Genomic DNA, 57,671 nt, shown 5'->3' with positions numbered 1-57,671 from the left:
TTATAGAAATTCCAGCTTCGATGTAGGCTGAGAGTTTGTCGCAGTATTTTAGTGCTTTGCCATCAATTGGGTTAAATTTATCCTCATTTACGTTCTCCATAGTCCCTTCGTGGCAGATGATCTTGCGCTCATAAGTTCTATTTTCAAACTCATCTTTTATAAATTTCTCGCCATCTTTTCTGATGCCAAGGATGTAGCTAAACTCATCTTTGATCTTTTCAGGCACAAATGGCAAAATCCTCTCATCAATAAGCCTCATCTCATACTCGCTGATGATCTCATTTAGCCCTTTTACGCCGTATTTTACAGGGCTTATGATATCTCTTGTGAGGCTCTCCGGTAGATCGTGAAATAGTGCACAAAAGAAGTTATTTTCTAAACGTTTTTTGCAAGCTTTTGCTTTGAGTGAGTAAAAGTAGCTTAGTATCGCAACTACTAGCATATGCCCTAAGACCGCAGTTTCAGGGATACGAGGCGTTTGTGCCCAGCGCTTTTGAAACCTTAGCCTGCCACTTAGATCAACAAGGCGGGCTAATTTTTGATTCATAGCGATCTTTCTAACGCCAATTAGCTCATAATAATCCTCCATCTCCTCCTCAACCTTAGCTTTAAGCTCTTCTATATCACTTAAAAACTGGCTCGTTTGATAGACGATAGAAAATTCCCACCTAGTGGCAAGATAGCTAGCTGCTTTTAGAATGAGACGCTCTTTTTCATGCTTTTTATCACTTTTAAAATAACTTTTAAATCTCTCTAAAAACTCCCCATCTTCAATATCTGAAATAAGGCTATCAAGATTACTTAAAACCCAGCTATTTATCTGCTCTTTTTTTGTCTTTTGGATGTGGTGAAAGACGTCTGGACGTATGTCAGTGACTACGACCCTGCTTAAAAACTCAAAAATTCCAGCCTCAATGATATAGTTCATATCGGCGTCTTGCTCTTGTTTTGCTATGAAATAAGCGATGATAAATTTATGAGCCTGCTTATCAAGCTCGACTAAATTTGCCATCTTTGGATAGTCGTTCCAACGTGATATAGATGCTGCTTTAAAGATATGTTCTATAAGCTTAGCACTTATCATCATTTATCCTTTTTGACTACTTTTGGCTTCTTATCATCGGCATAGCTTATCTTTCTAAAGCCCTCTTTGTTTGAGCTTCTTCTTGATTTGTCATCTTTTTTAAATTTATCATCTCTGTTGCCTCTACTGCTACCACGATCGCTTGTACTTCGTCTCTCACGTGGCTTGTCGCTAAAGCTTCTCTCCCTACTTCTTGGAGTAAATTCTTTCTCTTCAACTGGCTTTTTTACCACTAGATCAGAGCTGATCTCAATAACCGTATGGACATTTCCACGTGGGTTAAAGTCACCAACTATCTTCATAAATTTAGGCTCAAGCTTTTTCTCTAAAACAGAGTAAATTTCATTTATACTATCTTCGTGGCTGATGTTGCGGTTCATAAAGCTATTTATGTAAAGCTTTATCGCTTTTAGCTCAACAACTAGCTTATTTGGGATGTACTCAAGATAGATTGTGGCAAAGTCAGGATAACCAGAGCGAGGGCAAAGGCAGCAAAACTCAGGCAGAGTGATCTTTATGACATAGTCCCTTGTTTGCTTATTTTCCCAGACCTCAAGGTCACTCTCTACGTCAAATTCTTTTAAAATTTTCTCGCCATACTTCATCTCTTCGCTCATTTTTTATCCTTTTTTCTTTTAAATATCCAAGTGTTTAACGTCTTTTGCGTGGTCTTGGATGTAGTTTCTTCTTGGCTCGACCTCATCGCCCATAAAGAGATTAAACGTATCAGAAGCGCTTATAGCGTCGTTTATATCGATCTTTAAAAGTCTTCTATTTTCAGGGTTCATCGTAGTCTCCCAAAGCTGCTCAGGGTTCATCTCACCAAGACCTTTATAGCGCTGGATATATGCACCTTTTTTAGCATTTTTCTCTACCTCATCAAGCACATCTATAACGTCACTATGCAAGTCTAGACCGCGCTCTTTTATCTTTTGGCTGATGTAAAGTGCCTCTTCATAAAGTGGATTTGTGAATAAATTTTCATTTACCACAAGCTCTTCTAAGCCGCTTTCAGTTTGCACATAAATTCTAATCTCATCATCACTAACGTAGTGGTTTAGAATGTTGTGACCCTCAGCTTTTAAGAAATCCTTTAAAATTTCAAAAATTTCATTGTAGCTTTTTGAGACGATGTCTGGATTTTCTATCATATAGCGGATCGCTGAAAGGACGTTAAAGCGTTTTTCAAGCTCTTTTAAGACGCTTCTATAAGCTGCAACAATCTTTAAGAAGTCAATCAAATCAGCACTTCCTATACCCTCTATATCAACACCTTCGATACCAGTTTCGATAAGAAATTCGTTTAACGCCTTTTCATCTTTTAGATAAATTTCTTTCTTGCCTTTTTTATAGCGATAAAGTGGCGGCTGAGCTAGGTAGATGTGACCATTTTCTACAACTTTATTTAAAAATCTAAAGAAGAAAGTTAAAAGCAGCGTCTGAATGTGGCTACCATCGACGTCAGCATCGGTCATGATGATGATTTTATGATATCTAAGCTTTTCAGCGTCAAATTCATCTCCGATACCACATCCTAGCGCTGTTATCATATTTTTTATCTCATCAGATTTTAAAATTTTATCCAGTCTTGCCTTTTCAACGTTTAGAATTTTACCTTTAAGTGGCAATATCGCTTGAAAAACCCTATCACGCCCCTGCTTTGCTGAACCGCCCGCAGAGTCGCCCTCCACTAGATATAACTCGCTAATTACTGGATCTTTGCTCTGACAATCAGCTAGTTTGCCAGGGAGCGTGCCTACGCTCATGCTCTCTTTTTTACGAGTTAGATCCCTAGCTTTTTTAGCGGCTTCTCTACCACGAGCTGCCATTAGAGCTTTATCCATTATCGCTCTTGCTTCGATAGGATTTTCTTCAAAATACTTTGTAAGCACATCAAAAACCATCTTTTGAACGATAGGTTTTACATAGCTTGAGCCTAGTTTACCCTTTGTTTGTCCCTCAAACTGCGGCTCTGGCACTTTTACACTAACAACTGCGATAAGTCCCTCGCGGATATCTTCGCCAGTTATCTTTGTATCTTTTTCACGTGCAGCAGCATTTGCTTGAACGTAGTTTGTGATAACTCTTGTAAGACCTGCTCTAAAGCCAGCCTCGTGCGTACCGCCATCTGGAGTTTTGATGTTATTTACAAAGCTTAGTAAATTTTCACTATAAGTGTCGTTGTAAAGCAGGGCAAAATCAACCATAACATCATCTTCGCCGCCGCTAAATGAGACCGCTTTGCTGACAGCATTTGCCTTGTTCATATCAGTTACAAAGCTCTCAAGTCCGCCCTCAAAATGAAAGCTCTCGCTTCTGCCATTTCTTTGATCTTTGAAATTTATAGTTATCTTTGGATTTAGATAGGCTAGCTCGCGAAATCTTTTTACTAAAATTTCATCATCAAATTCAGTCACTTCAAATATACTATCATCTGGCCAAAACTCGACTTGCGTGCCTGTGCGATTTGTAGTTTTTATCACTTGAAGATCGCTTTGTGGGATACCTTTTGCAAATTCTTGTCTGTGAAGTTTGCCATCACGTTTGATATTTACGACTAGCTTTTTAGAAAGGGCATTTACTACAGATACACCAACGCCGTGAAGACCGCCTGAGACCTTATAAGTGTCCTTGTCAAATTTACCACCAGCGTGAAGAACAGTTAGAACAACAGTCGCAGCTGAAATTTTCTCAGTTGGGTGCATATCTACTGGGATACCACGGCCATTATCGCTAATGATCGCTGAGCCCTCACGTGTAAGCTCAACGTCTATCGTATCGCAGTATCCTGCCATCGCTTCGTCGATAGAGTTATCAACGACTTCGTAGATCATATGGTGAAGACCACTTATGTTAGTATCACCTATATACATGCCCGGGCGCTTCCTGACCGCCTCAAGCCCTTTTAGTACTTTAATATTTTCTGCGCCGTAATTATTTTCCATAATCTTGCCTTATCTTATAAATTTATCGGCATTATTACTGTTGTTAATTCTTTTGAATTTACAACAAATGCTAGTGAGCTTTCATTAAATCCAAGCTCAAAATTTTCATCCTCGATGCTACTTAAAAAGTCAAGTAGATATCTATTTTTTATACCTATGAAAAATTCATCTCCAAGCTCTAAACCAGTTTGATAATCTATCGTAGTTTTTGCTTCAGAATTATCTTCTATAATACTTTCAAATGTTATATTATCTTTCGCAAAAGATATTTTCATTGTATCACTTAGCATTGAGATAGTTTTTATACCCTCTATCATCTTATCTCTACTTAATTGAAGTCTTTTTCTAACCTCTTTTGGTATGACACGCTCGTAATCTGGAAATTTGCCATTTATAAGTTTTGTGAAAAATTCAAAATTTTGACTTTGAGCGATTAAGATATTTTCATCATAGTAAATTTCTATCTTGTCAAAAAATAGTTTTTGTATTTCATTGATAGCTTTTTTAGGGATTATAAGTGAAAATTCTTTTTCAGTTGGTGTTTGAAATCTAAATACGCTAAGTCTTCTTGTATCAGTACCAACGATATTTATAAAGTCTTTTTTAATATCAAGAAAAGCACCATTTAGTTCAAATTTTGGGTTATTACTATCAATACTTGGTAAAATTTTCTTTAAACTTCTTCCTAACATAACAGCGTCAACGTCAAATTTTGATTTACTCTCAATCGTTGGAAATTCTGGAAAATCTTCAAATTTATACATTGGAAGTTTGTATTTTGAGTTTTTTTGTTTTATATAAAGATAGTTATTTACAGTTTCTAACATAACTTCTTCGTCTTTTAGACTTTTTATAATGTCAAGTAGTTTTTTACCATTTGCAGTTGCATAACCTTCATCTACGATTTTTACGTTACTTAGCTTATATGCTAGACCTATTTCATGATCAGTTGCTTTTATATTTAAAACACCATCTTTTGCTGAGATATAAATGTGAGAAGTTATAGCACTAAGATCTCTTTTTTCAAGATATGGATTTGTATTTGTTACTATGCTTTCAAGCATATTTTTGTTTATTAAAACCTTCATTAAAAACTTCCTTCTATTTTTAAATTTAATTTTTTTGTTTTAGTAGGTGATGTTAAAAAGTGAAAAGTGCTTTTAAACATCGTAATAAAGCTATTTGAAATGTGAAAAATTATATTTTCTTTTTCACATTTATTCACAAATTTCATATTGTATTTTATCCTTTTGTCAAAATTTTGTTTTTTAATTCAGTAACTTTTAGACTAAAAATTTCATTAGTTTGTATTAGCTCATTTATCTTTTTAATATTATGACTAACGGCACTGTGATCTTTCATACCAAAATAGTTTGCAATTTGTGGCATTGAGTTTGTTGTAAGCATCTTTGCAAGATATATGATGATGCGTCTTGCTTCTACGATATTTGTAACTCTTGATTTGCTTTTTATATCACTTTGTTTGATATTTAGCTCTTTACTAACTATTTCAACGATAGTATCGAAATTTATATTTTCACGTTTTTCTTTAATCAAATCTTTTAATATACTTTTTGCAAGATCAAGTGTGATCTCTTCTTTCATAAGAGTTTTAAATACGTTTAAATTTATGATAGCTCCCTCGATCTCACGGATATTATCTCCCATATTTGTAGCTATGTAGTTTATGACCTCTTTATTTAGATCGATTTTATCAAACTCGCATTTTTTGATGATGATAGCTATCTTTGTATCAAGTTCAGGTGGCGTAATATCAGCCATAAAAGCCTTATCAAATCTTGAAATCATCCTATCCTCAAAGCCTTTTAGTGTCTTTGGAGGTCGATCTGAAGTCATAACTATTTGACCATTTTTTGCTAAAAGTTCATTATATGTGTTGAAAAATTCCTCTTGGATTTTATCAGTTTTACCAAGAAACTGTACATCGTCTATTAGTAAAACATCGCAGTTTCTATATTTTTCACGAAATTTTGGCATTGAGTGGTTATTTATGTGACTGGTAAAATCTATCATAAATTGTTCGCTAGTTACACAAATAACGGTTTTTCCTTTATTTAGGCAGTGATTTCCGACTGACTGGAGTAAGTGAGTCTTACCAAGTCCCGTAGTCCCGTAGATAAAAAGTGGATTGTAAAGTACACCAGGTTTTTCAGCGGCTGCTTTTGCGCTTAAAAATGCGTATTGATTTGAAGCTCCACAAACAAAATTTTCAAATGTGTAGCTTGGATTTAAAATGCTACTTTGTGTTTTTATCTGCTTAACATTTATTTGATTTTGTTTTGATACCTTGCTACTTTTAGTAGATGAAATTTCTATATTTGGTTTTATGCCTGTTCTAACTTCATATAGATGAGCGATTTTATCAGCATATCTTGTATTTATAAATTTAGCCATCAACTCATTTGGTGCAGTAAATACGATAATGTGATCGTCTGAAGCCTTTTCGTTAAATTTTAATTGCTTGATATAACTTTGGTATTCTTCAGGTGAAATTTGTGTTGAAAGATTTTCTAAAATTTCGTCCGCTATCAAATTTTTATGCCTTAAATTTCGAGAATTTTTATAGTGATACTATCTTAATTTTAATAAAACCTTTGTTAAACTCCGACAAACTTTTTCACATCGTGAAAAAGTCGTGAAAAAGTATTGAAAAGATAGTGATGAAAATTTTAGGAATCGACCCAGGTACGAAGAATTGCGGTTATGCAATACTTGAAAAAAATAAATTGAAAACTACTCTTCTTGAAGCAGGACTCATAAAAATAAAACCAAACACACTTCAATATCAGATTACCGAACTTTGCGAGGGGCTTGACTTGATTTTTAAAAATCATAAATTCGACGAGGTCGCGATTGAAGATATATTTTTTGCTTACAATCCAAAAACGGTTTTAAAGCTCGCTCAGTTTCGAGGAGCACTTAGCCTTAAAATTTTACAGCTTCATGGTGATTTTGCCGAGTATACGCCGCTTCAGGTGAAAAAAACTGTCACTGGCAAGGCCAAAGCTGATAAAGAGCAAGTGGCATTTATGGTGAAGAAAATTTTAGGAATAAATAAAGATATAAAACCGCTTGATATCACTGATGCAATCGCAATCGCACTAACTCATGCAAATAATTTAAGAATAAGCTAAATTTGATAGGAAAAAGATGGCAATAGTAAAAGCATTATTAATTGGCGAGGTGAAAAATTATGGCTCGCAAAGTGCGACTGATAAGCTAAATTTACCTTGGAGCTCAGCTATTTTTAAAGTAGCTCAAAATGATGAAATTTTCGCAAATGAACTTGGCTTTGAGGGTGATAGCGTCGCTGATACAAAGCACCATGGCGGCCCTGAAAAGGCAGTTTTTGCAAATTCATTTGCAAATTACGCCGATTGGGAGAGTTTTTTAGGATTGAAAAATATGGCTTATGGAGCTATGGGTGAGAATTTATGCATTGACGGTCTTGATGAGAGTAGCGTCTGTATAGGTGATATCCATAAAATAGGCTCACTAGTCCTTCAAGTCTCGCAGCCTAGAAAGCCTTGCTTTAAGCTCTCGAAAAGATGGGGTAATGAAAATATGGCTACTCATATCTTTGAAACTGGCCTTACTGGCTGGTATTACCGCGTCATAACACCAGGATCGTGCAAAGTGGGCGACGTGATAGAAGTTATAGAAAAAGATCCAGTTCATATGAGCATTTTAGAAGTAAATAGACTTTTTTGCGCTCCAAATAAAAATTTAAATTTACTAGAGAAATTTAACTCTCTTACTACTCTTCCAAAAAGTTGGTATAGTGACATGGAAAGACGTATTCAAGGTATTTATAGCACAGAATATATGAGAAATTTATAATAGTAAGTAAAATTTTTATTATTTTAATACCCACAAATACTCAAATATTACAAGGCTTATGTAAAATTTTGCATGAGCCTTTAAATTTTAAACATTTTTTACGCTAGAATTACCAAAAATTTAAAGGAGAAGATATGCCATTACTTGATAGTTTTTGTGTAGATCACGTAAAAATGCAAGCCCCAGGAGTAAGACTAGCAAAAAGTATGAAAACGCCAAAGGGTGATGATATAAGTGTTTTTGACTTGAGATTTTGCAAGCCAAATGAAGAAATTTTGCCTGAGAAAGGCACTCACACTTTAGAGCACCTATTTGCTGGCTTTATGAGAAACCATCTAAACGGCAACGGCGTGGAGATCATAGATATCTCGCCGATGGGTTGCAGGACTGGCTTTTATATGAGCGTGATTGGTACGCCTAGCGAAGAAACAGTAAAAAAAGCATGGCTTGCCTCTATGAAAGATATCTTAGAGGTTAAAGATCAAGATAAAATTCCAGAGCTAAATAAATTTCAATGCGGTACTTACAAGATGCACTCACTTGATGAAGCACACGCCATAGCAAACAAAATTTTAGCACAAGGTCTAGTCATCATAAACAACGAAGAGATCAAGCTCGATCTTGACGCTATGGGACTAAAAAAGCACTGATTTGAAGCCAGCTAAACAAGAAAATCAAGCCTATCTAAAAGAGCAAATTTTAACCTATCTTGGCAATAAACGCTCTCTTTTAGGCTTTATAGATCTAGGCGTAAAATACGCAAAAGACGAGCTTAAAAAAGAGAAACTTAGCTGCTGCGACCTCTTTAGTGGAAGTGGCGTGGTGGCTAGGTTTTTAAAGCAAAATAGCGAATTTTTAGTTGCAAACGACTTGGAGCTTTATAGCTTCATCACAAACTCATGCTATCTGCAAAACGCCACAAACGAGCTAATAAATGAGATAAATTTTTGGCAAAAAAAGCTTGAAAAAGAGATAGAAGATAACCTTTCTGAAGGCTTTATAACAAAACTTTACGCTCCAAAAGATGATGAAAATATCGCTTTTGGCGAGCGGGTCTTTTACACTAGAAAAAATGCTATGTTCATTGACACCGCAAGAAGGCTCATAGATGAGCTAATGCCAGCTGAAATGAGAAAATTTTTCATAGCTCCACTTCTTTATAATGCAAGTGTGCATGCAAATACAAGTGGAATTTTTAAAGGTTTTCATAAAAATAAAGAGGGCATCGGTCAGTTTGGCGGCAGGGGGCAAAACGCCATCTCAAGGATCACTTCTGATATAAATTTGACTAAGCCAATTTTCTCAAATTTTAACGTGCCTTTTGAGGTCTATCAAAAGGACGCAAATTTACTAGCAAAAGAGCTTGATAGGCTTGATCTGGTCTATCTTGATCCACCTTATAACCAGCACCCATATGGCTCAAACTACTTCATGCTAAATCTCATTGCAAGCTACGAGGAACCAAGTAAAATTTCAAAAGTTTCAGGCATAGCAAAGGACTGGAACAGATCAGTTTTTAATAAAAAATCATCAGCGAGCGAGGCATTTTTTGAGTTGATAGCAAATTTAAAGGTAAAATTTGTACTTATTTCGTTTAACTCAGAGGGCTTTATCAACCAAGATGAATTTGATCAAAACCTAAATAAAATGGGCAAAGTTCATCTACTTCGCCAAAAGTATAACGCCTACCGCGGTAGCAGAAATTTAAAAGCTAGAAACATCCACGTAGACGAACTTCTTTACGTTTTAAAAAAGTAAATTTAGCGCTCGTTTCATCACTTCTAAATCACAAACCAAACTAATATAAATGCTAGTTTTGCTCATCTTCTGGCAAGCACTTTTCAAAGATAAATTTATGCTCTTCAGGTAAGGCATCGTAGATAGCATTTGCTAAATTTCTTATCTCCCAAAGGGCTGATTTTGAGCTTCTTAAAGAGATGAAATTTTGCAAGCTTCTAGCGTTTATACTCCATGTAAGCTCAGTTTTATAGCACTCTGGCAAGCAGTATTTGACGATGTCAAGGCTTTTTGTAGTTGAGGCTAAAATTTCACGTAAGTTTTCAAGTGCTTTTATGCTTGCGTTATCGACTAGCTCGTCATTTGTTAGCACGATAAATTTAGCTGCACGCTCAAACTGCTCTACTTCAAATTTTTCCTCTTTTTTTAGCTCTTTTAGCGTGTAGCGGGTTGATTTGACGCTTAGACTTGCCAAGCGGTGACGAGCTAGCTCTTGAAGTAGCGCACGAGAGATACCTTGGATGTAGAAGTTGTAGTATAGGTGCTCTAAGGTCGAGGCGTGTTTAAATTTATTGCCTACTCTATCTATTAGCTCAACATCTTTTTCACCACCGTTGTCGCCTTTTTCAAAGCTTTGCCAGCATGTGCGGATCGCGTGAGAGCAGATATTTAGTGGAGTGTGATTTAGTAGTGTTACTTGCATTTTTTCTCTTTTGTAAAATTTTTTAACATTTTACAAAAAGAAGGCTGATTTTATTTGTAAATTTAAAGCATAAATTTCAAAGGGAGACAAACGCTCCCTTTTGTAAAAGTCTTAGTTATTATTGTTTTAATTGAAGAAGTGTATTTAGCATCTCATCACTTGTTGTGATCGTTTTTGAGTTTGCTTGGAAACCTCTTTGGATAACAATAAGATCTGTTAGCGCACGGCTTAGATCGACGTTACTAGCTTCAAGTTTTGAAGCTGCGATCGTTCCCTTATCGCCTGTGCCAGCTGCACCGATGACTGCTTCGCCTGAGTTTGCAGTTTGTGAAAAGACATTTCCGCCCTCGCTTTGAAGACCTTCGTTGTTTGTAAAGGTAGCAAGTGCTACTTTAGCTAAGCCAAAGCTTTGACCATTTGAAAATGAGCCTATTATCGTTCCGGTCTCATCTATTTTTATGCCGTTTAATGTGCCGCCTGTGTAGCCATCTTGTGAGATTGACTCAGTTGATGAGTCTTTATCAAAGCTTGTTAAGCCGTTAAAATCAGTTCCAAGACCAAAATTTAGACTAATGTTTTGGCCACTTTGTGAGCCGTTGTTAGCTGAAAATGTTATCGTTGCTGGGTGGAAACTTGCAAGTGAGCCATTTGCGTTAAATCTAGCTGTTCCAGTTATAACATTATCCGGGCCTTCACCTGTGTAGTTTATCTTAGCTGGCTCTGGTACTTGTATAACCATGCTCCACTCAGTTCCACCATCTGTTGTAGTGCCTGTCTTTGTCCATTTGATACTAACTGTGTGTTTTGAGCCAAGTGAGTCAAAAATTTCTGCCGTTGAGCCGTGGCTTGACATCATCATCTTTCCACTTGCTCTTAGTGCTTGACCCGGGCTTAGTGCGCCATCAAGTGCTTTCATAATAGTTGTAAGTCTAACATTTTCATTTACAGCTGAATTATTTGTACCTTGAGCTGGTTTTGTAAGAGCAGTTGTTGTCATATAAAGTGCATGATCTGCTACTTCATTTGATGGATTTTCTAGTTGAAATTGACCTAGTTTATTTACAGTGATCTTTACACCATCATTTGTATCATCACCTGCAAGTGCTTGAAGTGCTGCGATACCAGCTGCATGAGCATCATCTGGCGTATGACCTAAAGCTATTTCATTGTTGTAAGCAGTATTATAATCTGTTTGATATGGATTTCCAGCCAAAGCTGCTCCACCAGTTCCAGGTGCTATTCTATGTGCTGCGGTTGCTAGTTTCGCCGCATCAAGTGCATCTGAGTTTGCTCTTATTTGGCCGTCGCCGTTGTAGTCAACGTGGTTTCTAGCATCTTCTTGCATAGCAGCGCGAAGATCTTCTGTTGTTGTTACTTGTCTTGCGATTTTATCGTTATTTGGATGAACGGCTGTTGTTTGTGAGCTTGTATAGACATATTGATAAGCTGTGATGATATCTTTATCAGCTAAACCAGTAACAGTATTGCCACCATTTATTTTTAGATGGATATTTTTTGTCTCTTCAGTAGTGCCTGAGTTATTTCTATTTATAAGTGTTAGTTTATTACCTTCTGAAATTTCAGCTCTAACACCAGTTTTATTATACTGAGCATTGATCGCAGCTGCAACATCACTGATACTTGATATTGCATTATCTTGAGATTTTATAGTAGTACCATTTATTGTGATATTAAGTGTTGCTTTTGGATTTATCTGTCCGATACTTTGTGGCAATCCACTTCCTACTGTAAATTTTTCAGTTTTAGCATTTGCATAGCTAACCCAGATACCTTGTCCGTCTCTTAAAGCAAGGCCATTTCCAAGCTCGTCAAATGTAACACCAAGATCGACGCCACGCTCTGTTAAATTTTGCTCTTTTTTCGAGTTTGTATAAAACTGATCGTTATTTACATCATTTTCATTGTGGACTTCATTTGCATTTAAAATTCCGTCATTGTTATAGTCACGTCCGCCAGCAACAGAGTCTAGTGAATAAATAGGTGTGCTTCTTTGTCCTATGGTATTGCCTGAGTCAAGGTTGCCTTTTATCTTTACTTCTGTTGTCGCTCTTGCTGGAGTAGTAAGACCCTCTTTGATCACAATATTTTTTATCGGTCCAGTTGAGTCGATAGTGCCAGTCTCTTCATCTCTTGTCCAGCCTTGAACGATATAGCCACTATTGTTTACAAAATTTCCAGCTTTATCACGGACAAAGTCACCATTTCTTGTATAGTATCTTGTTGTTCCACCATCTGGAGATACGACGAAGAAACCATTTCCTTGAAGTGCAAGGTCTGTTTGCTTATCAGTAGATGTTAGTGTGCCTTGTGAGAAAATTCTCGTAGTTGAGTTTATAGTCGTTCCTAGACCTATTTGCATAGCATTTTGACCGCCTAGCTGACCTTGTGGAGCTGTAGCGACTCTTGGAGTTTGGCTTAGTATATCAGCAAAATTTGCACGGTTGTATTTATAACCATAAGTATTAACGTTTGCGATATTGTTGCCTTCTACGTCCATGGCTATCTGGTGGGCTTGTAGGCCTGAAACACCAGACCAAAGTGATCTCATCATTGACTTATCCTTTTTGCATTTTAAATTTTTATATTTTTTAAAAGCAAAAGACGTTCCAAAATTTATATTGATAAAAAGTAGAAAAAATAAAAAGAATTTTGGCGTAATTAACGCCAAAATTTATCCAAGTATCATAGCTCCAACTATGCCACCGATGATAAGTGGGATATTGAAAAATACAAATGTAGGTACACAAGTATCATATATGTGGTTGTGCTCACCATCAGCATTTAGACCGCTTGTTGGCCCAAGTGTGCTATCACTTGCAGGACTTCCAGCATCTCCTAGAGCCGCAGCTATACCAACTAACAAGATGATGGCTGGTACGCCAAAACCAAGACTAACGCATAGTGGCACATAGATAGAAGCTAAAATAGGGATCGTACCAAAGCTAGTGCCTATACCCATTGTTACAAGTAGACCAATAAGAAGCATCAAAAATGCTCCGCCTATCTTGCCGCCAGATACTAAGCTAGCGTATTTTACAAGCTCGTCTATGCCACCACTCTCTCTTAAGATAGTGCCATAACCTGCAGCAACTAGCATGATAAAAGCGATAAATCCCATCATAGCAAGGCCGTTATCCATGATCTTATCTACTTTTTTATACTCTATACCGCCAAAAACGACCATAACCAAAAGTCCAAGTAGTGCGCCAAGAGGTAGCAGCTCAGTATAAATTTGCACACCAAAAGCTACAACTGCACCAGCTAAAACCGCCCACTCCTTTTTAGTCATCTCAAGGCTTTTTGCGCGCTCGATCTCATCAAGCTCTTCTTTTTCAAATTTTGAAGTTTTATAAACTCTTTTTTTACCATAAAAAAGTATGGCAAGGATAAGTCCGATAAGCATAGAAGCGCCACCTATCCACATAACAGAAGAGATATCAGAGATAGATGTGGTTATGCCGTTATTTGCTAACTCTTTTTTTAAGATATTGTGAAAAAGCAGACCAAAGCCAACGCTAAGGCTTACATAAGGTGCTTGAAGACCAAATGTCAAAGCACAAGCCACGGCACGTCTATCTATTCCCATTTTGTTCATAATAGCAAGAAGTGGCGGGATCAAAATAGGTATAAAAGCTATGTGAACTGGGATTAAATTTTGAGATAAGCAGGCTATAAATGCAATAGTTAGTATAAAAATCACTTTATTTGAGCTAAGGAATTTACTCAAAGCATTTATCAAGATAGCAGTTAAATTTGTATTTGCGATGGCGGCTGCTAAAGCACCAAGCAAAATATAACTAAGCGATGTTTCAAGATTGCCTTGCATACCGCTTATGAGGCTTTGTGTAGTCTCTTTTAGGGCTGTAAAGAGGCTATCGATCCCACCTGCAATGCCACTTTCAAATCCACTAAATCCATGCTTATACATTACTCCCGCAACAAGAGCAGAGATAAGGATAGAAAGCAAGATGTTAAAACGCAATAGACAAAGTATCGTCATTACCAAAATGCTAAAAACAACAGGATTAAATACAAGCATGAGCGTCCTTTTTGTGAGTGTTGAGAGATTATACAAATGTGTGGCTTATTAAATTTTAAAAAGAGTGGCTTAAGTGGGCTTGTGTTAAGATTTTGAGTAAATTTTAAAAGGAAAAAACGATGGATTTAGAGAAAATTTATAAAGAGGCTGGGGCATATTTAGAGGGGCATTTTTTGCTAAGCAGTGGCAATCACTCGCAGTTTTATCTCCAAAGCGCAAAGGTGCTTGAAGACCCAGCTTTGGCTGGAAAGCTAGCTGACGAGCTTGCTCGTGTGATAGAGAAATTTGGCATTAGATTTGATAGCGTTTGCTCGCCTGCACTTGGAGGAATTTTAGCTGGCTATGAGCTAGCTCGCGCAGCAAAGAAGCGATTTATATTTACAGAGCGAGTTGAAAAGGTAATGAGTCTTAGGCGTGGTTTTGAGGTAAAAAAGGGTGAGAAATTTATCGTTTGTGAGGATATCATCACGACTGGCGGCTCGGCACTTGAAGCAGCACAAGTGATAGAGAGCCTTGGCGGCGAGGTAGTTGGCTTTGCAGCGCTTGCAAACCGTGGCTTTTGTAAGGTTACAAATTTAGATAATGAAGCTAAGCCAAATGCTAAACTGCCAAGCGATAAGCCGTTTTTTGCTTTAGGAAATTTTGAGTTTGAAATTTATGAGCCTGAGCATTGCCCACTTTGTAAAAATGGAAGCAAAGCGATCAAACCCGGAAGCAGAGGTAACTAAAATTTATACTATAAATATAGCTATCTTTCTTTTTTAAAATTGATCGATAGCTAAAATTTTTAGAAAAATCCAAAAATAGTACTCATAGAAAAATTTTAATCAATACTTCAAATCACTTCAACAAAAATTTATAGTTTAATTTTTAAAAGTAATATGTCTTTTATATTGGTATGAATTATTTTTTAGATAATCTTATTTTTTAAGCTACCAAGTGATAATATCTGCTCAAAAAGCGAGATGAAGCTATGCAAGAATATGATATTTTAGACGTTTTATCAAACAAAAAGGTCCTTTGCCTTGAAGATGAAGAGGCGATTTTAAAAAATATTTGTGCTTCTTTGGAACTATTTTTTGCCGAAGTAAATGGCGTAACAGATGGCTATGATGCACTTGAGCTAGCGATGAGCGATGCTTATGATGTTTTGGTGCTTGATATAAGCGTGCCAAATATCGATGGCCTAGAGATCGCTAAAAAAGTAAGAACCATAAATCAAAAAATTCCTATTGTGATCTTATCAAGCCACGTCGAGCAAGAGTATTTATGGAGAGCGGTTGAGCTAAAGATCACAAGATATCTTGCAAAGCCATATGATAAAAAGTCATTTATAAAAGCCCTAGAAGACGTTGCTTTAGAGCTTGTTGGACGCAAGCCGACTCTTAGGCTAAATGATGAAGTAGAATACGATTTTGGCAAAAAAGTACTTTATATAAATGGCGAAATTTCTCATCTAAGTAAGAGTGAAAGTAGGCTTTTAGAGTATTTTTTAAACAACAAAAATCAAACTATAACTTATGAACAAATTTTTGATTATATTTGGGAGTATGAGCAGCCAAGCAAAGAGGCGATAAAGACGATCGTAAAAGAGCTTAGAAGGAAGCTTGGCAAAGATGTGATTAAAAATTTATACGGTGTAGGTTACCTTTGTGAAATATAAATTTCAGCTAATCGTTAGTGTTTTTATCTTTGTTTATCTCTTAATATCCGCACTTGTTTTAAATTTTTATAATAATCTTGCAATGAAAGATGCCAAAAAAGAGGCTTATTATGTGCTTGAGAGTATAAATTCTGTAAGAGAGTACATTGCAGGCGTTCAGCGTCCGCTAATAGAGCAGCTAAAGCGTGACGGCATTATAAAAGAGGATTTTTTTGACGAGAGATTGCTCTCATCTTCATATATAAGCCGTGAAATTTATAATATCCAAAAGAAAAAATACAATCTTGACTTTGACTACAAACTAGTCGCCATGGCGCCTTTAAACAAAGCTCATGAGCCAAATGAATTTGAAGCGCAGGTGTTAAGAGGCTTTAAAGAGAATAAATTTAGTGAGTTTTCAAAGATTATAAAAGATGAAAATGGCTCACAATTTTTTGTAGGGCTTCCTATAAGAAGTCAAAATACATCTTGCCTAGCCTGTCACAATAGCGAAAGTGCTCCAAAACAGATGTTAGATCGTTATGAAATTTCAAATGGAAAAATTTCTGAAGCAAGTGAGATGATGGCAATGCTATCTTTTAAAATCCCACTACGTGCCATTTTTTCTTACCATTTAAAAGAGGTTGTCATCATAATGGGCGCGATAGCCTTTGTGTTTGGGATATTTTTGCTACTTGTTTATAAGATGCATAGGCGTGGCGAAGAGAGCAAAAGACAGACTGAACAGCTAATGATACATCAAAGCCGCCTAGCCTCAATGGGCGAGATGATAGGCAATATCTCACATCAGTGGAAGCAGCCTTTAGCTCAAATCAGCTCAGCTTTAATAAATTTAGAACTCTATCAGGAGCGAAAAAAGCTTGATGAAGCAAAAATTTATGAGTTTATAGAAGAGACTAGCAAACAGATAAATTTCATGTCTGAAACGGTTGATGATTTTAAAAACTTTTTTAAGCCAAATACTTTAAAAAGGGAGTTTAGCGTAGAGGAAGTGATAAATCAGACTATAAAAATTCTAAACGCCTCACTTAAGAAATATCAAATCGAAATAGAGATCGATATAAGAGAAAATTTTACGATTTTTGCAAATTTTAATGAAATAATTCAAATTTTAATAAATATTATAAATAATGCAAAAGATGCATTTAAACAAAGCTATGTAAAGCCAAGAGTAATAAAAATTTATACTTTTATAAAAGATAATCGTAAAAATTTATGCGTGCAAAATAATGCAGGAGCGATAAAGGCTTCGTTTTTAAAGGTTATCTTTGAGCCACACTTTAGCACAAAAGAGTCTGGTAGCGGGCTTGGTTTATATATGAGCCGGTTAATCGCTAGTAAAAATAACGCTCTAATCTTTGCTAGAAATGTAGATGAAAATAGTATTACATTTACAATTAGTTTCGAAAATTTATAATTTATTAAAATTCCCCCTTTTCTGCCCTTTTTTGGTGTTAGTATTATCAGTATGAAATCATTTTGATTTTAGGATAAAAAATTTAAAGGAGGGCACATGAGAAATCTACAAAAAGCCTTAGCTGGTTTGCTCATGGGTGTTAGCATCTTCGCTTCACAAGCCTGTTGCGAAGAGCATAATATGCAGATGTCCGATAAAGCACGTGATGTTATCGCAAATCCTAAAGGCACACTGCAAAGTAGAGGTGTTATCTCCTTGCAAGACTACGTTGTAGAAGAGCAAGAGATGTATAACTGGTTATTTAAAAACCACCCTATTTTTACAAAGTATGGTGGTAAAACCGTCGGTAAAATGGTCGTTCACGACCGTGGCTTAGAGTGGCTTGCCGAGGGACATGGCTTTGATATGTCAAAGCTTAGTAAAAGAGATGGCGGTAAGGGCTATAGCTCTATGATGTATAGAATTCCAGCCACTTCATCGCTTCAGTTTCCTAATAAATTTGTAGGACCAGAAAAGTGCGGTGAGTGTCACCCAGCTCAGTATGAAGTGTGGAGCAGATCTCGCCACGCAACTACTATGCGTTTCCCTGGTGAGCACCCAGAGGTTAATAACAACCTAACTGAGCCAGTATTTGACAAAGATACTGCTTCTATCCTTCCAAAAGGTATTACTCCAGATGTTATCTACGCAACCGTTGGTCACTTAAGAACCAAAATGGGCTACGTTGATGCGTGGCTACTTCGTGGTACTTACTACGTTGAGGGCGGTTTGCTAAGAGATGGTACAGGTCAGATCGTAGCTGGTGGTAACCAATGGCAAAGAACATGGGCGTTAAATTTAGACGACGCAACTGTTAAGAAAATCAAAGAGCTTGTCCCAGAATTTCCTGGCACTCTTGAAGAGTATGGCGACAATGGCGGATATGTCAGAGGTCTAGCTTCATACGCTGCAAAACACAAAAAGTCAATGTTCTTCCAAGCAAACTCATCATATTGTGAAGTTTGTCACCCAGTTAAATTTGATTTCAAATCAAAAGCAGAATTTTACGCAGCACTTGGTAATGCCAAAGAGCTTCAAAAACACACTATCTCAAAAGGCGTAAGCTGTGAGGAGTGCCACGGAGCTGGCGGTCACCTTGATGGGGCTACAAATTTTAGAACATCAAACTGCGAACGTTGCCACCAAAGGTTTAACTTTAGTCCAGATCTAGCTCGTGCTAATCCGCTTAATAACGGTAAGCTTGATCTTTCTTTAAGCTCTAAATTTAAATCAATGGGACCAGGATGTGGTTCTGAAGGTTCTCAATCATACTTTACAGCTCACTACGACAAAGGTATGAGATGTGTTACTTGCCACGATCCACACGATAACACAGGTCCAGTTGTAGGTGATAAGAGTGTAACAGGTATGAACTATAACTCAGAGCAAGGTTATCTAAGCTCATTCTATACTAAACCAAAGATTAGAAAAGAGTGTAAAGATTGCCACGAAACTCAAGCATATATCGCATCTAAAGCAGATACTCACAAAGATAACACTTGTGCATCTTGCCACATGCCATTTATGATGAGTTGTGAGAATTTCTATGCTGTTCAGTTCCAAGACAACGCTGGCTTTGATACTCAAAGAAGATCTCATATCTGGAAGATCATGGTTGATCCAAAAGAGAAATCTCTAGTACCAGGCGATGCTGCTAAAGGTCCAAGAGATGCTAAAGATTGGCACTTTGAGAGAGATAAAAACGGCCATAACTACGTTGACTTGATGTGGGCATGCGCTAGAACATCTTGGGCTGATAAAGATATGAAAGATACCAAAGGCTGCCACAGCCCAGTACTATCTGAGCTAAAACCAACACTTCACTTCAAAAACCAAAAACAAGTTTATGATGAAGTTATGGGATGGCAAACTCCAGTTAAGAATGAATTCTCTGAAGTTAAGATTGGTATTGAAGGGCTTTACTCACTACTTGAGACTAAAAAACTTGATGCAAGTGATAAAGTAAGAGTTTATGAGCTTATCCAAAATGCTCAAGAGATCATCGATATGGTTGAAAAAGATGGTTCGTGGGGTATGCACGGATTTAAATTTACTAAACAAAAACTCGATGCATCAAAAGAGTATATAAAAGAAGCTCAAAGAATTTTGAATAAAAATTTATAGCATTTAGGGGCTAGTTTTAGCCCCTTTAATCTTAAGGGTCCGATATGAAAAATAAGGTTTTAAAATTTACGCTACTTCTTAGCTTAAGTGCTTCTGGCTTGCTTGCAAATGTAGATTCAAATGAGTCTTATGCTATGGGAGCAACAAGTGGTGGATATGTTTTAAAAGGGTTACTTGAACAAAAACAAATAGGCATTAGCTACGATGCTGAGGCCGTTATCAAAGGTTTTAGTGATGCACTAAAAGGAGAGCTAAAACTAAGCGATGATGAGATAGCAAAGCTACTAAACAAAAGAGCCGAAAATTTAGACAAGATAGTAAAAGAAAAAGAAGCCGCCATACTTAAAGAGAATTTAAAGCAAGGCAAGGCTTTTATGGATAAAAATGCAAAAAATAAAAATGTAAAAACGACAAAATCAAAATTGCAATATGAAATTTTAAAATCAAGCAAAAAGGGAGCGACTCCAAAACAAGAGAGTATCATCATAGCAAACTACAAAGCTAGCTTTATCGATGGTAAGGTCTTTGATGAGACAAAAGAGGCTCCAGCTCATCTTTCTATGCTAAATTTGATCCCAGGTCTTGAAGAGGGCTTAATGCTCATGAAAGAGGGCGATAAGTTTAAATTTGTTATCCCGCCAGAACTTGCGTATGGCAATAGCGGCATGGAGGGCATACCTGGAGGCGAGACTATTGTTTTTGAGATAGAGCTTGTTAAGGTCTTAAAGCCAGGTGAATTAGCCGAGGCTGCAAAGAAAATTCATGAAAAAGAACTAAATGAGGGCATTAAAAAGCCTCATTAAGATATAAAATGGAGTTAAAAATGCAAAATCAAAAAAATAGAAGAGCCTTTTTAAAAAGCATGGTAGTTGTGGCTGCTGGTGCTGGTGCGGCAAGTAGTGGTTTTGCTTTTAAGAGTGAAGAAAGTGTAAAAAAACCACACTTTGGTATGATATTTGACCAAAATAAATGTGTTGGCTGTACAGACTGCGAGATAGCTTGCAGAAAGGTAAATTTAGTCCCAAAAGGACAGATGAGACTTTTTATAGAAGATAAGACTAATCCTAAAAATTTACTAGATAAAAGATTTGTAAGAGTATCTTGTCAGCAGTGCGTCGATGCGCCTTGCGTAGCTGTTTGTCCGACCAAGGCTTGCCATAAAGACGAAAAAACTGGCATACAAACTACAAACATAGATGATTGTATCGCCTGTAAATACTGCATCGTAGCCTGTCCATATGACGTGAGATATATCGATAAGGTTACGCATTCAGCTCAAAGCTGTAACTTTTGCGTAGATACAAATTTAAAGGACGAAAAAGAGCCAGCTTGTGTAGAAGCTTGTAGATACGAGGCGATCGTCTTTGGTGATCTTAACGATGAAAATTCGCACATCAACAAGCTACTAGCCGTAAAAGACAGCATAAGGCTAAGAGCAGAGCTTGGCACAAAACCAAGTCTTAGATATATTCCTAAAGTAAAAATGGGGGTGTAAGATGGATGGTGCATTAAATTTTACTGCAACATTTTCGCATGGAGTAGAGTGGGGCTGGCCGATCGCTGTTTATCTTTTGCTAGCTGGTATGAGTGGTGGAGCGCTAATCGCTGCCATACTTTTAAAACACTATAAAAAGCAAGAGAGCTTTAGTCCATTTTTCAAGGCTGCTTCGCTTTTAGCATTTGTTAGCATCATGCTTGGTATGGTTTGCTTGATAGCTGATCTTGAAAAGCCGCTTTTATTTTGGAAAATTTTGATTAATTATAATTTCACATCAGTTATGTCTATCGGTGTTGCTGGACTTTGTGTATTTATACCGCTTAGCTTTTTGATGTGCCTTTATGCATTTAATGATGAGATTTCAAATTTCTTAGCCAAAAGTTTAAAATCCTTTAGCGCTCTTTTTGCACTAATAATGAAAATTTTAATACCGCTTTATCCATTTTTAAGTCGTATTTGTCTTATTTTTGCTGTAATAATTTGCGCTTATACTGGGTTTTTGATCTCAGTTTTGATTAGATTTCCACTCTTAAACACAGCTGTGCTTCCAGCTTTATTTATAGCTTCAGGACTAAGTGCTGGTATAAGTGGCAGTAGCTTGGTCGCAGCAGCTTTATTTAAAGAAGATCCGCACTCAAGCGACCTTCATTCGCTTCATAGCGTAGAATTTAGTGTTTTGGGAGCTGAAATTTTACTCATTTTAATGCTTTTTGTATCGCTTTTACTTGGTTCAAGTTATCAGCAAAATGCAGCTGTTGCTTTTTATAGTGGCGTTTGGGCAAATTTCTTTTGGCTTGGTGTTGTGCTGGTTGGCTTTATTGTGCCTTTTGTTTTAAATTTTGCATTTGGTAAAAAAGTAGCTAGTCTAAAATTTAGCTTTTATATCAGTTCATTAGCGGCTGTTATTGGTGTTTTACTGCTTAGGGTGTTTATACTTTATGCGGGACAAACTTATAGCATTTAAGGTAGAGGCGAGCGATGAGAATTTTAAATATCTACCGCTTGTCTTTGATATTATTATTTATTCTTGCTTTTGGTGCAGGGCTTGCGACTTTTTTAGAAAATTTTTATGACACACAAACGGCCAGAGTGCTTGTTTATGAAGCGCTTTGGTACGAGTGTGTTATGCTTGCTTGCACTATTTGTTTGGCTATCAGTATCGTAAAAACCAAGATGTATAAAAAATTTGGCGCATTTTTGATACATCTTGCTTTTATCGTTATCTTCATTGGGGCTGCGCTTACAAGGTATTTTGGCGAAGAGGGCGTTATGCATCTTAGAACCTTGCAAAGCTCAAATGTAATGCAAAGCGTCAAGCCTTATCTTATAGTCGAAATGCTTGGAGAAAATTTTAGTTATCCATTAAAATTAAGCTTATTTGGTAAAAACGACTTTGAGTTTAAAAATTTTATAGACGGCAAAGAATTTATAATTAACTTGCTTGGATATAAAAAAGATGAGAAAAACGCTCCTGCTACGCTTAGTTTAGAGATAAGTTTTAACGGCGAAAAAAAGAGTGTTAAGCTAAAAGGCGGAGCCGGATATGAGCTAGAGCCAAGTGTGCTAAGTTTTGGTGGGCAAGAGGTGAAATTTTACTTTAGCTCAAAGGCTTTAAATTTACCATTTTCATTAAAACTTGATGAGTTCATTTTGGAGCGATATGCAGGGCTAAATACTCCATCATCTTATACAAGTAAAGTAAGTATCGCTGGCAGTAAGTACGACATCTCGCTAAATAATCCACTAACGATTGATGGCTATAAAATTTTTCAGTCTTCATACGATCCTGACGAGCTTGGAAGTGCTTTTGAGATCAGCCGTGATCCTGGCAAAATCCCAACTTATATCGGATATTTTTTGCTTTGCGTTGGCTTTGCGGCAAATTTATTTAGCAAAAATAGCCGATTTTTTAGGCTGCTAAATTTCATAAAAGGCTCTCAAATAGCATTTTTGGCTGTTCTTTTATTAAGCGCAACTCCAAATTTTGCCAATGAAAATAATAAAAATTTAGACGCTCATGCAAGCAAATTTGCCAAAATTTTGACTCAAGCTGACAGCAGAATCGCTCCAGCTGGCTCTTACTCAAGAGCTGTGATAAGCAAAATTTCAACCAAAACGACGCTATTTGGGCTTAGCAGCGAGGAGCTAATGCTCTCTTTTGCCATCTCGCCAAAAGAGTGGATGGGCAAAAGGATAGTAAAGATCACAAGTGAGCGCGTAGGCGAGCTTTTGGGTGTTAATGAAAAATTTGCTAGTTTTAACGATGTCTTTAACGAAAATGGCGAGTACAAGCTGGCTAAATTTGTAGAAGCTGCAAATGAAAAATCCGCCTCTAAAAGAGATAAATTTGACAACGACGTGATCAAATTTGACGAGAGATTAAATGTCTTGTATCTTGCACTAAAGGGGGAAATTTTAAAATTTATCCCAGCTAAAAATGGCGATAAATTAACGTGGCTAGGCGTAAATGAAGCCTTTGGCTCAGGTGAAATTTCAAGTGAGCTTAAAAGTATTTTAGGCGCTTATATAGAAAATTTAAGCCTTTGTGTAAAAAGTGGCGAGTGTAAAGAGGCTGATAGGAGCTTGGAGAAAATTTCAAGCTATCAAAGAAGCATTCTAGGCTCTCTTGCGCCAAGCGAGGCAAAGGTGGAGCTTGAAGTGCTTTATAATCAAATGGAAATTTTTAAATTTCTTATATATTTTTACATGATTCTTGGATTAGTTTCGCTTGCTCTTGGCTTTTATAGGCTCTTTGCTGGAAAGAAATTTAGATTTGAAAAAGCGCTTAGCCTTGCATTTTATTTTGGCTTTACGGTGCATTTGTTAAATTTAGCTCTTCGTGCTTATATCTCAGGGCATGCACCTTGGAGTGATGCCTATGAGAGCTTAGTGTATATCTCGCTTGCAAGTGTACTAGCTGGAGTTTTATTTTTTAAACATCAAAGCTTTGCTCTTGGAGCCGCTTCACTTTTTGCAAGTGTAAGCTTGCTTGTCGCTCATCTAAATTTTATAAATCCACAAATAACAAATCTAGTCCCAGTTTTAAAGTCATTTTGGCTTAGCGTGCATGTAAGTGTCATCACGGCAAGCTACGGCTTTTTGGGCTTTAGCTTTGTGCTTGGGCTTCTTGGGCTTCTTTTAATGGCTATAAAAAATCAAAAAAACGAGCAAAAGCTTAGTGAGCAGATAAGATACCTCGCTGCAACTGATGAGCTAAGCCTCATCATAGGACTTAGCTTGCTAACTATTGGAAATTTCCTTGGTGGCGTCTGGGCGAATGAGAGCTGGGGTAGATACTGGGGCTGGGACAGCAAAGAGAGCTGGTCGTACATTACGATAATTATTTATGCCATTGCGCTTCATTTAAGATTTATCCCAAGATTAAAAAATATTTTTGCCTTTTTGGTAGCTAGCGTGCTCTCTTTTGGTTCAGTTATTTTTACCTATTTTGGTGTAAATTTCTATCTAAGCGGACTTCACTCATACGCAAATGGCGATGGATTTAGCGTTTCAAATTTGCTTTATTTGCTTTTAATGCTCTTGGCTTTGCTAATCGCCTTTGCTTATAGAGGTAAGGATATAAAAGAGATTTAGGAGATATGATGAAAAAGAGTTTAGTTTTATTGTTTGCTTGTTTGGGGCTATTAAATGCTGGCTATATCAAAGAGGCTTTAAACGCAAAAGAAGATCACAACAAGCTAGCACAAATTTATGAAGATGCTTGCGATAAAGAGAAAAAGGCATCAGGCTGCTACAATCTAGCTGTGCTTTACAGCAGAGGTGATGGTAATGTCAAAAAGGACGAAGCAAAGGCGGCGATGCTTTATGAGAAAGCTTGCGATCAAAATTTTTCTATGGCTTGCAGTAATCTTGGCTACGCCTATGAAAAAGGCAAAGGTGTGGAGAAAGACCTAGAAAAAGCGGTTAAATTTTATGAAAGAGCTTGTAAGGATAATGAGGGTTGCACGGAGCTTGGCTTGCTTTATGCAAATGGCACCGGCGTGACAAAGGATCTTAAAAAGGCAAAAGAGCTTTACGAAAAGGCTTGCAAGGCAGGTGATGGCATAGGATGTAGCAATCTCGTCTATCTATATGCGCAAGGTGAAGGTGTAGAGAAAGACTATGCAAAAGCCAAAGCAAACTACGAAATGGCTTGTGCAAACGAAGCTGGCATAGGGTGTGATAATCTCGGCTTTTTATATGTATATGCACAAGGCGTTGATCAAAACCTCACAAAAGCCACAAAACTTTATGAGCAAGCGTGTATATATGGATATGAAAAGGGCTGCAATAATTACGCTATCATGCTAGCTGAAGGTAAAGGCGTAAAAGAAGACGTGGAGAAAGCACGTGAAATTTTTACTAGAAGCTGCAAAAATGGCTTAAAAGAAGCGTGCGAGAATTTAGAAATTTTAGGAAAGCATTGATGCTTGATAAAGTTAGCCCAGTGGCATTTAAAGCTTATAAATATAAAAATAAAAAATACTAAAGGAGATAATATGATTTTACGTTCTATCTTGGGTTCAGCACTGCTAGCAACCATACTTTTTGGTGCTTCGGCGAATGAACAATCTGTCAAAATGAAACCGATGTTTCAAAGCGTGGATCCTAGCAAGGCTACACTAGTAGGAAATGGCGAGGGTAAGGAGTACTGCGCCGTTTGTGGAATGAATTTGGTTAAATTTTATAAGACCAATCACGTATATAACGGCAAGCAAGTAGCATCACTTCACTGCTTATACGAGCTAACAGAAGGTAAGATCCCAAGCGATGCACAAGTTGTGGATACTAAAAATCTAAATTTAATCGATGTAAACAAGGCATTTTACGTAGTTGGTAGTAGCGTCAAAGGCACAATGACTAGAAATAGCAAATACGCCTTTTCAACCGAGGCTGACGCAAAAGAATTTCAAGCAGAAAATGGCGGCGAGATAATGAACTTTGCTAAAGCTTACGAGATTGCTGGACAGGATTTTGAAGGCGATAATAAAATGATAAAAGCTAAACGTGAGGACGGCGTTTATGCACATGGTAAAGAATTTTATGAAGCAAACTGCGCTAAAACGGACGCCAAAAGCTTCAAAGCCATCTCTGAGCTAAAAGCTCATCTCAAAAAAGTATGCGACGCAAAAGAGGCTAACAAAGCTCCAGAGTACGACAAGCACTTGCAAGCCGCTGCTCTTTATCTATGGGACGCTCCAGCAAATTTAGGTACTAGCAATCAAGCCTCAAAACCTAAACAAGAAATAAAAAAACCTGAGAGAATAGTCGTACCAAAGGGTGCAAGATGTGCGGTATGCGGCATGCTCGTCAAAAATTCTCCATGGGCGACACTCATCAAAGCAGATGGCAAAGATTATTATTTTGATGGTGTAAAGGATATGGCACAATTTTACTTTGCGGATGGCAAAATGAAAGATGCTTATGTGAGTGATTATTACACGCTAGAAAAGCTTGATGCAAAAGATGCGTTTTATGTTCATGGCTCAAACGTTTACGGACCAATGGGCGATGAATTTATCCCATTTAAAGACGAAGCAAAGGCAGAGAGCTTTTTAAAAGATCATGCTGGCAAAGGTGTCATAAGATTTGACGAGATAAAGAATTTTATCGGTAAATAGTGTGAAATTTCTAGTTTTTTTGGCGTTATTTTTTGGACTTTCTTATACGCTTTTAGCGGCACACTATCTTAGCTTTGATCATAAAGCAAAGCAAGATGAGCTAAGAGAAATTTCTAATATAACAAGAGCAAATGCTGCTTTTAGTTTCAACCAAAAGGGGCAAAAAGGCTTTGTCTATGATAGGTAAAAATTTTATAAACTATGCTGTGGTTCTGCTTTTTAAAGATAGGAAAGATCACCTTTTTAGCTTTTGCCTCTTTGCATTGATTATTTTTGTGCTAAGCTCGGTACTTTTCATCTCTGGATCGATCCAACATGATCTTATAAATTTAGTAAAAGATAGATCAAGTATCGTAGTGAGCGCGTTTCGTGCTGGCAAAAATGATCTCATGCACCCTGGCTATATCTACGATATCTCGAAGATCGATGGCGTAAGTGATGTAAGGGGCGTGGTTGATGGAGAGTACTACTTCGTTCAAAAGCGTGTTTGGTTTCATCTATATGAAGATGATAGCTTAAAAGAAGATGAGATGATCGTCGGAGAAGGTGTCAAGGCAGCGATGAATGAGCTTTACTACGACGAGAGCTTTAATTTTCTAACTGAAGAGCGCATGATACCAGTAAAGATATTAAAGACCATGCCGGCACAAAGTGGTTTAATCTCAAATAACGCTATATTTTTGCATCCAAATACGCTAAGGGCTATCTTAAATTTAAAAGATGAAGAGTATACAAAGCTCTATGTTGAGGTGCCAAACACCGATGAAATCAGTGAAGTAGCTTTAAAGATAGAGAATTTATACCCAAATTCTTTCGCCCTTAGTATAGAAGATGAGGTGGCTAAGGTTAGGCACCTTTACTATTATAAGGGTGGAATTTTTATGAGCATTTATGTTAGCGTCATGCTTATATTCTTTGTCTTGCTTAAAAACCAAATTTCACTCGCCTATGGTAGTAAAAAGCGTGAAATAGCTATTTTAAGAAGCATTGGTTTTTGTATAAAAGACATTATATTTTTAAAATTTATACAAAATTTCATTGTGAGTGTTAGTGCTTTTTTACTCGGTGTTATGCTGGCTTATCTCTTTGTTTTTGTATTAAACGCTCCACTTTTAAAAGGGATATTTTTAGGTGATGAGCTTTTAAATTTTACAAATTTCACGCCTATTTTAGAGTTTGATAAGCTCTTTTTGATCTTTGTTTTTGGTGTGATACCATTTTTGGCGTTTGTACTCATACCTTCATGGAGAGTAGCAAGTAGTGACATAAATGAGGGGCTAAAATGATAAATATAAGAGGTGTTAGCCTAGTTTATAACCAAAACAAACAAAATGAGTTTTGTGCTTTAAAAAATATAAATTTAGATATTAATGACAGCGAGCTAGTGATACTAAAAGGCATTAGTGGAAGCGGTAAAAGTACCTTGCTTTCGCTTATCGCCCTACTTCAAAAGCCAACTAGTGGAGAAATCTTGATAGATGGCACTAACATCGCGAAGCTACCTGATGCCTTTTGTTCTGAACTTAGACACAAAAGGCTTGGACTTGTCTTTCAAAATTTTAACCTCATTGAGGGGCTAAGTGTATATGAAAATTTACTAGCTCCATTTGCTCTAACAAATTTCAAGGCAAATGTGCGAGATGAGATGATAAAAAAGGCTCTAAGCCTCGCAAATATCGCTCATAAAAAAGATGAGAACGTATCAAATTTAAGTGGTGGCGAGCGTCAAAGATGCGCGGTAGCTAGAGCTTTATCTATGGATGCTGATATCATCTTGGCTGATGAGCCAACGGCAAACTTAGATAGACAAAATGCACGTGCATTTTTGGGCTTACTAGAGTCTTTTAAAGCTCTAAAAAAGAGTGTTATTGTCGCTACTCACGATAGCATTTTTGATGAGCTAAGTGCAACAGATATGGTTGTCAGCTTGCAAAACGGAGAGATAGTATGAGTGTCTTTTTATCAAACGCCGTTATTGCCTTTTTGTTAGCAGAGTTTGTACTGTTAGTTTTGATGAGTATTTCGCTCTTTTACGTTGTTAGGATCGTGAGATCGTGGGATTACAACGCACTAACATCGCTTCAATACTCGCTTGAAAAGCAAAACTATCTTGTAAATACGATCTTGCTTTTTTGCGTCTGTATCAAGATCGTATTGTTTATATTCTTTGCGCTTTGCCTAAACGAACTCTCTGATATTGTGCCTGGTGCTATGTGTTCAGCTGGCGTGATTGGCTCAAATAAATTTGGTGGTATATTGATGCTCACTAAAATTTTGCTGATCTTTGGGCTTGGTATCTGGCTGGTTATAAATAAGCTTGACTTGCAGGCTCTAAATTTCCCTTATCTAAAGAAAAAATACGCCATTTTTATCTGCCTTTTTGTCATGATACTACTTGAGCTTGGCATAGAAATTTCGTTTTTTTACAATATCCCACTAAAAGTGCCGGTCTTTTGCTGCTCTGTCACTTTTCAAGCTCCAAAGCTACCATTTGGCTATACAAATTTTGGCTTAGTAAGCGTATTTTACGTGCTATTTTTTGTTATTTTGGTGCTAAATTTCTTAAAGCAAAGTATGGCTAGCTTTGTGGCAAATTTGTTGTTTTTGGTGCTTAGTTACTATGCCATCACCTACTTTTTTGGCCTTTATGTTTATGAACAGCCAAACCATAAATGCCCATACTGCATGCTGAAAAGTGATTATTTTTATGTTGGCTACCTCATCTGGGGCAGTTTGTTTCTAGGCGTTTTTTACGGTCTTATGCCATATCTTGTTGAGATTATCACAAAGACAAACTACTCACACAAGCTTAAATTTTCATCGATCTGGTTAGGTGTTTGCGTGTTGATATGCTCGCTTTATGTACTCAAATACTATTTGCTAAGAGGATTTTTATTTTGATAAAGCAAATTTTTTCTTTGTGTTTGTTAGCTTTAGTTCTAGCTGTGCTTGCCTATAATGCCGATATAAGTGATGATAAAATTTTAGTTTTAAATAACGGCAAATCAGAGCCGATCGAGCAACTTACGCCAAATAAATTTATATGTTATGAGAGTAGGACGCTTATCGCTGATAACAACGACACAGCCCAAGCCATCATGCCAAATGGCGACATCTACTTTTTTAACGACATCACAAATTCTTTCATCTGGTATATGGCGCAAAAGAGCAAAGATAAGATCAAGTTATATGTCTATTCAAGAGATACAAATCGCTACATCCTAGCGCAAAATGCGTGGTACTCAAGGGTCGATATAACTCCCATGGGATACGGCATAGGAGCGTACGAGTTTCACACATATGGCATAAACGACAACTACTTTAAAGAGGTCTTGCTCTACGCAGCACGCGGTGAGACGTTACTAAATCCATATATAAACATCCTACTTTCAGAAAATAAGATATAAATTTATGAAGCTCTAAATTTTTAGTATTAAAGGCCTTTTTCGTTTAGCTTTTTATAAATGTCACACCCTGGTTGAAGCCCTAATTCGCAAGCCTTATAAAAATATTTTTTTGCTATGTGGTAGTTTTGTTTTGTGCCTTTGTCTTTTAGGTAAAAAGCTCCTAAATCAAAACAACAATCAATATTCCCACTATCATAAACATTTTGCTATTGCTTAGTTGCTTTATCATAAGTCACCTTTATTGTGCTTCAAGTCTAAGCTCAATAAAGATCCTTACAAAGACTGGTAGCTAGTAAAATAAAGGATAAAAGAATAGCCTTTTTCATTTTTCTCCATTTTTGTAAATTTTTAAATAAATTTGTAGTTATTTTTGTTTGACTTACCTGCTTTTTAGAGAAAGCAAGCCTAAGTTAGTATCTAACGTTATTAACCTTTAAAAAGTCCCTTAGGTCTTCGTATTCGCTATTTTCAAAGTAGCGCCATTTGCCAGGCTTTAGCATATCAAGGCTAACACGCCCAAAACTAACCCTTTTTAGATCCATCACTTCAAGGTCAAAGTATCCAAAGAAGCGGCGAAGCTCCCTGTTTTGCCCCTCGTTGATGATGACCTTTAGTTTTGTATAGCCGCCACTTGAGCCAAAGACTTTATAGGCTAGAAATGGCTTAAATTCCATTGATTTTATAGTGGTTTTTGCATGAGCGCCTTTGGTGGCGTCCTTGGCAAAAAAGCCATTTGTCATGGCCTCAATAACCTCTTTTGTTACCTCGCCTTTTACTTTTAGATAGTATTCGCGCTCTAAGTCGCTATTCATGAGCGCTGTGGCGATCGCTGGAGCGTCAGTTAGTAAAAGCAGTCCCTCACTTGCATAGTCTAAGCGCCCTACGCTAACAAATTTTGCAAATTTCTTATCTAATGTGTCGTAGATCGTCTTTCGTCCGCGGTCGTCTTTTTTGCTAACTAGTTCACCCTTTTGTTTATGATAGACGATAACAGTAAATTCCTTTTTTAGCTTTATCAAACGACCATTTATACGTACTTTGTCATCTTCATCTACGCTTGTGGCAAGGTCGCTAACCACACGTCCTGCTATACTAACCTTACCAGCTTTTATCAGCTCATCTGCCTCACGGCGTGAGTAGTTTGTGTTATGTGAGATAAATTTATTTAGTCTTGTTTTTTCCATTTTATAGTCCTAAATTTGCAAGGTCATGGATGTGTAAAACACCCACAGGCACGCCGTTTTCTACGACGGCTAGAAGCTGAATTTTATATTTTTCTATGAGGGCTAACGCATCTACAGCTAACATTTCCTTATCGTTTATCTCTTTTGGATGCAAGGTTGCAAATTTCATTGCTGGCTCGTCTAGATCAAAGTCTTCTCGCATAAGTGCACGTCTAAGATCGCCGTCGCTTAAAATAGCATCTAACACACCATCTTTATCGACGATTAGGACCGTGCCAAGTTTACCGTGTGTCATAGTATCGATTGCTTTTTTTAGGCTCGCATTCCAGCGAACTATCGGTAAATTTTCGCTTCTCATCACATCTTTGACCTTTAAAAATAGCCTCTTGCCAAGGCTACCACCTGGATGAAAATTTGCAAAGTCCTCTTTTTTAAAGCCTCGCTTTTGCATCAAACAAACAGCCAACGCATCGCCAAGAGCTAACGTTAGCGTGGTTGATGCTGTTGGAGCGGCATTTAGTGGGCACGCCTCTTTCTCTACGTCAATGCCAATAAATGCATCGCTAAATTTACCAAGTGAGCTTGTTTTGCTCCTTGCCATTGCGACGATCTTTACGCCAAAGCGCTTTACGTGAGGCAAAATTTTGATAAGCTCATCGCTCTCGCCACTAAAGCTAATGGCTAACAAAACATCATCCTTTTCTATCATGCCAAGGTCGCCGTGCATAGCCTCTGTTGGATGCAAGAAAAAGCTTGGCGTACCAGTACTTGCAAGCGTGGCAGCGATCTTTGCGCCTATGTGACCGCTCTTGCCTACGCCTGTTACTATGACCTTGCCTTTTGCGTTATATATCAAATTTACAGCATCTTCTATCTTTAAGTTTTTAGCATGTCTTAAAAGCTCGTTTGCTTCTATCTTTAAAACTTCGGCTGCGATTTGGTTGATTGTCTGCATAAATTTCCCTTACATTAGATAGATAATTGGCACGATAGTTGGGTACTTTTTGACCTTTCTAAAGATATGCTTTCTGATCACTTGACGTACTTGTGACTCGAGCAGTCTGCCATCTTTTAAAAGCTCCTCTTTGATGTTGCTTAAAAACTGTGTCAAAATTTCTTGCATCTCTTTGCTAAACTCAGCATCTTGCTTGTTACCTACAAGTCCGTAGCTAATGACGCGAGGTTTATTTATAAGCTTTGCACCATGACGTGAAATTTGAGCAATTATCATGACGACACCTGCTTCAGCAAGGTTTTGTCTATCGATGACGACATCGTCTGAGATTTGTTTATTTATTTGATTGTCTATGAAGACTTTGCCGGTTTTTACCGTTTTTACACGTTTTAAGTATTTTTGGCAGATCTCCATTTGATCGCCATCACTCATTAGATAGATATTTTTCTCATCCACACCACAGCTAATGGCCGTCTCTTTATGCTTTGCGATGTGATTGTATTCGCCATGCACTGGCAAGAAAAATTTTGGTTTTATAAGACGTAGCATCAGCTTTTGCTCTTCTTGTGCCGCGTGACCGCTGACGTGGATCTCGCTAAAGTCTTGATAAGCGACACTTGCGCCTGATTTTATTAGGAAATTTAATACAGTTGAGATGCTGCTTTCATTACCAGGGATCGCCTTTGAGCTGATTATTATCTGATCGGTTGGCTTTATTTTGATGTATTTGTGCTCATCGGTAGCCATTCGGTAGAGTGCGCTCATAGTCTCACCCTGAGAGCCAGTGGTAACGATCAGCACTTCGTTATCTTTAAATTTGCCAACCTCGTTAGCGTCGATAAAAATTTTCTTATCAAGTTTGATGTAGCCAAGCTCCATTGCAGTATATAAATTTCTCTCCATTGATCTACCAATGACACAGACTTTGCGGTTGTATTTTAGCCCCCACTCGATCGCCTGATAAACGCGGTGGATGTTTGAGCTAAATGTGCTCATAATGACGCGTCCTTTGGCCTTTGAGAATATCGCGTCAAAGGTCTTGCCCACGCTGCTTTCGCTTTTTGTAAATCCTTCACGGTAGCTGTTCGTGCTATCGCTCATTAGACATAATACGCCTCTTTCGCCGTAGTATGCAAGTCTGCCAAGGTCAGTTGGATAGCCGTCGATCGGCGTATGGTCGATCTTAAAGTCGCCTGTATGGATGATAGTGCCCGCCTTTGTCGTGATAGCAAGTGCTGAAGCATCGATTATAGAGTGAGTTATATGTATCCACTCAACCTCAAAGTCGCCTATTAGATATGGCTTGCGCTTTTCGACCGAGCGGAAAAGCGAACGCTCCTGCTTTAGCCCGTGCTCTTCAAATTTGTTATTTATCATGCCAAGTGGTAAAGGTGTGGCATAAATCGGAAATTTAAACTCTTTGTAAAAATATGGTACTGCGCCGATGTGATCCTCGTGCGCATGAGTGATGATGACGCCTTTTATCTTATCTTTTATTTTTCTAACATAGTCAAAGTCAGGGATGAGTATATCCACGCCGTGCATACTCTCGCTAGGAAAGCTCATGCCGATATCAACGATGATAGCACTAGTTTCAGTTTCAAAGACGGTCATATTGCCACCGATCTCACCAAGACCGCCAAGTGGAGTTATGCGAATTTTATGTTCGCTTGAGTTTAGATACTTCATTGGTTCCAGACGAAGCTCGTGAACGGCTTTGTTTGCCACCATTGCACTTGCGATATCTTGCTGCCATTGCTCATTACCATTTAGTTTTGCAGGTAAATTTTTCTTTGGCTTTTTAGCTTTTTTAGGCTTTTCTTTTTGTTCTTGTGTTTTGGTTTTTGTTTCTTGTGGTTCTTGTTTTTGCTCTTTTGGCTTATTGTTTTCGCCAGTTTTGTTTTGATTTTTGTTATTTCTTTGCTTTTTTGGGCGAGGATTTTGACTCTTTGGCTCGGCATGCGCTTCAGCTTGCTCTGCTGCAAAGAAGTTATCTATCACGCTTTTGCTTGCTAGTGATGTTTGCTCGGTAGTTTCGCCCTCTTGTTTTGGCTTGTTTTTTGGTCTAAATCTTCGTCTTTTGTTGTTTTTACTTTGGTTAGTTACAACTTTCTCTTCGTTTTTGTCGTTCATTATCTTCCTTTAATCTTTCAAATACTTTTAGATAAGAATCGACATCTAGCTCGTGTGGACGTAAATTTTGAGCTAAGTCTAGGTCTTCAAAAATTTCTTCTAACGCTTTTTTGTCAAAATTTGTGGATAAATTTTTCAAAAGCGTCTTTCTTGGCGAAGCAAACGCAGCTCTTAAAAATGCTTTAAAAGCCTCGTATTGTTTTGCATCTTTGAAAATCCCGTCTTTGCCAAAAATCTTTTTTGTTTTTTGTAGTTTGATGACTGAGGATGTGACCTTTGGAGGTGGATTAAAAAGCTTTGCATCCACGTCAAACAAAAGCTCACACCTGCCTTGAAGTGAAGCGAGGATCGATAAAGCGCTAAATTCTTTATACTTGCTCTTTGCACTAAATTTAAGAGCAACCTCTTTTTGTATCATCACAATAAGCCCAAGGCATTTTTCGTCATCTATCGCATTTAGTATCATCTTCGTAGCAACGTAATAGGGCAAATTTGCGACTAAAAAGTAGTTCTGGCTACTTAGTCCGCCCTCTTCTTGCCACTGCTCTAAAGCATCTTTACAAAAAAGTTTTAATTGTCCATTTTGGATCTCATTTGCAAATTTGACCTTTAAAATTTGAAACAGCTCACAATCTATCTCAAAAGAGGTCGTCTTATAAATTTGCAAAAGTCTAAATGTCAAATCACCTAAGCCAGGCCCAATCTCAACGACGTTTTCTACGTCCTTGGGTATCGCTTGGATGATCTTATCTAGTGTCGCTTTGTCTTGTAAAAAATTCTGTCCAAAGTGCTTTTTTGCCTTTATCATAGCCGCAATATTAGCCAAAAATTACTTATACAATGATTACAAGTTTAGTTTAATCATATATAAAATGGATTATAATCACTAAATAACAACAAAATAAGGCGCAAATTTGAGTAGGGCAAATACCTTAAAATACTTTTTATTATCACAATATTTAGAGCCAAAAACCTTAGACGAGCCAAAAAAGACAAATAGCAAATTTAAAAAATCAATGGACCTTGAGATCGCAAATTTCGATGAGAAATTTATGCAAATTTTAAGAGCATTTGACAGATCACTTTTAAAAAATGGTATAGAAATTTCAATTTATGGTGGTATTTTTGAGACTGACTTGCTTGCCATTTATATCTCAAAGCTGGCAAAGGTGAAATTTGAAAAAGAGCAAATTTTAGATGAGCTACGATCTGAGCAAACGAGCTTTGAAAAGGCATTTTGTTATAAGCTTAAACTCTCTGGCGACCTAGTATTTTGCAAAAATGAGCAAAGTTTTGCTTTAAAAGATGTAAATTTAGATGATGATTTAACTCCATTTTTTACACCAAACTCATCTGATGATCTTTTCATCTCAACAGCTCCTTGGGCAATGGCTCGTCTAAATCATCTAAAAGAGATAAGCCAAAGTGATTTTAGTAAAGAGTGTGAGCGCATAAAAGACAAGCTATCTATCTATAAAGAAAAAATGGAATTTGGCAAATATATAAAGCTTATAAACGATGAGCTAAAAAGTGCACTTAAAACACCATTTTGTAATGATTTCTTAAGGCTTGAAGTAAAGATCATAAATCCAAATTTTAAAGAAAATGATAGCCTTTTAAATAGCTTTTTTATAGATGATATAAATTTGCTTATAAAATTTTACGAGTCAGGTAGGACGCACGAGCTAACGGATCAGTTTTTGGACGAGGACAGTGAGAATAAATTCGAAAGACTTGATGTAAGAGATGAGCAAAATAAAAGGCTTGTTAGAGATTTTTTTAAAGCAGAAGAGTATCCAAGATCGGCCTTTGCTAGCGACTTTGCTTTAAATTTCTCGCAGCAAATTGCTGTTAATAACATCATTAAAAAATTTAAAGAAAAAAGTGGTGGGATTTATAGTGTAAATGGCGCTCCAGGCACTGGCAAAACAACGCTTTTAAAAGACGTAATGGCTGAAATTGTTACGCTTAGAGCGATGAAGCTCGCACAAATGAGCAGACATGATATCTTTACTCCAGTTCGAGATAGTAGCGATAAGGTGCTTTATTTTACTCTAAATAAAGAACTTCAGGGCTATGAGATGGTTGTTAGCTCTTGTAATAACGGTGCGGTTGAAATTTTAAGTAAAGAGCTTAGCCAACTAAAAAGCATCGGTAGTTATGCAGGTGAGATTGATTATTTTAAATTTATAGCTACAAGGCTTTTCTCGGCTGATGAAAAGACAAATTTTGACGAAAAATCTTTTATCTCAAAACCTGCATGGGGGCTTTTTTGCATACCTCTTGGCTCAAAGCAAAATAAGTCAAATTTTGTTTTTAACGCGATTAATGGTGTAAAGATCGAAAAAACGCATAGTCAATTTGAAGATATTTCAAAAGAATTTAAAGAATTTATAGAACAAGATGGCTTTTTAATGGGACTTGGCAAGTATTTGGCTACTGGCGAAGGAATTGATGATTATGACGAGGCAAAGGAGAAATTTAATCAAGCCCTACATGAAGTAAATCTACTTTTTAGTGAGATCAGGATCAAAGAAGAGGAGCTAAAAAGTATAAATAGTGAGCTTATAAATATCGATAAAAGACTTGATAACTATAATTCAGCAAAGCAAATAGAAGAGCTTTTAAAGCCACTAATAGATGAGCTAGATTTGAGCAAAAATGAGCTAGAACAAAAGGTGGCTGAAGCTAACGAGCTAACAAAGCTTATTGGTCAAAATGAAATTTTACAAGAGTATCTGAGTACGCCTATAAAGCCATCTTTTTTTATTTTCCAGCAAATTTTAAGGACGCAAGCTTTTGAAAAATATAACAATGAAGCGCAAAAAGTTAGTGAGATAAATCGCCAAATAGCTGAGCAAAATTTGAAAGCAAGTAAGCAAAATAGTGAAAATAAAGAGAAGAGTGAAGCAAAAATAAACGAACTAAAAGTTCAAATATCTCAGCTTGAAGAGAAAATTTTGGAACTTAACACCAAGATAGATCATCTCAATAAGCTTAATGATGACTTTATTAGACGTCAAAAATTAATTGGTAGAAGTGAAGAGCTTGATAGCTTTTTAAATGGTAGTTTTAATCAGAGTAATGAAGAAATGCAAAAGAGTATGCCATTTATGATGGAGTGTGATCTTGATGATAAATTTCATAAGACAAAGCTTTTTAACGCAAGAATCAAGCTTTTTAAAGAGGCACTTAATCTGCATAAGGCTACTATCTTTGCTTGCAAAGAAGCTGTTAGAACAAATTTACGAGCTCTTAGCGTTGTATTTAATGATGAAAAAATGGCTGAGAAAAATGGGCTTGAGGCCAAAGATAGGCGTGAGATAATAAAAGGATTGTTTCTACTAACGCCAGTTGTTAGTTCTACTTTTGCATCTTTTAATAATAGCTTTAAAGAGCTACTAAATGGCGATATAGGTTTGCTTTTAATAGATGAAGCAGGGCAGGCAAATTTAACTAACGCATTAGGTGCACTGCTTCGTTCAAACATGGCTGTTGTAGTTGGCGATCCACTTCAACTTGAGCCTGTTGTAACATTGCCACCAGCTTTAAATAACGCTATTTTACGCTACTGTGATGCAAAGGATGAGTTTAATCTACTAAAATCATCAGTTCAACTTCGAGCCGATAAAGTACAAAATATTGGTACATGTATAAAAGGAGAGGGTAAGTCCATTTGGGTTGGTTCGCCACTTATCGTTCATAGAAGGTGCGCTAACCCTATGTTTAAAATTTCAAACGAGACAACATATGATGATATGATGATACTTGGTAGAGGTAGTGAAAGTAAACTTAGTGATTCTAACATCAAAACAGAATGGATTGACGTTAGTAGTGATGAATGGATAGGTAATTATAATAAAGCCGAAGGTATGATCGTTAAAGAGCTTTTAGATGGTAAGTTAGCCAAGCTAAAAGATAGTGTTAAAATAATAACACCTTTTAAAGATGTTTGTAAAAATTTAAAAGGGGCTGGTACCATTCACACCATGCAAGGCAAAGAAGCTGATGTTGTTATCTTTGTTCTTGGCGGTGCCACAAAAGGCGCTAGAGCATGGGCTGCTAGTACGCCAAATTTACTAAATGTAGCACTAACAAGAGCAAAAGAGGTTGTTTATATAGTTGGCAACCGAGAAAATTGGTCTAATTTGCCATATTTTGAGGTAGCGGCTAGAAAAATAGATAAAGGACAGATTTGAATCATTTTGCAAAACGTATAATCCCATGCCTTGATGTAAAAGATGGCAGAGTCGTAAAAGGCGTAAATTTCGTAGGGCTTGTCGATGCTGGAGATCCTGTCGAGATAGCTAAAAGATACAATGACGAGGGCGCTGATGAGCTTTGCTTTTTGGATATCACTGCCTCTCATCTTGGGCGTGATACGATAGTTGATGTCGTAAAAAAGGTCGCAAGTAAGCTTTTTATTCCACTAACAGTTGGTGGCGGTATACGCACGTTAGATGATATATCACGCCTTTTAAATGCTGGCTGTGATAAAGTAAGCTTAAATTCATCAGCCATACAAGATCCAAATTTGATTGACGAAGCAGCTAAGAAATTTGGCTCGCAATGTGTTGTAGTAGCGATCGATGCCAAGAAGATCGAAAATGGTTATAGTGTTTTTATAAATGGTGGTAGGATCGATACCAAAAAAGATGCCTTTTCTTGGGCAAAAGAGGTCGAGTCGCGTGGAGCAGGTGAGATATTGCTAACCTCTATGGATAACGATGGTGTCAAACTAGGCTTTAATCTTGAGCTAACAAAGATATTTAGTACGCTTTCTATACCGACTATTGCAAGCGGCGGAGCTGGTAAGATGGAGCACTTTAAAGAGGCTTTTGAAGCCGGGGCTGATGCGTGTTTAGCTGCTTCGATATTTCACTTTGGCGAAATCGAGATAAAAAAACTAAAAGAGTATCTCAAGGCAAATGGCGTTGAGGTTAGGCTCTGATGTTGATTGTCTCTGCTGGAAAAAACGAAATTTTTGACTTTGCTTTGCCAATGGGTGTGGGGCTAGTTGATATGGCAATAAGTTTGACAAAATTTTTGCAGAAACGAGCATGTATTGGAGCGGATGAAAAGGGTATAAATTTAAAAAATATCGATCCGCACTATCTTGCAAAGATTGAAGCTAAATTTGCAAACTCATCAAATCCAGAGCTACAAAATCTAAGCCAAAATTTGTCAAAAAATCCTGAACGAAATTTGTATCAGATGCCAGAAAAAATAGTTTTCGTTGGCTCGGCAGGTCTTTATAAAGATGGTGAAATTTTACAAATTTATGAAAGCTCGGTTGGGGCAAATATTGAAATTTCTAGCGTAGAAAATAGATCTTATTCACCAATTGAGTGTGAAATTTCTTCTATCGTTTCACGTGGAACTATCAAAATAAATTCGTCAAATTTCATAACGACAGACAAAAATTTGGCTCATAAGATATTTGAAAAAGGCTATTTTTTAGAAAATATGGAGTTTTTTTCTGTTCTAAAAGTAGCTCAAATTTTTAAAATTCCAGCTTATGGAATTTTCGTAGCGACAAATTTTTGTAATAAAGATGCACATGCTGATTTTGTAAAAAATCACGCAGAGGCCAAGAAAATTCTAACAAAATATATAAAGGAAAATATGTGATAAATTTGCTTGATTTTAGTATTGATGAGCTAAAAGAGTTAGTTTCTCCACCATTTAGAGCAACACAAATCTACGAGTGGATATATAAGAAAAATGCAACCGATTTTAGCCAAATGCTAAATTTGCCTAAAGATATGCGTCAAGATCTGGCTGAAAAATTTTATATCGATCCTTTAAAATGTGTAAAATTTGAGCAAAGTAGCGACGGCTCTATCAAGTATCTTCTTGAGCTAAAAGATGGGCTAAAGATAGAGAGTGTTTTGCTGCCGATGAAAGAGGAGATTAGTGATGAGAATGGAAAGGTCAGTCGCCATGCTCGTTATACGGTTTGTGTTAGTTCACAGGTTGGCTGTAAAATGGGATGTGCTTTTTGTCTAACAGCAAAAGGCGGGCTTGTCAGAAATTTGACTGCAGGCGAGATCGTAGGGCAAATTTTATGGATAAAAAGAGAGAATAACATACCATACGAGAGGCGTATAAATGTCGTTTATATGGGTATGGGTGAGCCACTTGATAATCTTACTAATGTTAGTAAAGCTATCAAAATTTTAGCTCTTAACGAGGGTCTAGCCATATCGCCACGTCGTCAAACCGTTTCAACTAGTGGCCTTGGTAGCCAGATAAAAAAGCTTGGTGAGATGGATCTTGGTGTGTTATTGGCCATATCGCTTCATGCTGTTACTAATGAGCTTAGAAGCCGCCTAATGCCGATAAATAAGGCATATAACATCGAGGCTGTTATGGATGCTGTTAGGGGATTTCCTATCGATATGCGAAAGCGTGTAATGTTTGAATACCTTGTTATCAAGGATTTAAACGATAGCGTGAGCGATGCTAAAAAGTTAGTAAAATTACTTCATGGCATAAAAGCGAAGGTAAATCTTATATATTTTAACCCACATGAGGGCAGTGAATTTGGACGACCTGAGCTTACTAACATGCTAAAATTTCAAGAATATCTAAGAGACCACGGTGTTACTTGTACGATCAGACAGAGTAAAGGACTTGATATAAGTGCAGCTTGTGGACAGTTAAAACAACGCAATGAAAATGCAAAATTTAAAGCTATTGCTAGTGATAAAAATTCAAAAACACAGTCGCTTGAAGATAATAGTAAAGCCAGTGTGAATTAGAATGAGTGCACTTGATATAGCCGAAATAGTCTTTATTGCTGTTGCGGTTTTACTTGGATTAGGGCTTATTTTAAAAGTTTTAAAAGATGAAAAAGATAGGCATAAATTCTAATCCTTAATATTAAGAAAAAATCTAGTTCTCATAAAGAAATAAAGTGGAGCATTAATTACATAAACTACAAAATTATCATTGTGGTATCTAAAAGTGATAAACTTTGACAAAAGCAGGTAAAGGTTTATGAGAAATAGAAATTTATTAAAAAATTTTAGACTAAAGTAAACCTTCTTTTGCAAATCTATAAAACTCGCTTTCAGAGTCAAATTTACTTTTTATGTTATAAAAAATTTTATCAAATTTAAAAGAAATTTCATCCGAGTGAAGCAAGAGCCTTTTTGCTCCAGTTAAATTTATCCGTTCACGCTCGCTCATCTCTTTATCTAAAATTTTCTCTATCTGCAGGCGTGACAAACCATAAAGTGGTTCACCAAGTATCTTGTGTTTCACATGAAACAAATGTAAGCGAATTTGATGCTGCCTGCCAGTGAGAGGAATAGCCCGAAGTAAAGTCGTATCGATATCGTCAAAATATCTGATCGGCAAAATTTTAGTCACAGCACTCTTGCCATTTTCACAAATTTGCATCCGCATTTTCACATCGTCGTAGTTATTTGCTAGATTCATTTTGGCATCGATCGTAAATTCTCGCTCGATCTTACCTTGTACCATCGCAACGTAGCTTTTAAAAACCTCTCTATTTTCAAAAATTTTCTTTAGTTTAATCGTAGAATTTCTATCTTTTCCAACAACTATTACGCCGCTTGTTTCAAAGTCCAGCCTATGTGCCACGCTCGCATCTCGTCCAAAAAGCGTATAAATTTCATCATTTAGCGAGTACTCACAGTGTCTGCCATTTGGGTGACTCAGCACTCCACTTGGCTTGTCAAATACCGCAAAGCTCTCACACTCAAAGATCGGCTTAAGTCCCTTTGGCTCCGCCTCATAGTCGATCAAAAAAATATCGCCACACAAAATGGCATTTTTCTCACTCACGACACTACCGCCACATATCAGCCTACCTTTATCTATGAGGCGTTGCGCTTCTCTCATGCTAAAGCCAGTTTTTATTAAAATTTCATACGCTTTTTGTTTGTTTGTAGTGGCAATAAATTTATTTACGTAGGGCAAAGGTAATCCTTTTAAAAATGAGTAAGCTATCTTAAGCACAAATTTATAAGCATATAACCGACATTTCAGCACGGATTTTATATAATCCAAACTTAAATTTTATAAAATTATACTATGTGATTTTTAGCTTTCAAGGCTAAAATTTACTTTTATGATAAGAAAAACTAATACAAAAAGGTTCAACAATGGTCGAAAGATACTCGCGTAAAGAGATGGCTGAAAAGTGGAGTATACAAGCAAAGTATGACGCTTGGCTCAAGGTAGAAAAAGCTGCTGTTAAAGCTTGGAATAAGCTTGGCTTCATAAGCGACAGCGACTGCGAGAAAATTTGCAAAAACGCTAATTTTGAAGTGGCTCGCATCGACGAGATAGAAAAGACAACAAAACACGACGTGATCGCATTTTTAACAAGCGTCAGCGAGAGCCTTGGCGATGAGAGTAGATTCGTGCATTATGGCATGACCTCAAGCGACTGCATTGACACAGCCGTCGCACTTCAGATGAAAGAGAGCCTAGAGCTCATCATCAGCGACGTAGAGGAATTTATGCAGGCGGTCAAAAACAGAGCGATCGAGCACAAGCACACGCTTATGGTCGGTAGAAGTCACGGCATCCACGGCGAGCCGATAACTTTTGGCCTTGTGCTTGCTATCTGGTACGACGAGATTGCAAGGGCGCTAAAGCTCATCAAAGATGCAAAAGATACAATCAGCTACGGTAAGCTCTCAGGTGCTATGGGAAATTTAGCCCACGCTCCGATGGAATTTGAAGAGCTAACATGCGAGGAGCTAGGTCTTAAAGCTGCCCCAGCATCAAACCAAGTGATCCAGCGCGACCGCTATGCCCATGTGGTAAGCGCCATCGCAGTTTTAGCCTCTACTTGTGAGAAGATCGCAGTTGCCATTAGACACTACCAAAGGACGGAGGTTTATGAGGCAGAGGAGTACTTTAGCCCAGGACAAAAGGGCTCAAGCGCGATGCCACACAAACGTAATCCAGTCCTTAGCGAAAACATTACCGGCCTTTGCAGAGTGCTACGCTCATACGTTACGCCAGCACTTGAAAACGTCGCCCTTTGGCACGAGCGCGACATCAGCCACAGCTCGGTTGAGAGATTTATCCTTCCAGATATGTTTATCACGGCTGATTTTATGCTGGTTCGCATCAAAAATTTGATAGCAAATTTAGTCGTCTATCCAGAAAATATGATGAAAAATTTAAATTTAACAGGCGGCTTAGTCTTTTCACAGCGCGTGCTTTTACAACTGCCTCAGCGTGGAATTTCTAGAGAGGACGCCTACAAGATCGTTCAGCGCAATGCTATGAAGGTCTGGGCAGACTTGCAAGAGGGCAAAAAAGCGATCGATGAGCAAGGCCACAGCCTATTTTTACAAAATTTGCTAAACGACGAGGACCTAACTAAAAGCCTTAGCAAAGATGAGATCAAAGAGTGCTTTGACTACAACTACTACACTAAAAATGTAGATAGAATTTTTGCCAGAGTTTTTGGCAAGTAAATTTAAATGCAAGAAGCAAATTTATGCTTCTTGCTTCAAGACATCGCTTCAAAAATTTTTACAATCATTTTAAAATAAGATCAAATTTTTTAATTTTTTAAAAATAAAATATTATTTCTTGAGTTAAATTTTATATTTAAAAGCACTTTTTAACAAAGAGAGTTTTTATCTCCTTTTGGATAAAATCCCAAATTAAAATTTAACATGGAGAGATATTTTTGAAAGTTATAAAACGTAATGGCAGAACAGAAGAGCTTGATATAAGTAAGATCAAAAAATATACAAATGAAGCAGTTCTTGGACTGAGCAATGTAAGCCTTAGCGAGCTTGAGGTAGATGCGAAAATCCAGTTTAGGGACATGATCACGACTGAGGAAATTCAGCAGACTCTTATAAAAACAGCAGTTGATAAGATCGACATCGACCGCCCAAACTGGACATTTGTCGCTGCGAGGCTATTTTTGTTCGACCTTTATCACAAAGTGACTGGCTTTAACGGCTATAACCACCTAAAAGACTATCTCGCAAAGGGTGAAAAGGTCGGCCGCATCATCCCTGGACTAAAAGAGAAGTACGACCTAGAGGATCTAAACGCCTATATTAAGCCCGAGCGCGACCTTCAGTTTGCATATCTTGGTATCAAGACACTTTATGACCGCTATCTCATCAAAGATAAGAATGGCATGCCAATCGAGCTACCACAGCACATGTTTATGGCTATTGCGATGTTTCTTGCGCAAAACGAGCTAGATAGCCAAGGCTGGGCTAAGAAATTTTACGATCTTATCTCTAAATTTGAAGTGATGCTAGCCACGCCAACGCTCTCAAACGCAAGGACTACACGCCACCAGCTAAGCAGCTGTTACGTAGGTAGCACGCCTGATAATATTGAAGGAATTTTTGATAGCTACAAAGAGATGGCTCTACTTTCAAAATTTGGCGGCGGTATTGGCTGGGATTGGAGCAAGGTGCGTGCGATGGGTGGCAGTATCGACGGACACAAAAACGCAGCTGGCGGTATTATCCCATTTTTAAAAGTAACAAACGACATCGCAGTGGCGGTCGATCAGCTAGGCACTAGAAAGGGCGCGATAGCCGTTTACATCGAGCCTTGGCATATGGACGTGAGCGATTTTCTCGATCTTCGTAAAAACTCAGGCGAAGAGAGACGCCGTGCACACGAGCTTTTCCCTGCGCTTTGGATAAACGACCTATTTATGAAGCGTGTCAAAGAAAATGGCCGCTGGAGCCTCTTTGACCCAGCTCAGGTAAGCGACCTTTGCGACCTTTACGGCGAGGAGTTTGAGAAGAGATATTTAGAGTATGAAAACGACGAAAATATCCAGAAAAACACCATCCTTGCAAAAGAGCTTTGGAAGAAAATTTTAACTAGCTATTTTGAAACGGGCATGCCATTTTTATGCTTCAAAGACAATGCCAACAAAGCAAATCCAAACGACCACGAAGGCATCATCAGAAGCTCAAATTTATGCACCGAAATTTTCCAAAACACAGCGCCAAACTACTATAAGATCAAGATCACTTATGAAGACGGCGGCGAGGAGCTATTTGACGAAGAAGAAGACATCACGGTCGATAGTGGCATAACTAAAAAAGCCAAAAAGCTAAGCGCGCTTGATAGCCTAAAAGGCAAGCAAATTTTCATCGTAGAAAAAGAGAGCATCGAGGGCAAAACGGCAGTTTGCAACCTTGCAAGTATAAATTTAAGCAAGATAAACAGCAAAGAGGACATCGAGCGTGTCGTGCCGATAGCCATTAGGATGCTTGATAACGTTATAGACCTAAATTTCTACCCGCACAAAAAGGTAAAACACACAAACCTAGCTTCTCGCTCGATCGGCCTTGGTGTCATGGGCGAGGCGCAAATGCTAGCTGAGAAAAACGTAAAATGGGGCAGCTATGAGCATTTGGCGCTCATTGATAGCATAATGGAAAACATAAGCTACAACGCGATCTACGCTAGCTCAAATTTAGCCGTAGAAAAGGGCGTCTATCCAAAATTTGAAGGCTCAAAATGGAGCAAAGGCATCATGCCGATAGACACCGCAAATGAGAATGCAAAAGCTCTTTTAAACGACAAAGGCGGGCTATTTGACGAAAATGTCTGCGACTGGGATAAGCTAAGAGAAAAGGTTAAGCGTGACGGCATGAGAAACGGCTACCTAATGGCGATCGCTCCAACTAGCTCGATCTCGATCCTTGTTGGCACTACTCAGACCATCGAGCCAGTCTATAAACGCAAGTGGTTTGAGCACAACCTAAGCGGTATGATCCCAAATGTCGTGCCAAATTTAAGCCCTGATACTTGGCAGTTTTACACGCCAGCTTACGAGCTTGATCAAAGAATTCTTATAAAAGCAGGCGCTATCCGCCAAAAATGGATCGACCAAGGTCAAAGCTTAAATATCTTTATGAGCTTAGACAAAGCAAGCGGCGGATATCTAAGTGAAATTTACACACTTGCATGGGAGCTTGGACTAAAATCAACTTACTATTTACGCTCAGAGTCGCCTGATAGTGAAAAACTAAACGACGTAGCTGACCGCTCGATAGAATGTGAAGGTTGTCAGTAAAAAGCAAAAGGATTAATATATGAAACTAGATAGATTTGAAATAAAAAATTTTCGTTCTATAGAAGATATAAAGATAAATATCAAAGAAAAAAACGGAAAAAAATGTCTAATCTTAGTAGGCAAAAACGAGGCTGGAAAAAGTAATATATTAAAGGCTATATCTGCGGTATTTAATGGATATAAGGTTAGTATAAAAGACCAAAGAAAAACAGCCTCAGATGATAAATATTACATTCGTGCGATATTTAAGTTGGAAGAGAATGATTTTAATGTGTTAGAAACAGAGTTATTTGAAGAATATAATATAGAAGATACTAACATATTCCAAAATAACTCAAATATTAAAGATTTTATTCAAGATGCTTTTGATGAAATCGTATTAAGATTAGATATAAAAGACAATACGAAACCGCGCTTAACCTATTGGGAACATGAAGAACTAAATGATAAATATAAAGTATCTAACTTATTCTACTATAGTACAGATAATCGACAAATTACAAAATTAGAAGGTGAAAGTAATAGTTCTTTGCTTGAGCCTTTGACATATGATTACATAGAGAGAATTGTGTTTGAAATAATAAAAAATAAAATACACATAGAGGATATTTATAGGCGAGTTGTATTTTGGGAGTATAGCGATAGTCATTTATTACCATCTAACGTAAATATAGAAAACTTTAAAAATAACCCAGACATATGTATGCCTTTAAAAAATATTTTTTATTTAAGCAATATAAAAGATATTCAACAAGATATTGAAAATGCAGCCAAAAAAGATAAAGGACTACATGGCTTTTTAGATAATATATCTAATAAAGCTACAAAAGAATTTAGAAAAATATGGCCTGACTTAAAAAATATAGAGTTTGTTATAACGAAAGATGGTGAAGAGTTTGATATACGAATAAAAGAAAAAGAGTTTTATTCTAATGAGGATAGGAGTGATGGCTTTAAAAGGTTTATAGCGATATTGCTTATACTTTCGATTGAGTCTAGAATGCAAGAAGCCGATAACAGATTAATTTTATTTGACGAACCAGATACTTTTTTATATCCAACTAGTGCGAGATTTTTAAAAGAAGAATTACTAAAAATTTCAGAGAATTCTATTGTAATATATTCTACACATTCTCCTTTTATGATAGATAACGAGTGCATAGAGAGACATCTAGTTATAGAAAGAAAGGATGATATTTCAGAAATAGTCACGCAAGACAAGTCGCCGTTTCAAGAAGACGAACTTTTAAAAAGAGCAATTGGAAGTAATATATTTGAAAGCATACAGTCAAAAAATATTATTTTTGAAGGATATACGGATTATAAAGTGTTTAAAATTGCTTATAAAGACAAAGATTTTAAAGATTGTGGTCTAGTTTATATGGGAGGTATAAAAGAAGTTAATACAATAACCACAATGATGATGCTAACCGGCAAAAAATTCCTTATAGTATCAGACAGTGATGAAACTTCAAAGAACAAAAGAAAAGATTTTGAAAAAGATTTTCCTGATTTAAAAGAAAATTGGCTTGAGTATGATGAAGTTTGCGATAAATCCAATAAAATAAAAACACTTGAAGATTTTTATAAAGTAGATTATTTGTCAGTTAAAATCAAACAGTACAATGAAAACTATGAATACGATAAAAAGAAATCTAGCATTGACAATATAGATAAAGCCGTAAGTCAAGATAAAGAAAAAAGGCAAGAGATAAAAAATGCACTAGCAATTAATGCTAAAAAAGAAAATATAAAAAAAGAATATTTTGACTTTATTAAAAAGATCGAAAATAAACTGGATAGTGAAAAGTAAGATAATAAGTTACTAACCCTGCATCTTTTTATAATTTTAGTAAAAAGACCGCTCTCGCGGTCTTTAAATTTTTCGGCTTACATGCACCCGCAGCCGCAAGCCTCCGCTTGATTTTATCGCATCAAATACTGCGTCGTAGTTTGCCTCATTCACAATTTCGATAACGATTTATTTTTAAAAGTAGTAGGCTGTTATCGTTTATGGTTATTTTATGAAGTTTTTAAATTTTTTAAGACTATTCCTAAATAAGCTTGATCGGTTTGTAAAATTTTAAACAGACTATCTTAAAAACTAAAATTAGAATAATCATTTAAGTAAAATAACCAAATTTTAGTTTTTAATACTTAAAATACGTAGATAAATACTTAAGAAAACTCTATAAAATTTTATATTTTTTGATAAATATTATTAAACAAAATAAAATAGTTGTCTATTGTTTAAGCTTTCTTGTCCTATACTTTAAAACTCCATATTAAAAAACAATCGGAAAGAGCGAGCGATGCGTGAAATTTTAAAACGAGACGGCACAAGGCAAGAATTTGTAGCATACAAGATAGTAGATGCTATAAAAAAGGCATTTGCCAGCGAAAATAAAGCTTATGACGAGCAAGTTTTTACAAATGTAGTCCAAGATATCTTTCAAAAATCAAGTGCGATAACAGTCGAAGACATCCAAGATGCGATAGAAAAAGAGCTATTTGACGGCGGACATTTTGAAGTTTTAAAGAGCTTCATGCTCTACCGCCACACGCATAAGCTTCAACGTGAGCAAATTTTAGGCCTAAATGACGATACAACTTACATAAATTCAACTCAAACGATAAATGAGTATATAAACGGCACCGACTGGAGAATTTCTGCAAACTCAAATACAAGCTACTCAAATGCAGGACTCATCAACAACACCGCCGGTAAAGTCATAGCAAACTACTGGCTAGACGCTGTTTATAGCAAAGAAGAGGGACTTGCTCACAGAAATGGTGACTACCACATCCACGACCTTGACTGCCTTACAGGGTATTGTGCTGGCTGGAGCTTGCGAGCTTTGTTAAACGAGGGCTTTAACGGCGTTCGTGGCAGGGTCGAGAGCAAGGCACCAAAGCACTTTAGAGAAGCACTTTATCAAATGGCAAATTTCTTAGGAATTTTGCAAAGCGAGTGGGCGGGTGCTCAGGCGTTTTCTAGCTTTGATACCTACCTTGCACCTTATGTTTTCAAAGATGATCTAAGCGACGCTGAGATCAAAAAGGCGATCACTAGCTTTATATTTAACCTAAACGTTCCTGCGCGCTGGGGACAAAGTCCATTTACAAACGTAACAATAGATATCACATGCCCAAGCGACCTAAGAGATCAGATCCCAACAAGTGATGATATACATCTCTTTACAAATGTAAAAGATGAAAAAATTTTGAAAAAAGCCAACGAGCGTGGCAGGAAAAATTTGATCGATATGACCTACAAGGACTTCGAGCCTGAAATGGCACGCATAGATAAGGCATTTTACGAGGTTTTAACAGCTGGCGACAAATGCTCGCAGCCTTTCACATTTCCGATACCAACGGTAAATATTACAGAGGATTTTGACTGGGATAGCGAAGTGGCGGATGTACTCTTTGAAAATACTGCCAAAATGGGCTCAAGCTACTTTCAAAACTTCATCGGCTCACAATACACTTACGATGAAAATGGCAACAAGATAGAAAACGAAAAAGCCTACAAACCAGGACATGTTCGCTCTATGTGCTGCCGTTTGCAACTTGATCTAAGAGAGCTTTTAAAACGAGGTGGTGGTCTTTTTGGTAGTGCTGAGATGACAGGCTCTATCGGCGTTGTCACTATAAATTTAGCTCGCCTAGGCTACAACTTCAAAGGCGATAAAGTCGCACTTTATAACAGGCTTAGCTATCTTTTGGAGCTTGCTAAATCGACACTTGAAAAAAAGCGTAAATTTATACAAGAGATGTATGACAGAGGGCTTTATCCTTATACGGCTAGATATCTAAAGCACTTTAATAACCACTTTAGCACGATTGGCATAAATGGCATGAACGAGCTTCTTAGAAATTTCACAAATGATAAAGAGAATATCTCAACAAAATTTGGACGCGATTTTGCTATTGAGATGGTCGAGTTTTTGCGCGACAAGATAAGGACATTTCAAGAAGAAACTGGGAATTTATACAACCTTGAGGCGACTCCAGCTGAGGGCACAACATACCGCTTTGCTAAAGAGGATAAAAAGCGCTATCCAGACATCATCCAAGCAGGTGGGGGAGAGAATATTTACTATACAAACTCAACCCAGCTTCCAGCAAATTTTACAGATGATGCTTACGAGGCACTCGATTTGCAAGATGATCTTCAGACTTCATACACTGGTGGCACAGTATTTCACCTTTATATGAAAGAAAGGATCAGCTCACCTCAAGCTTGCAAGGAGCTTGTAAAGAGCATAATCTCAAATTATAAGCTTCCATATATCACGATAACGCCTGTGTTTAGCGTTTGTTCAAAACATGGCTACATTGCTGGAGAGCATGAATTTTGTCCGCTTTGCGATGCAGAATTAATAGAAAAAGAGAAAAACAATTCCAAATAAGGAGAGGAAATGACAGAAAAAGAAATTTTAGAAAAAGTACAAGATAAACGCACAAAATGCGTAGTCTATACTCGTGTTATGGGTTATCATCGCCCAGTTGAGAGCTTTAACCTTGGTAAAAAAGGTGAGCACAAAGAGCGTATTAAATTTGATGAATACGCAAGTTGCTGCAAAAGATAATTACCGCAGCCAATAAAATATAAAAAACTCAAATAAAAAAGGCACAATCTTCTGTGCCTTTTAAATCTCAAAAGGTCCGTAAAATTGCATAAAGTCTTTAGTATAACGCCGTTTACTACGCTTGATTATCCAGATAAAGTGGCTGCGGTAGTTTGGTTTGCAGGCTGTAATATGCGATGCGTGTATTGCTACAATATAGAAGTTGTAAATTCAAATGGCAATATAGAAATGGATGAGGTTTGTAACTTCTTAGACCGCCGCATAGGCAAGCTAAATGGCATCGTTTTTAGTGGTGGCGAATGCACGGCAAATCCTTTGTTTTTAAAACTCGCAAGAGAGGTTAAGTCAAGAAATTTTTGCCTAAAGGTCGATACAAATGGCTCTCATATTGAGATTTTAAAAGAGGCGATAGGCGAGGGACTGATTGACTATATCGCACTTGATTTTAAAGCGCCAAAAGAGAAATTTACGGGCATAAGTGGCTCAAATTTATATGAAAAATTTATTAGCACACTAAAATATCTACTTGAGATAAATTTCGATTTTGAAGTAAGAACAACCGTGCATGCAGATTTTTTAGATGAAACAGATATTTCTTTGATGTCTGAAATTCTTTATGACCTTGGATATAGAGGCAATTATTATTTGCAAAAATTCCTTAGCACAGGTGAAAATTTTGGAAATTTAGTTGATGCTAAAAGTAGCTTTGATCCGAAAAAAATCATCTCAAAACTTCCTATCAAACTAAGAAATTTTTAAATTTCTACTCATTATTTTTAACAAAAATTTTTGCTTTGCAAAACTATAATCATTAAAACTAATAAGGAGAAACTATGCAAAATTTTAGCTTTTTAAACCCTACAAAAATAGAATTTGGCAAAGACAAAGAGCAAAATATCGGCAGATACATGAAAGAATTTGGCGTTAAAAAGACGCTTATCATCTATGGCAGCGATAGGGTCATAAAAAATGGCCTTTTTGATGTGGCAGCAAAGAGCCTAAGTGCAAATGGTATCGAGTTTTGCAAGATAGGTGGCGTGAAGTCAAACCCAGTGCTAAGCAAGGTAAATGAGGCTATAAATTTAGCTAAAAAGCAAGGTGTCGATAGCGTGCTAGCAATAGGCGGTGGCTCGGTGCTTGACACGGCAAAGGCAGTGGCTGCAGGAGTAAAATATAACGGCGATGTTTGGGACTTTTTTACCGGCAAAGATCCAAGCGAAGCGCTTATGATCTTTGACATCATAACGCTTGCAGCAACTGGCTCAGAGATGAACGGCGGCTCAGTCGTCACAAACGAAGCCACAAAACAGAAATTTGCTATGCACGGAGCATGTCTTTACCCAAAAGTTTCAGTGATAAACCCAGTGCTTCAAGCAAGCGTGAGCAAGGAGTATTTGGTCTATTCAGCCTCTGACATCATCGCTCACAGCATCGAGGGCTACTTTACGGCGAGCGTTCAGCCTGAGATCATAAATTTATACATCGAAGCAAACATAAAAACCGTTATGAAAACGACTGAAATTTTACTAAAAGAGCCAGAAAACTATGACGCTAGAGGCGAGTTTGCCTGGGCTGCTACGATAGCGTTAAATGGCTTAACTTACGTTGGCACAGCTGGCTACTCATATCCAAATCACATGATCGAGCACGCCATAGGTGCGGTGGTTGATTGCGCGCATGGGGCTGGGCTAAGTGTCGTGATGCCAGCTTGGATGAAGTGGTATAAGAGTAGAAATTTAAAGGCATTTAAGCGCTTTGGCAAAGAAATTTTTGGCGTGGATGACGCAGACGCAGGCATAGAGAAATTAAAAGAGTGGTTTAGCAAGATCGGCACGCCAACAAGCCTTATTGAAATCGGCGTTGATGAGACAAATTTAGACGAGATCATGACGCTAGTTTATGACTACGCCAAGGGCAGGGGCTTGGAGCAAATTTATACAAAAGAAGCTATAAGTGAAATTTTTGCCTTAGCGAGATAGAATTTATCTAAATTTTATAAAGGAAAGATATGAAAAAGATCGCTCTTATAGCTGGAGCTAGCGGTGCTTTGGGAAGTGAGATTTTAAAAAATTTATGCCAGAGCGAGCATTACAGTAAGGTTATCGCCCTTGCTAGGCACGAACTAAATTTTACTCATGAAAAGCTTGAAGTAAAGATAGTAAATTTTGATGATTTTAAAGATGAGGTGCCATTTATCGCTGATGACGTATTTTGCGCGCTTGGCACGACGATGAAAGCGGCAAAGCACAAAGAGCAGTTTTATAAAGTCGATGTGACCTATCCGCTAAATTTCGCGAAATTTGGCTTGGAGTGCGGCGCAAAACGCTTTGTTTTGCTCTCGGCTGCAGGTGCTAGTAGAAAGTCAGGCTCGTTTTACCTAAAGGCAAAAGGCCAAGCAGAAGCAAAGATAAAAGAGCTTGGATATAGCTCATTTCACGTCGTTAGGCTGCCGCTTATTGAGGCTGAGAGAAAGGACTTTAGGCTTGGCGAGTATCTAGCGATAAAGGCGTTTAAATTTATCCCAAAAGGCTTTTTTGACGAGTATCGTCCGATGAGAGCAGCTGATATCGCTAAAGTGATCGTGCAAGTAGCGCAAGATGACCACGGCGAAGGTGTGAAAATTTATAGCCCGGTGGAGTATGCGAAGTGAAAAGATACATCGCCATAACTGGAGCAAGTTCAGGCATAGGAGCGGCCGTGGCAAAGGCATTTGCGAGGCGTGGGAAAAATTTGATCCTTATTGCAAGGCGTGGCGAGCTTTTAAAGGAGCTAAAAAGCGAGATAGCTAAATTTGCAAATGTCGATGTGGTGATAGAGCTTTGCGACCTTTCAAAACAAGAAAATGCTCTTTCTCTTTGGCAAAAATTAGAAAAATATGAGCTAAAAGCGCTTATAAACAACGCTGGCTTTGGCGACTATAATAAGGTCGGCGAGCAAAATTTAGAAAAAATCACGCAGATGATAAATTTAAACATCATCTCACTTGTCACGCTCTCAACGCTATTTACGAAAAAGTATAAAGACAAAGAGACACAGCTTATCAACATATCCTCGATAGGCGGCTACAAGATCGTACCAAACGCCGTCACATACTGCGCTAGCAAATTTTTCGTAAGTGCCTTTAGTGAGGGACTTTACCACGAGCTAGCACAGGACAAGCAGGCAAAGATGCAAGCAAAAGTATTAGCTCCAGCTGCCACAAAAACAGAATTTGGCATGGTGGCAACTAGCAAAGAGAACTACGACTACGACAAGGCGTTTAAAAAGTACCACACGAGCGAGCAGATGGCGGAGTTTTTGCTTCGCCTTTATGATAGCCATTACTGCGTTGGCTCGGTCGATAGAGATAGCTTTGAGTTTAGCCTAAGTAAGCCAAAATTTGACTATGCGGTCAAATACGAGCCAAAAGATAACTAGGCGCTAAAGCCCTGGTAGCCTACGCCAAGGCTAGTAAAGCAAAAAAGTAGGACAAAATGAAAAGGCAGATCATGAAAGGCGTTAGAGTTGCTATTTTAGGGGTTTGTTTAGTAGGTGCTTGCTTTGGAAATGAACTTAAATTTGACGAGAGCAAGTTTGAGCTAAAAAGCGTGCAAGTTGGCGAGAGGACGCTTAAATTTAGAGCATATGAAGGCATAGTCTATGTGGCAAAGCCAGTTAGCGACTATGAGGTCTTAAATTTTTACGTGCCAGAGGAGAAATTTAGCGATCAAAAGAGCGCTATTTTCATGCCAAACGCGATCGGCGGCTATATGAGCGCAATGCCACCAAAGCCAGAAATCAAAAACGAAAAGCCAAATGCCACTCTTGAAGTGCTTCTTAGAGGCTATGTCGTGGCAAGCGTTGGCGCTAGAGGCAGGACGCTAAAAAATGGCGAGAAATTTATCGGCAAAGCCCCAGCAGCGATAGTCGATCTAAAAGCGGCTGTTAGATATCTTAAATTTAACGACAAATTTATGCCAGGCGACGCAAATAAGATCATCTCAAACGGTACGAGCGCAGGCGGCGCGATGTCAGCACTTCTTGGCACAAGCGCAAATGCAAAAGAGTATGAGCCATATCTTAAAGAGCTAGGCGCTGCAAAGGCGGACGATCAAATTTATGCCGTCTCAGCCTACTGCCCTATGACAAATTTAGAGCATGAGGACGAGGCGTATGAGTGGATGTTTGGGGATTTGGATAAATTTGAAAGAATAGACTTTTCAAGTCTTGATGCGAGCACTTTTAACGATAGAAGCAAAAAGCCAAAGACTATCACAGGCGAGCTAAATGCCACGCAAAAAGAGCTCTCACGCGAGCTAAAGAGTAAATTCCCAGCCTATCTAAACTCGCTAAATTTAAAAGACGCCAAAGGCCACGCATTAAGCCTTGATGAAAAGGGCGAGGGCAGCTTCAAAGAGTATATAAACGCCCTCATCTCAAAGGCATTTACCGCTACAAAAAGTAGCGACAAAAACATGCTCACGCCTAAATTTATAACTCTTGACACGCAGGGCTGCTCGCTTGGATATACATTTAAGCTTGAAGACTTCATCGCCTCGCTAAAGCGTGCCAAAGCGGTGGTTGCCTTTGACGGATTTGGACTAGAAAATCCCGAAAATGATCTCTTCGGTGATAGCAAAACGCCCGCAAAGCACTTTACTAAATTTGCAAAAGAGCGAAGCAAGGGCGAGATGGCGCAGGCTAGCGTCATAAAGATGATGAACGCGATGAACTACACTAAAAACAAAAATGCAGCGAAATTTTACCGCATAAGGCAGGGCACAAATGATACCGACTTAGCGCTTGTGGTGCCTGCTATGCTCGCACTCTCGCTTAAAAATGCTGGCAAAGAGGTTGATTTCGAAGCGGTCTGGGGACAAGGACATGGTGGCGACTACGACCTAGACGAGCTTTTTGCTTGGGTAAAAAGAGTGGAGCAGAAATAAATTTATAGGAAATTTTATGTTTAAAAAGCTATTTTTACTAGCGGTTTTGACAACTTTTGCCTTTGGGGCGGAGGCAAAAGTGAGCTTACATGAGTTGCTTTCAACGCCAAATAACAAGACTTTACTAAAGCAGCTTGGCAGGGAAAAAATACTAAGCTCAAAGAGTGAGCCAGGCACACAGGCGATCTTTTTTGCAAGCGCAAAGAGTAAGCCAGAGCTGTTTTATGTGCTTGAGTTTTACGAGGACGAGGCGGTTTATAAAAAGCATATAAGCTCGGCGCATTTTAAGAAATTTGCAAGCTCAAGCGCTGAAATTTTGGCTAGCAAAAAAGCTATCGGCTTGAAAAAAGGGCTGCGTTTTCTAAAAATTTAACGCCAGATAGGCTAAAAGATGCCTACTTTCACATCACAAATTTAAGCCTTTTGGCAAAAAGCGATGCGAAATTTGAAAAGATCATCAAAAAATATATGCAAAAAAGCGTAGATGAGGGCGCTTACGCACAGTTTGCCTTTAGTCAAAAAGAGGCACCTAATAAGTGGGTGCTGGTTGAAATTTACAAAGACGAAGCTAGCTTTGAGAGCTACCGCCACAGCGAAAACTACAAGGCTTACGCCAAAGAGCGAGCAGGGCTAATAGACGAATTTGATGGCTTTGGTCTTAAGAACGAGACCTCATTTAGCAAGATAAAATTTTAGGAGATGTTATGAAGAAAATTTCACTTTTTTGTGCACTAGCACTTGTTAGCAGCACGGCTTTTGCCCTTGATAAGGCAGGATGTGAGAGTTTAAAAGACGCGAAAATTTTAAACAACGAGATGATAGATGCGCTGTGGAACGAAAAGGATAAAGAGCATGCTAGCTAAGAGCAAGACCTATGCTGGCAAGGAATTTTTGGTGTGTGCGTATCCAAAGGTGGCTACATACGTGGGTGGCGACACGAGCAAGGCTAGTAGCTTTGTTTGCAAGTAAATTTAAGAAAGTAAATTTAAGGGGCAAAAATGAGTGAAATTTTAGTTGTATCAGGTCACACTGACCTTGAAAATTCCTTTGCAAATAAGATTATATTGAGCGAGCTAAAAAAGCAGGTGCCGGAGGCTAAATTTGACATACTAAGCGAGCTTTATAAAAACTACGTGATAGACGTAAAAGCCGAGCAAGAAAAGCTAGTAAAGGCTGATGTGATCGTGCTTGTTTATCCATTTTTCTGGTACGGCGTGCCATCGCTTTTACAAAAGTGGCTCGAAGATGTGCTAGTTCATGGCTTCTCTCATGGCAGCAGCGGAGATAAGCTACGGGGCAAAAAGCTGGTGCTTTCATTTACCTCTGGTGCGCCTGAGGAGCTTTATAAAAAAGAGGCGCTTCAGCACTACGAGATAGAGGAATTTTTGCCGTCACTTAAGGCGTTAGCAAATATGTGTGGCATGGAGTTTACAGGATATGTTTATAGCGGAGGGCTATCATATCAGAGCAGGTACGATGAGGCAAAGCTTGCTTTGATGAGGCAAAAGGCGCTTGATCACGCAAAAAGACTTGGCGAGCTGATAGGTAAAATTTCATGATACCAGCGAAATTTTATAGATATGTTTTTGCGTTTATAATGTCAGCATTTATGGCATTTTTTATGTCGTTTGTGCTGACGTATCTAAACCTTGGCTTTGT

Annotated in this window: 50 protein-coding genes and 1 pseudogene (2 of these 51 cut by a window edge); 37 read left to right on the top strand and 14 right to left on the bottom strand. The window is 37.7% G+C overall.

Going from position 1 to position 57,671, the window contains the following annotated elements; all coding sequences use genetic code 11:
* From G6W45_RS05160 to dnaA, 5 genes are all read right to left on the bottom strand, one after another.
* Positions 1–1,084, bottom strand: the 5' portion of a protein-coding gene (locus G6W45_RS05160; protein WP_087586503.1) for an HD domain-containing protein. 152 nt of this gene lie to the left of the window's left edge; 1,084 of the gene's 1,236 nt are visible here — the first part of the coding sequence; its start codon is at positions 1,082–1,084; the stop codon falls past the left edge of the window.
* Complete coding sequence (gene queF / locus G6W45_RS05155) at positions 1,084–1,701, bottom strand: preQ(1) synthase (protein ID WP_242039067.1); 618 nt, start codon at positions 1,699–1,701, stop codon at positions 1,084–1,086. Before queF ends, G6W45_RS05160 begins: the two co-directional genes overlap by 1 nt.
* Positions 1,702–1,719: 18 nt before the next feature.
* Positions 1,720–4,029 carry a DNA topoisomerase (ATP-hydrolyzing) subunit B gene (gene gyrB, locus G6W45_RS05150; RefSeq protein ID WP_194167748.1) on the bottom strand — a complete coding sequence of 770 codons (2,310 nt, stop codon included), beginning with the start codon at positions 4,027–4,029 and terminating at the stop codon, positions 1,720–1,722.
* 14 nt (positions 4,030–4,043) lie between these two features.
* The gene (gene dnaN, locus G6W45_RS05145; protein ID WP_194167747.1) at positions 4,044–5,117 is read right to left on the bottom strand and encodes a DNA polymerase III subunit beta; all 1,074 of its coding nucleotides are present in this window, start codon (positions 5,115–5,117) and stop codon (positions 4,044–4,046) included.
* A gap of 154 nt (positions 5,118–5,271) precedes the next feature.
* The gene (dnaA, locus tag G6W45_RS05140; protein WP_054195855.1) at positions 5,272–6,582 is read right to left on the bottom strand and encodes a chromosomal replication initiator protein DnaA; all 1,311 of its coding nucleotides are present in this window, start codon (positions 6,580–6,582) and stop codon (positions 5,272–5,274) included.
* Positions 6,583–6,704: 122 nt separating this feature from the next.
* Between dnaA and ruvC the strand changes: the two genes are divergently transcribed.
* The 4 genes from ruvC to G6W45_RS05120 all read left to right on the top strand — a co-directional run bounded on the left by ruvC (position 6,705) and on the right by G6W45_RS05120 (position 9,648).
* Positions 6,705–7,184: a crossover junction endodeoxyribonuclease RuvC gene (gene ruvC, locus G6W45_RS05135; protein WP_194167800.1), complete on the top strand. Its 480-nt coding sequence runs from the start codon at positions 6,705–6,707 to the stop codon at positions 7,182–7,184.
* A gap of 16 nt (positions 7,185–7,200) precedes the next feature.
* A complete protein-coding gene (locus G6W45_RS05130; protein WP_194167746.1) occupies positions 7,201–7,890 on the top strand; it encodes an MOSC domain-containing protein in 690 nt (229 codons plus the stop codon).
* Positions 7,891–8,024: 134 nt separating this feature from the next.
* The gene (gene luxS, locus G6W45_RS05125; protein ID WP_194167745.1) at positions 8,025–8,540 is read left to right on the top strand and encodes an S-ribosylhomocysteine lyase; all 516 of its coding nucleotides are present in this window, start codon (positions 8,025–8,027) and stop codon (positions 8,538–8,540) included.
* Position 8,541: 1 nt separating this feature from the next.
* Entirely contained in the window at positions 8,542–9,648 is a 1,107-nt protein-coding gene (locus tag G6W45_RS05120) for a DNA adenine methylase (protein ID WP_194167744.1), read from the top strand.
* 52 nt (positions 9,649–9,700) lie between these two features.
* Here the strand turns inward: G6W45_RS05120 and thyX are convergent, their stop codons facing one another.
* From thyX to G6W45_RS05105, 3 genes are all read right to left on the bottom strand, one after another.
* On the bottom strand, positions 9,701–10,330 hold the full coding sequence (thyX, locus tag G6W45_RS05115) for an FAD-dependent thymidylate synthase (RefSeq protein ID WP_194167743.1): 630 nt from the start codon (positions 10,328–10,330) through the stop codon (positions 9,701–9,703).
* Between the two features lie 118 nt (positions 10,331–10,448).
* Positions 10,449–12,902, bottom strand: a complete 2,454-nt coding sequence (gene flgE / locus G6W45_RS05110) for a flagellar hook protein FlgE (RefSeq protein ID WP_194167742.1) — start codon at positions 12,900–12,902, stop codon at positions 10,449–10,451.
* Between the two features lie 120 nt (positions 12,903–13,022).
* Positions 13,023–14,390: a Na+/H+ antiporter NhaC family protein gene (locus tag G6W45_RS05105; RefSeq protein ID WP_194167741.1), complete on the bottom strand. Its 1,368-nt coding sequence runs from the start codon at positions 14,388–14,390 to the stop codon at positions 13,023–13,025.
* A gap of 119 nt (positions 14,391–14,509) precedes the next feature.
* Here G6W45_RS05105 and pyrE point away from each other — a divergent pair, with 119 nt between their 5' ends.
* The 15 genes from pyrE (at position 14,510) to G6W45_RS05030 (ending at position 30,159) form a co-directional block, all read left to right on the top strand.
* Entirely contained in the window at positions 14,510–15,118 is a 609-nt protein-coding gene (gene pyrE / locus G6W45_RS05100) for an orotate phosphoribosyltransferase (RefSeq protein WP_194167740.1), read from the top strand.
* Positions 15,119–15,363: 245 nt separating this feature from the next.
* Positions 15,364–16,053: a response regulator transcription factor gene (locus G6W45_RS05095; protein WP_084109956.1), complete on the top strand. Its 690-nt coding sequence runs from the start codon at positions 15,364–15,366 to the stop codon at positions 16,051–16,053.
* A complete protein-coding gene (locus G6W45_RS05090; protein ID WP_194167739.1) occupies positions 16,043–17,470 on the top strand; it encodes a c-type heme family protein in 1,428 nt (475 codons plus the stop codon). Before G6W45_RS05095 ends, G6W45_RS05090 begins: the two co-directional genes overlap by 11 nt.
* Before the next feature lie 96 nt (positions 17,471–17,566).
* Positions 17,567–19,633, top strand: coding sequence for a multiheme c-type cytochrome (locus G6W45_RS05085; protein WP_021090404.1), 2,067 nt, complete (start codon positions 17,567–17,569; stop codon positions 19,631–19,633).
* A gap of 44 nt (positions 19,634–19,677) precedes the next feature.
* A complete protein-coding gene (locus G6W45_RS05080) occupies positions 19,678–20,436 on the top strand; it encodes an FKBP-type peptidyl-prolyl cis-trans isomerase (RefSeq protein ID WP_021090397.1) in 759 nt (252 codons plus the stop codon).
* 20 nt (positions 20,437–20,456) lie between these two features.
* Positions 20,457–21,128, top strand: a complete 672-nt coding sequence (locus tag G6W45_RS05075; protein ID WP_194167738.1) for a 4Fe-4S dicluster domain-containing protein — start codon at positions 20,457–20,459, stop codon at positions 21,126–21,128.
* A gap of 1 nt (position 21,129) precedes the next feature.
* Positions 21,130–22,095 (top strand): NrfD/PsrC family molybdoenzyme membrane anchor subunit, encoded by a 966-nt coding sequence (nrfD, locus tag G6W45_RS05070; RefSeq protein WP_084109952.1) that lies wholly within the window; start codon positions 21,130–21,132, stop codon positions 22,093–22,095.
* 14 nt (positions 22,096–22,109) lie between these two features.
* The gene (locus tag G6W45_RS05065; RefSeq protein WP_194167737.1) at positions 22,110–24,725 is read left to right on the top strand and encodes a cytochrome c biogenesis protein; all 2,616 of its coding nucleotides are present in this window, start codon (positions 22,110–22,112) and stop codon (positions 24,723–24,725) included.
* A gap of 8 nt (positions 24,726–24,733) precedes the next feature.
* Complete coding sequence (locus G6W45_RS05060; protein WP_194167736.1) at positions 24,734–25,558, top strand: SEL1-like repeat protein; 825 nt, start codon at positions 24,734–24,736, stop codon at positions 25,556–25,558.
* Positions 25,559–25,630: 72 nt separating this feature from the next.
* Positions 25,631–26,752 (top strand): nitrous oxide reductase accessory protein NosL, encoded by a 1,122-nt coding sequence (locus G6W45_RS05055; protein ID WP_194167735.1) that lies wholly within the window; start codon positions 25,631–25,633, stop codon positions 26,750–26,752.
* A 1-nt stretch (position 26,753) separates the two neighbouring features.
* Complete coding sequence (locus tag G6W45_RS05050) at positions 26,754–26,939, top strand: hypothetical protein (RefSeq protein WP_194167734.1); 186 nt, start codon at positions 26,754–26,756, stop codon at positions 26,937–26,939.
* On the top strand, positions 26,929–28,038 hold the full coding sequence (locus tag G6W45_RS05045; protein ID WP_084041971.1) for an ABC transporter permease: 1,110 nt from the start codon (positions 26,929–26,931) through the stop codon (positions 28,036–28,038). The genes G6W45_RS05050 and G6W45_RS05045 overlap by 11 nt, the downstream gene beginning before the upstream one ends.
* Positions 28,035–28,703 carry an ABC transporter ATP-binding protein gene (locus G6W45_RS05040; protein WP_194167733.1) on the top strand — a complete coding sequence of 223 codons (669 nt, stop codon included), beginning with the start codon at positions 28,035–28,037 and terminating at the stop codon, positions 28,701–28,703. Before G6W45_RS05045 ends, G6W45_RS05040 begins: the two co-directional genes overlap by 4 nt.
* Positions 28,700–29,653: a hypothetical protein gene (locus tag G6W45_RS05035; protein ID WP_107697939.1), complete on the top strand. Its 954-nt coding sequence runs from the start codon at positions 28,700–28,702 to the stop codon at positions 29,651–29,653. The genes G6W45_RS05040 and G6W45_RS05035 overlap by 4 nt, the downstream gene beginning before the upstream one ends.
* Positions 29,650–30,159 carry a hypothetical protein gene (locus G6W45_RS05030; protein WP_085658404.1) on the top strand — a complete coding sequence of 170 codons (510 nt, stop codon included), beginning with the start codon at positions 29,650–29,652 and terminating at the stop codon, positions 30,157–30,159. The genes G6W45_RS05035 and G6W45_RS05030 overlap by 4 nt, the downstream gene beginning before the upstream one ends.
* Positions 30,160–30,185: 26 nt before the next feature.
* Here G6W45_RS05030 and G6W45_RS09990 read toward each other — a convergent pair whose 3' ends face one another.
* From G6W45_RS09990 to rsmA, 5 genes are all read right to left on the bottom strand, one after another.
* Entirely contained in the window at positions 30,186–30,341 is a 156-nt protein-coding gene (locus tag G6W45_RS09990; protein ID WP_346265363.1) for an SEL1-like repeat protein, read from the bottom strand.
* Positions 30,342–30,569: 228 nt separating this feature from the next.
* On the bottom strand, positions 30,570–31,343 hold the full coding sequence (locus tag G6W45_RS05025) for a pseudouridine synthase (RefSeq protein WP_009295179.1): 774 nt from the start codon (positions 31,341–31,343) through the stop codon (positions 30,570–30,572).
* A gap of 1 nt (position 31,344) precedes the next feature.
* The gene (locus tag G6W45_RS05020; RefSeq protein WP_194167732.1) at positions 31,345–32,298 is read right to left on the bottom strand and encodes a KpsF/GutQ family sugar-phosphate isomerase; all 954 of its coding nucleotides are present in this window, start codon (positions 32,296–32,298) and stop codon (positions 31,345–31,347) included.
* A gap of 9 nt (positions 32,299–32,307) precedes the next feature.
* Positions 32,308–34,431 (bottom strand): ribonuclease J, encoded by a 2,124-nt coding sequence (locus G6W45_RS05015; protein WP_194167731.1) that lies wholly within the window; start codon positions 34,429–34,431, stop codon positions 32,308–32,310.
* Positions 34,397–35,239 (bottom strand): 16S rRNA (adenine(1518)-N(6)/adenine(1519)-N(6))-dimethyltransferase RsmA, encoded by an 843-nt coding sequence (gene rsmA / locus G6W45_RS05010; RefSeq protein WP_194167799.1) that lies wholly within the window; start codon positions 35,237–35,239, stop codon positions 34,397–34,399. The genes G6W45_RS05015 and rsmA overlap by 35 nt, the downstream gene beginning before the upstream one ends.
* A 106-nt stretch (positions 35,240–35,345) precedes the next feature.
* Here rsmA and G6W45_RS05005 point away from each other — a divergent pair, with 106 nt between their 5' ends.
* From G6W45_RS05005 to rlmN, 4 genes are read left to right on the top strand one after another with little or no spacing between them, the layout of a single operon-like run.
* A complete protein-coding gene (locus tag G6W45_RS05005; protein ID WP_194167730.1) occupies positions 35,346–38,630 on the top strand; it encodes a DEAD/DEAH box helicase in 3,285 nt (1,094 codons plus the stop codon).
* Positions 38,627–39,382: an imidazole glycerol phosphate synthase subunit HisF gene (hisF, locus tag G6W45_RS05000; protein WP_084041963.1), complete on the top strand. Its 756-nt coding sequence runs from the start codon at positions 38,627–38,629 to the stop codon at positions 39,380–39,382. Before G6W45_RS05005 ends, hisF begins: the two co-directional genes overlap by 4 nt.
* On the top strand, positions 39,382–40,062 hold the full coding sequence (locus G6W45_RS04995; protein WP_194167729.1) for a purine-nucleoside phosphorylase: 681 nt from the start codon (positions 39,382–39,384) through the stop codon (positions 40,060–40,062). The genes hisF and G6W45_RS04995 overlap by 1 nt, the downstream gene beginning before the upstream one ends.
* A complete protein-coding gene (rlmN, locus tag G6W45_RS04990) occupies positions 40,059–41,195 on the top strand; it encodes a dual-specificity RNA methyltransferase RlmN (protein WP_194167728.1) in 1,137 nt (378 codons plus the stop codon). The genes G6W45_RS04995 and rlmN overlap by 4 nt, the downstream gene beginning before the upstream one ends.
* Before the next feature lie 271 nt (positions 41,196–41,466).
* Here rlmN and G6W45_RS04985 read toward each other — a convergent pair whose 3' ends face one another.
* The gene (locus G6W45_RS04985; protein ID WP_194167727.1) at positions 41,467–42,381 is read right to left on the bottom strand and encodes a pseudouridine synthase family protein; all 915 of its coding nucleotides are present in this window, start codon (positions 42,379–42,381) and stop codon (positions 41,467–41,469) included.
* A 185-nt stretch (positions 42,382–42,566) separates the two neighbouring features.
* Between G6W45_RS04985 and purB the strand changes: the two genes are divergently transcribed.
* From purB to G6W45_RS04915, 14 genes and pseudogenes are all read left to right on the top strand, one after another.
* The gene (gene purB, locus G6W45_RS04980) at positions 42,567–43,898 is read left to right on the top strand and encodes an adenylosuccinate lyase (RefSeq protein ID WP_021091911.1); all 1,332 of its coding nucleotides are present in this window, start codon (positions 42,567–42,569) and stop codon (positions 43,896–43,898) included.
* A 218-nt stretch (positions 43,899–44,116) separates the two neighbouring features.
* The gene (locus tag G6W45_RS04975; RefSeq protein WP_194167726.1) at positions 44,117–46,492 is read left to right on the top strand and encodes a ribonucleoside-diphosphate reductase subunit alpha; all 2,376 of its coding nucleotides are present in this window, start codon (positions 44,117–44,119) and stop codon (positions 46,490–46,492) included.
* A gap of 19 nt (positions 46,493–46,511) precedes the next feature.
* Entirely contained in the window at positions 46,512–48,305 is a 1,794-nt protein-coding gene (locus G6W45_RS04970) for an ATP-dependent nuclease (RefSeq protein ID WP_194167725.1), read from the top strand.
* A 499-nt stretch (positions 48,306–48,804) separates the two neighbouring features.
* A pseudogene (locus tag G6W45_RS04965) lies at positions 48,805–51,087 on the top strand (ribonucleoside triphosphate reductase).
* An 84-nt stretch (positions 51,088–51,171) separates the two neighbouring features.
* A complete protein-coding gene (locus G6W45_RS04955; protein WP_194167723.1) occupies positions 51,172–51,846 on the top strand; it encodes an anaerobic ribonucleoside-triphosphate reductase activating protein in 675 nt (224 codons plus the stop codon).
* Positions 51,847–51,920: 74 nt separating this feature from the next.
* Positions 51,921–53,066, top strand: a complete 1,146-nt coding sequence (locus G6W45_RS04950) for an iron-containing alcohol dehydrogenase (RefSeq protein ID WP_194167722.1) — start codon at positions 51,921–51,923, stop codon at positions 53,064–53,066.
* Positions 53,067–53,095: 29 nt separating this feature from the next.
* Entirely contained in the window at positions 53,096–53,737 is a 642-nt protein-coding gene (locus tag G6W45_RS04945; protein WP_194167721.1) for an NAD(P)H-binding protein, read from the top strand.
* Positions 53,734–54,504, top strand: a complete 771-nt coding sequence (locus G6W45_RS04940) for an SDR family NAD(P)-dependent oxidoreductase (RefSeq protein ID WP_194167720.1) — start codon at positions 53,734–53,736, stop codon at positions 54,502–54,504. The genes G6W45_RS04945 and G6W45_RS04940 overlap by 4 nt, the downstream gene beginning before the upstream one ends.
* Positions 54,505–54,575: 71 nt before the next feature.
* Positions 54,576–56,012, top strand: coding sequence for a subtype B tannase (locus tag G6W45_RS04935; protein ID WP_194167719.1), 1,437 nt, complete (start codon positions 54,576–54,578; stop codon positions 56,010–56,012).
* 16 nt (positions 56,013–56,028) lie between these two features.
* Positions 56,029–56,385: a putative quinol monooxygenase gene (locus tag G6W45_RS09810; RefSeq protein ID WP_242039066.1), complete on the top strand. Its 357-nt coding sequence runs from the start codon at positions 56,029–56,031 to the stop codon at positions 56,383–56,385.
* Positions 56,386–56,435: 50 nt separating this feature from the next.
* A complete protein-coding gene (locus G6W45_RS09805) occupies positions 56,436–56,708 on the top strand; it encodes a putative quinol monooxygenase (protein ID WP_242039065.1) in 273 nt (90 codons plus the stop codon).
* An 8-nt stretch (positions 56,709–56,716) separates the two neighbouring features.
* Positions 56,717–56,875: a hypothetical protein gene (locus G6W45_RS04925; RefSeq protein ID WP_194167807.1), complete on the top strand. Its 159-nt coding sequence runs from the start codon at positions 56,717–56,719 to the stop codon at positions 56,873–56,875.
* Positions 56,876–57,010: 135 nt separating this feature from the next.
* Positions 57,011–57,571 (top strand): NAD(P)H-dependent oxidoreductase, encoded by a 561-nt coding sequence (locus G6W45_RS04920; protein WP_194167718.1) that lies wholly within the window; start codon positions 57,011–57,013, stop codon positions 57,569–57,571.
* A protein-coding gene (locus G6W45_RS04915; protein ID WP_194167717.1) for a DUF2798 domain-containing protein crosses the window boundary here: on the top strand, positions 57,568–57,671 show its start. The gene runs 121 nt beyond the window's last position; the window shows 104 of its 225 coding nt (coding positions 1–104); it begins with the start codon at positions 57,568–57,570; its stop codon lies off the right edge, out of view. The genes G6W45_RS04920 and G6W45_RS04915 overlap by 4 nt, the downstream gene beginning before the upstream one ends.

This window comes from Campylobacter concisus, assembly GCF_015229955.1.
Taxonomy (GTDB): Bacteria; Campylobacterota; Campylobacteria; order Campylobacterales; family Campylobacteraceae; genus Campylobacter_A; species Campylobacter_A concisus_AT.
This window is presented reverse-complemented; position numbering and strand designations above follow the sequence as displayed.

What these genes read in the sequence shown, in the direction of transcription:
- queF (WP_242039067.1), bottom strand. Translation starts at nt 1,701, where the DNA reads ATGAGCGAAGAGATGAAGTATGGCGAGAAAATTTTAAAAGAATTTGAC.
- gyrB (WP_194167748.1), bottom strand. Translation starts at nt 4,029, where the DNA reads ATGGAAAATAATTACGGCGCAGAAAATATTAAAGTACTAAAAGGGCTT.
- dnaN (WP_194167747.1), bottom strand. Translation starts at nt 5,117, where the DNA reads ATGAAGGTTTTAATAAACAAAAATATGCTTGAAAGCATAGTAACAAAT.
- G6W45_RS05130 (WP_194167746.1), top strand. Translation starts at nt 7,201, where the DNA reads ATGGCAATAGTAAAAGCATTATTAATTGGCGAGGTGAAAAATTATGGC.
- luxS (WP_194167745.1), top strand. Translation starts at nt 8,025, where the DNA reads ATGCCATTACTTGATAGTTTTTGTGTAGATCACGTAAAAATGCAAGCC.
- thyX (WP_194167743.1), bottom strand. Translation starts at nt 10,330, where the DNA reads ATGCAAGTAACACTACTAAATCACACTCCACTAAATATCTGCTCTCAC.
- flgE (WP_194167742.1), bottom strand. Translation starts at nt 12,902, where the DNA reads ATGATGAGATCACTTTGGTCTGGTGTTTCAGGCCTACAAGCCCACCAG.
- G6W45_RS05105 (WP_194167741.1), bottom strand. Translation starts at nt 14,390, where the DNA reads ATGCTTGTATTTAATCCTGTTGTTTTTAGCATTTTGGTAATGACGATA.
- pyrE (WP_194167740.1), top strand. Translation starts at nt 14,510, where the DNA reads ATGGATTTAGAGAAAATTTATAAAGAGGCTGGGGCATATTTAGAGGGG.
- G6W45_RS05095 (WP_084109956.1), top strand. Translation starts at nt 15,364, where the DNA reads ATGCAAGAATATGATATTTTAGACGTTTTATCAAACAAAAAGGTCCTT.
- G6W45_RS05085 (WP_021090404.1), top strand. Translation starts at nt 17,567, where the DNA reads ATGAGAAATCTACAAAAAGCCTTAGCTGGTTTGCTCATGGGTGTTAGC.
- G6W45_RS05080 (WP_021090397.1), top strand. Translation starts at nt 19,678, where the DNA reads ATGAAAAATAAGGTTTTAAAATTTACGCTACTTCTTAGCTTAAGTGCT.
- G6W45_RS05075 (WP_194167738.1), top strand. Translation starts at nt 20,457, where the DNA reads ATGCAAAATCAAAAAAATAGAAGAGCCTTTTTAAAAAGCATGGTAGTT.
- nrfD (WP_084109952.1), top strand. Translation starts at nt 21,130, where the DNA reads ATGGATGGTGCATTAAATTTTACTGCAACATTTTCGCATGGAGTAGAG.
- G6W45_RS05065 (WP_194167737.1), top strand. Translation starts at nt 22,110, where the DNA reads ATGAGAATTTTAAATATCTACCGCTTGTCTTTGATATTATTATTTATT.
- G6W45_RS05060 (WP_194167736.1), top strand. Translation starts at nt 24,734, where the DNA reads ATGAAAAAGAGTTTAGTTTTATTGTTTGCTTGTTTGGGGCTATTAAAT.
- G6W45_RS05055 (WP_194167735.1), top strand. Translation starts at nt 25,631, where the DNA reads ATGATTTTACGTTCTATCTTGGGTTCAGCACTGCTAGCAACCATACTT.
- G6W45_RS05045 (WP_084041971.1), top strand. Translation starts at nt 26,929, where the DNA reads ATGATAGGTAAAAATTTTATAAACTATGCTGTGGTTCTGCTTTTTAAA.
- G6W45_RS05040 (WP_194167733.1), top strand. Translation starts at nt 28,035, where the DNA reads ATGATAAATATAAGAGGTGTTAGCCTAGTTTATAACCAAAACAAACAA.
- G6W45_RS05035 (WP_107697939.1), top strand. Translation starts at nt 28,700, where the DNA reads ATGAGTGTCTTTTTATCAAACGCCGTTATTGCCTTTTTGTTAGCAGAG.
- G6W45_RS05025 (WP_009295179.1), bottom strand. Translation starts at nt 31,343, where the DNA reads ATGGAAAAAACAAGACTAAATAAATTTATCTCACATAACACAAACTAC.
- G6W45_RS05020 (WP_194167732.1), bottom strand. Translation starts at nt 32,298, where the DNA reads ATGCAGACAATCAACCAAATCGCAGCCGAAGTTTTAAAGATAGAAGCA.
- G6W45_RS05015 (WP_194167731.1), bottom strand. Translation starts at nt 34,431, where the DNA reads ATGAACGACAAAAACGAAGAGAAAGTTGTAACTAACCAAAGTAAAAAC.
- rsmA (WP_194167799.1), bottom strand. Translation starts at nt 35,239, where the DNA reads ATGATAAAGGCAAAAAAGCACTTTGGACAGAATTTTTTACAAGACAAA.
- G6W45_RS04995 (WP_194167729.1), top strand. Translation starts at nt 39,382, where the DNA reads ATGTTGATTGTCTCTGCTGGAAAAAACGAAATTTTTGACTTTGCTTTG.
- purB (WP_021091911.1), top strand. Translation starts at nt 42,567, where the DNA reads ATGGTCGAAAGATACTCGCGTAAAGAGATGGCTGAAAAGTGGAGTATA.
- G6W45_RS04970 (WP_194167725.1), top strand. Translation starts at nt 46,512, where the DNA reads ATGAAACTAGATAGATTTGAAATAAAAAATTTTCGTTCTATAGAAGAT.
- G6W45_RS04950 (WP_194167722.1), top strand. Translation starts at nt 51,921, where the DNA reads ATGCAAAATTTTAGCTTTTTAAACCCTACAAAAATAGAATTTGGCAAA.
- G6W45_RS04945 (WP_194167721.1), top strand. Translation starts at nt 53,096, where the DNA reads ATGAAAAAGATCGCTCTTATAGCTGGAGCTAGCGGTGCTTTGGGAAGT.
- G6W45_RS04935 (WP_194167719.1), top strand. Translation starts at nt 54,576, where the DNA reads ATGAAAGGCGTTAGAGTTGCTATTTTAGGGGTTTGTTTAGTAGGTGCT.
- G6W45_RS09810 (WP_242039066.1), top strand. Translation starts at nt 56,029, where the DNA reads ATGTTTAAAAAGCTATTTTTACTAGCGGTTTTGACAACTTTTGCCTTT.
- G6W45_RS04925 (WP_194167807.1), top strand. Translation starts at nt 56,717, where the DNA reads ATGAAGAAAATTTCACTTTTTTGTGCACTAGCACTTGTTAGCAGCACG.
- G6W45_RS04920 (WP_194167718.1), top strand. Translation starts at nt 57,011, where the DNA reads ATGAGTGAAATTTTAGTTGTATCAGGTCACACTGACCTTGAAAATTCC.